Annotated in this window: 39 protein-coding genes; 5 read left to right on the top strand and 34 right to left on the bottom strand. The window is 53.6% G+C overall.

From position 1 onward, the window contains the following. Positions 1–484 precede the first annotated feature (484 nt). From QW71_RS31150 to QW71_RS31070, 17 genes are all read right to left on the bottom strand, one after another. A complete protein-coding gene (locus tag QW71_RS31150) occupies positions 485–724 on the bottom strand; it encodes a DUF1450 domain-containing protein (RefSeq protein WP_039308771.1) in 240 nt (79 codons plus the stop codon). 42 nt (positions 725–766) lie between these two features. Beyond that, positions 767–1,069, bottom strand: a complete 303-nt coding sequence (locus tag QW71_RS31145; protein ID WP_039308768.1) for an iron-sulfur cluster assembly accessory protein — start codon at positions 1,067–1,069, stop codon at positions 767–769. 126 nt (positions 1,070–1,195) lie between these two features. Beyond that, positions 1,196–1,447 (bottom strand): hypothetical protein, encoded by a 252-nt coding sequence (locus QW71_RS31140; protein WP_039308765.1) that lies wholly within the window; start codon positions 1,445–1,447, stop codon positions 1,196–1,198. A gap of 164 nt (positions 1,448–1,611) precedes the next feature. After that, positions 1,612–3,732, bottom strand: coding sequence for a family 16 glycoside hydrolase (locus QW71_RS31135; protein ID WP_039308762.1), 2,121 nt, complete (start codon positions 3,730–3,732; stop codon positions 1,612–1,614). Between the two features lie 23 nt (positions 3,733–3,755). Next, on the bottom strand, positions 3,756–5,108 hold the full coding sequence (locus tag QW71_RS31130; RefSeq protein ID WP_039308759.1) for an FAD-dependent oxidoreductase: 1,353 nt from the start codon (positions 5,106–5,108) through the stop codon (positions 3,756–3,758). 77 nt (positions 5,109–5,185) lie between these two features. Then, the gene (locus QW71_RS31125; protein ID WP_039308757.1) at positions 5,186–6,796 is read right to left on the bottom strand and encodes a helix-turn-helix domain-containing protein; all 1,611 of its coding nucleotides are present in this window, start codon (positions 6,794–6,796) and stop codon (positions 5,186–5,188) included. After that, a complete protein-coding gene (locus QW71_RS31120; protein WP_039308754.1) occupies positions 6,777–8,522 on the bottom strand; it encodes a sensor histidine kinase in 1,746 nt (581 codons plus the stop codon). Before QW71_RS31120 ends, QW71_RS31125 begins: the two co-directional genes overlap by 20 nt. Before the next feature lie 80 nt (positions 8,523–8,602). Further along, positions 8,603–9,970: an ABC transporter substrate-binding protein gene (locus QW71_RS31115; RefSeq protein WP_039308752.1), complete on the bottom strand. Its 1,368-nt coding sequence runs from the start codon at positions 9,968–9,970 to the stop codon at positions 8,603–8,605. Positions 9,971–10,084: 114 nt separating this feature from the next. Beyond that, the gene (locus QW71_RS31110) at positions 10,085–10,921 is read right to left on the bottom strand and encodes a carbohydrate ABC transporter permease (protein WP_039308750.1); all 837 of its coding nucleotides are present in this window, start codon (positions 10,919–10,921) and stop codon (positions 10,085–10,087) included. Positions 10,922–10,946: 25 nt separating this feature from the next. Continuing rightward, positions 10,947–11,885, bottom strand: coding sequence for a carbohydrate ABC transporter permease (locus QW71_RS31105; protein ID WP_039308747.1), 939 nt, complete (start codon positions 11,883–11,885; stop codon positions 10,947–10,949). Beyond that, positions 11,882–13,264, bottom strand: a complete 1,383-nt coding sequence (locus tag QW71_RS31100; RefSeq protein ID WP_039308744.1) for an FAD-dependent oxidoreductase — start codon at positions 13,262–13,264, stop codon at positions 11,882–11,884. The genes QW71_RS31105 and QW71_RS31100 overlap by 4 nt, the downstream gene beginning before the upstream one ends. A gap of 1,386 nt (positions 13,265–14,650) precedes the next feature. Next, the gene (locus QW71_RS31095) at positions 14,651–15,859 is read right to left on the bottom strand and encodes a M14 family metallopeptidase (protein ID WP_039308740.1); all 1,209 of its coding nucleotides are present in this window, start codon (positions 15,857–15,859) and stop codon (positions 14,651–14,653) included. Between the two features lie 231 nt (positions 15,860–16,090). After that, positions 16,091–16,897 (bottom strand): glutamate racemase, encoded by an 807-nt coding sequence (racE, locus tag QW71_RS31090; protein ID WP_039308737.1) that lies wholly within the window; start codon positions 16,895–16,897, stop codon positions 16,091–16,093. Between the two features lie 223 nt (positions 16,898–17,120). Then, entirely contained in the window at positions 17,121–17,579 is a 459-nt protein-coding gene (locus QW71_RS31085) for a YtxH domain-containing protein (RefSeq protein WP_083442808.1), read from the bottom strand. Positions 17,580–17,677: 98 nt separating this feature from the next. Beyond that, positions 17,678–18,343 (bottom strand): metalloregulator ArsR/SmtB family transcription factor, encoded by a 666-nt coding sequence (locus QW71_RS31080; protein ID WP_039308735.1) that lies wholly within the window; start codon positions 18,341–18,343, stop codon positions 17,678–17,680. 42 nt (positions 18,344–18,385) lie between these two features. Further along, positions 18,386–18,826: a DUF86 domain-containing protein gene (locus tag QW71_RS31075; protein ID WP_039308732.1), complete on the bottom strand. Its 441-nt coding sequence runs from the start codon at positions 18,824–18,826 to the stop codon at positions 18,386–18,388. A gap of 216 nt (positions 18,827–19,042) precedes the next feature. After that, positions 19,043–19,330, bottom strand: a complete 288-nt coding sequence (locus QW71_RS31070; protein WP_039308729.1) for a Dabb family protein — start codon at positions 19,328–19,330, stop codon at positions 19,043–19,045. Positions 19,331–19,529: 199 nt separating this feature from the next. On the opposite strand from QW71_RS31070, the gene QW71_RS31065 reads away from it, so the two are divergent. After that, on the top strand, positions 19,530–20,114 hold the full coding sequence (locus QW71_RS31065; RefSeq protein WP_039308727.1) for a helix-turn-helix transcriptional regulator: 585 nt from the start codon (positions 19,530–19,532) through the stop codon (positions 20,112–20,114). Positions 20,115–20,197: 83 nt separating this feature from the next. Here QW71_RS31065 and QW71_RS31060 read toward each other — a convergent pair whose 3' ends face one another. From QW71_RS31060 to rpmG, 8 genes are all read right to left on the bottom strand, one after another. Beyond that, positions 20,198–20,821 (bottom strand): trans-aconitate 2-methyltransferase, encoded by a 624-nt coding sequence (locus tag QW71_RS31060; RefSeq protein ID WP_039308724.1) that lies wholly within the window; start codon positions 20,819–20,821, stop codon positions 20,198–20,200. Positions 20,822–20,890: 69 nt separating this feature from the next. After that, positions 20,891–21,310, bottom strand: a complete 420-nt coding sequence (locus tag QW71_RS31055; RefSeq protein ID WP_039308721.1) for a DUF6157 family protein — start codon at positions 21,308–21,310, stop codon at positions 20,891–20,893. Positions 21,311–21,463: 153 nt separating this feature from the next. Beyond that, entirely contained in the window at positions 21,464–21,733 is a 270-nt protein-coding gene (rpsN, locus tag QW71_RS31050; protein WP_039308720.1) for a 30S ribosomal protein S14, read from the bottom strand. A gap of 24 nt (positions 21,734–21,757) precedes the next feature. Then, a complete protein-coding gene (locus tag QW71_RS31045; protein ID WP_235441604.1) occupies positions 21,758–22,888 on the bottom strand; it encodes a metal ABC transporter substrate-binding protein in 1,131 nt (376 codons plus the stop codon). Positions 22,889–23,272: 384 nt separating this feature from the next. Then, a complete protein-coding gene (locus QW71_RS31040; protein WP_039308719.1) occupies positions 23,273–24,121 on the bottom strand; it encodes a metal ABC transporter permease in 849 nt (282 codons plus the stop codon). Further along, complete coding sequence (locus QW71_RS31035) at positions 24,067–24,774, bottom strand: metal ABC transporter ATP-binding protein (RefSeq protein ID WP_039308718.1); 708 nt, start codon at positions 24,772–24,774, stop codon at positions 24,067–24,069. Before QW71_RS31035 ends, QW71_RS31040 begins: the two co-directional genes overlap by 55 nt. A gap of 713 nt (positions 24,775–25,487) precedes the next feature. Beyond that, complete coding sequence (locus QW71_RS31030) at positions 25,488–26,696, bottom strand: GTP-binding protein (protein ID WP_039308716.1); 1,209 nt, start codon at positions 26,694–26,696, stop codon at positions 25,488–25,490. A 97-nt stretch (positions 26,697–26,793) separates the two neighbouring features. After that, positions 26,794–26,943 (bottom strand): 50S ribosomal protein L33, encoded by a 150-nt coding sequence (gene rpmG, locus QW71_RS39410; protein ID WP_042135659.1) that lies wholly within the window; start codon positions 26,941–26,943, stop codon positions 26,794–26,796. A gap of 264 nt (positions 26,944–27,207) precedes the next feature. Between rpmG and QW71_RS31025 the strand changes: the two genes are divergently transcribed. The 3 genes from QW71_RS31025 to QW71_RS31015 all read left to right on the top strand — a co-directional run bounded on the left by QW71_RS31025 (position 27,208) and on the right by QW71_RS31015 (position 30,207). Further along, on the top strand, positions 27,208–28,239 hold the full coding sequence (locus tag QW71_RS31025; RefSeq protein WP_039308713.1) for a GTP-binding protein: 1,032 nt from the start codon (positions 27,208–27,210) through the stop codon (positions 28,237–28,239). Between the two features lie 22 nt (positions 28,240–28,261). Beyond that, positions 28,262–29,260: a permease gene (locus tag QW71_RS31020; protein ID WP_039308710.1), complete on the top strand. Its 999-nt coding sequence runs from the start codon at positions 28,262–28,264 to the stop codon at positions 29,258–29,260. A gap of 89 nt (positions 29,261–29,349) precedes the next feature. After that, entirely contained in the window at positions 29,350–30,207 is an 858-nt protein-coding gene (locus QW71_RS31015) for a TIGR03943 family protein (RefSeq protein WP_039308707.1), read from the top strand. A gap of 3 nt (positions 30,208–30,210) precedes the next feature. Here the strand turns inward: QW71_RS31015 and QW71_RS31010 are convergent, their stop codons facing one another. From QW71_RS31010 to QW71_RS30970, 9 genes are all read right to left on the bottom strand, one after another. Continuing rightward, positions 30,211–30,606: a NusG domain II-containing protein gene (locus tag QW71_RS31010; protein WP_039308777.1), complete on the bottom strand. Its 396-nt coding sequence runs from the start codon at positions 30,604–30,606 to the stop codon at positions 30,211–30,213. 90 nt (positions 30,607–30,696) lie between these two features. Further along, positions 30,697–30,885 carry a hypothetical protein gene (locus QW71_RS31005; protein WP_039308706.1) on the bottom strand — a complete coding sequence of 63 codons (189 nt, stop codon included), beginning with the start codon at positions 30,883–30,885 and terminating at the stop codon, positions 30,697–30,699. 31 nt (positions 30,886–30,916) lie between these two features. After that, positions 30,917–34,387, bottom strand: a complete 3,471-nt coding sequence (locus QW71_RS31000; RefSeq protein WP_039308705.1) for a PAS domain-containing hybrid sensor histidine kinase/response regulator — start codon at positions 34,385–34,387, stop codon at positions 30,917–30,919. A 216-nt stretch (positions 34,388–34,603) separates the two neighbouring features. After that, positions 34,604–35,236 (bottom strand): hypothetical protein, encoded by a 633-nt coding sequence (locus QW71_RS30995; RefSeq protein ID WP_039308704.1) that lies wholly within the window; start codon positions 35,234–35,236, stop codon positions 34,604–34,606. Next, positions 35,233–36,462: an ABC transporter permease gene (locus tag QW71_RS30990; RefSeq protein ID WP_039308703.1), complete on the bottom strand. Its 1,230-nt coding sequence runs from the start codon at positions 36,460–36,462 to the stop codon at positions 35,233–35,235. Before QW71_RS30990 ends, QW71_RS30995 begins: the two co-directional genes overlap by 4 nt. Continuing rightward, a complete protein-coding gene (locus QW71_RS30985) occupies positions 36,459–37,334 on the bottom strand; it encodes an ABC transporter ATP-binding protein (RefSeq protein ID WP_039308776.1) in 876 nt (291 codons plus the stop codon). Before QW71_RS30985 ends, QW71_RS30990 begins: the two co-directional genes overlap by 4 nt. 34 nt (positions 37,335–37,368) lie before the next feature. Next, on the bottom strand, positions 37,369–37,662 hold the full coding sequence (locus tag QW71_RS30980; RefSeq protein ID WP_039308701.1) for a hypothetical protein: 294 nt from the start codon (positions 37,660–37,662) through the stop codon (positions 37,369–37,371). Further along, on the bottom strand, positions 37,625–38,365 hold the full coding sequence (locus QW71_RS30975) for an RNA polymerase sigma factor (protein ID WP_039308699.1): 741 nt from the start codon (positions 38,363–38,365) through the stop codon (positions 37,625–37,627). Before QW71_RS30975 ends, QW71_RS30980 begins: the two co-directional genes overlap by 38 nt. A gap of 87 nt (positions 38,366–38,452) precedes the next feature. Further along, positions 38,453–39,130 (bottom strand): TetR/AcrR family transcriptional regulator, encoded by a 678-nt coding sequence (locus QW71_RS30970; protein WP_039308697.1) that lies wholly within the window; start codon positions 39,128–39,130, stop codon positions 38,453–38,455. A gap of 264 nt (positions 39,131–39,394) precedes the next feature. Between QW71_RS30970 and QW71_RS30965 the strand changes: the two genes are divergently transcribed. Then, on the top strand, positions 39,395–40,849 hold the full coding sequence (locus tag QW71_RS30965; protein ID WP_047014075.1) for an MDR family MFS transporter: 1,455 nt from the start codon (positions 39,395–39,397) through the stop codon (positions 40,847–40,849). Positions 40,850–41,468: the final 619 nt, after the last annotated feature.

Raw genomic sequence — 41,468 nt, 5'->3', positions numbered from 1 at the left:
TTTTGGCCAAGTCTTGCTATTCAGCCAACTGAATTATGAAATTGACTCCAAAATGCAAGATTATCATTGGAATGGCACCACTCGGACCCCGATTGTTGTACAAAATGCAGCATTTCTGCCTAATTGAGCTCTCACTAACTCAGATTGTTGTATTTAGTGCAAGATTTCCGAGTTTCGGACGTCTGCCCATTGCGATTGTTGTATTTCGTGCAAGATTTGTATCTCTATCGGCCACCTTTTACAGTACCTTCACCCCACACACGACATAATCCACAAAGTGACGCTTTAGCTCCGATGATTACTCAGATACCAGATACTTTTCAGGGAACTCAAAACATACAAGCTCAAACGCTCATATCTCAAACAAAACAACCCCCGCAAACTTTGCGGAGGCTGTATTTTTGTTCTATCACACTATCAAAACTATACTGTCTGACCTATTCTATCAGTCCTGTTCTATTAAACCTGTTCTACAAGACCTGATCTACTTCTTCACTGCCGGCTGTTTGACGAAAGCTTCCGCTTTGGCCAGCACCTCATCTTCTGTCGGAGCGCTGATGTAACGACCGTTGATATAAACAAACGGGCGTTTGCCACAAGGTCCGCAGTAGGAGATACAGCCTGTTTTGATCTCGGCGTCAGGCGCCATCTTCAGCAGCTTGGGCACGATGCTTTTCATTTTGATATGATTGCACTCGTCACATAATCTTATATCGTTAGCCATGAAGCAACCCTTCTTTATGTCCGTAAAATACGGGCGGATCAATTAGTGATCGCCATGATTTCCTTTAGACGGATTAGTAATAACGAAGCCTTCCTCAGGGAAGTAGAGATAATCAATCTTCACACCGTCCAGCAGCGGCTGGTTCGGATCAAGAATAACATCGATTTCTTTGTCGGTGGAGATGACTACGTCGTTCTCCTTAGGCGTGTCCAGATCCAGGCCGTAGTGGGCATGGTCACCGTGGGAATGCGTAATCGCTACGCGCAGTTTAAGCTCGCTGTTGCCTTCAAGCTCCATAGTTTTCTTTATCACTTTAGCCGCATTGCGGGTAATTTTGACGTTCATCCTATTCCATCTCCCGGGCATCTATAGTTTAAATACTCAATAATTCATTTTAAGGAATATAGGATGTAAAAGCAACCATATTGCTGAAATACATCAGATTGAGCAGTCAAAAGTGTCGTAAAACCGTCATCTTAGGCTCTTCAGCGCCGGGTATTTGCGGTCCATCCGCGAGACGAACCAGCCCATCAGCAGCATCGTTACCCCGATGTCATCAATTGGTATAAACGGCATGAAGTCGGGCAGCACCCAGTACAGCAGCGCCGGAATAGTGAACAGCAGCTTATCCCCCATAGTGACGTTCGGTGAAATGATATACTGCCAGGAGCTGCGGAATATATGAGACCATTGTTTGAGCGACAACAGTTTTCTGAATTTCATTGAGTAGTCCTCCCTGCTTCATTTGCTTATGTCATTAGAAAAGGGCACAGCCTCCAAGCACCTGTTGAAAGGATTGCGGCCATACCCTTTGCTGTTATCTTACGCAAATTTGCAGAGATCGTTTCATTTTTAACTAAAATTTGACCGGATCATCCCGCTAAACTTTATTCCGTAACCTTAACATCGTCGATCCGGGCGGTGCTGGAATGCATCCGGATGCCAATCTTCCCTCCGGCCGGCTGCGCCGCCGTATCGGTCCACTGGATCAGCTGGGTACCGCCGGCAAAAGCCGTAACCGTACTGCCGCTGACCATCACCTTCAGCTCCGTCCACTGGCCGGGCGTAACAGCAACATCGGCACTGCTTACCATCGTGAGTGTGCCGGCTGTTTTTTTGAACAGCTCCGCTTTGTCGCCTGAATCATTCAGTCTGAACATGTAATAATTCGAGGCATCCGCATACCGGAACAGCAGTCCAGCGTTGCCGAAGGCATTCAGCAGCTTAATTTTGGCCGAATATGTGTAGTTCCTCCAGGAGGCATCGCCGGTATACGCCAGCGCTTCCCCTGACGACGATGTCTGCGTCAAAGCTTTCGTACCGTCATCCGCTACGCTCCACGCCCCGCCTGAAGTCGTCCAGCCGCTGTAATTGTTATCCTCGAAATCATCCTGAAGCAGCGTAACCGGCGGTGTGATTGTACCCTGGAACTCGAATACACCGATATCCGGCACGCCGTTATACAGTGTGTTTCCGAAGTAATCGAGACCCCCGTTGCCTGCAACCACCGCCCCGGCATTGATCAGCGGAGAGGTCTGCACCAGCTTATAACCGTCTGCCGAAGCGAGTCCTGTGGCCGTGCCTGGACTGACGAAGCCGGGATTGCCGGTGATTTTGTTAGGATCGCTGGGAACACCCGAATTCAGCCCGTAGAAGCTGTTGTGATCATACGTCATTCTCGGACTGTTCGTGTATTGACCGCTGGCAGCATTATAAAAGATATTATTAGTGTAATAGGCCATTCCTGTATTGCTCGCATGGGTCAACGCCTTGTTCTGCGTTCCCGAACGGTAGATGATATTGTTGTAGACGTACAGATTGCCGCCGCCGTTCACCAGATGGAACACCCCGTTCGCATCCTTATCATTCTGGCTGATATTGTAGCGGAAGATATTATTATTCGTATTGTTCATGACCAGTAATGTGCCGCCCTCGTTGTTATAGCTATAGTTATACTGGTAGATGCTGTCGTGCACCTCAATGTCGAAGTCCCACGGCTGGCCGTCTCCGCCCAGCATCCGGGTATCGGAGGCCTCGTTATACTGGAAAATAGCACCTTTGGTATAATAAGCCCACTGCGCCGCAACGACAGTGATATCCTCAAGGTAATTGACGATGGATGTATTCACATCGGTGGCTTCTCCGATGGATTTCGTCTTGTTGTATTCGATCAGCGGCGAGGCGCTGGCTCTGACCAGGATGCCGTCCCGGTGGATTTTCTCCACCACATTGCCCCGGATCACCACATTGCTGAAAGCATCAAACTTATGAGTCCATGCACTATTGAAAAAAGCATCCGTCATCGTCTGAATCCCAGTATCCGCCACGTTGATGACTGTGTTATTCTCGATCAGAATATCATCCCAGGTGCTCTCCGGTGCGGTATTGGCTCCCCTGGCATGAACATTAATTCCGCCCGTTCTGCGGTCCGTGCCAAAGATATCGTGAATATCGAGATTGCGGATATAAATATGCCGGAAGTTCCCCGCTCCTGCTCCTTCCCCCACAACCAGCACGCCGTTTCTCCGCATATCCGTGGGCTGCTGTCCGCTTGTAATCTCCAGATTATTGATCTCCCAGTAGGAGACATTGCGCAATCGGACCCCGAAGCCTTCACCGCCCACGGCTGTGTTGCCGAAATGAATCAGCGGTTTGGCTCCGCTCCCGTAGCGGTCTACTGTGATCGGGTTCCCCTCAGAGCCTGAGCCCTGCAGATCAAGATACTGATCAGTCCACACGCTGCCTGCCTTCAAAAGAATCCGGTCCCCCGGGCTGAAGGTGATACTGTTCACTTTGCCCAGCGTCTTCCAGGCTGCCGCTTCACTGGTGCCGGAGCTATTGTCACTGCCCAGGGCAGAATCGACGTAATATGTGGTGCCTGCCGCCTCTGCAACTGGACCTGACAAGCCGGATAGGAGACTGAACAGTAAAAATACGATCATGCCCAGCATGGTGAGCCTGCCCGGCCTGTTTTTGCTTGAATTATGTTTCACATGGTTACTTGTCATTCTAATCACTCTCCCGCAATTAGTTATAACGCAGCCAATGCTTCGCCAAGCCAGGCCCCCTGCTGAACCAGCCCGCGCTGAAGCGCGGTGATATCTACCTTCCTGCTCTGGCTGTCCGTACCGGCAGCCATCGCTGCCGCCATTCCCGCCGCCTGCCCCATAGCGAAGCAGTTGGGCATCACGCGCAGCGAGCCCTGCACTACGCGGTCCGAGGAGGCTGCGCGTCCTGCCACCCACACATTATCGAGACCAACCGGCAGCATGCAGCGGTAGGGGACGCCGTGGGATTTACCGGGCGGCAGATGGTGAATATGCATTGCTCCGCTGCTGCGCGCCATATGGATATCGATGAAATAGCTGTTGCGGGCAATATCATCCGGGAAGGACACCATATTCATGAAATCATCCTGTGTCAGAACATAATCGCCCACAATCCGCCGCGTCTCGCGGATGCCGATCTGCTCTCCGGTGGACACGAGGTGGGCATGTTCAAAGCCGGGCACGTACGCCCGGAAGAATTCCAGCTGGCGGAGGACCAGCTTGCGGCCTTCCACGGCGCCCCGGGTCAAATCCTCCGCTCTGGAGCCATCGATGCCGAAGACATGGCCGAAGTTGACGCCGACCAGATAATCGGCAACCCAGGACAGGCCAGAGACCGAATCCCGGCCCTGCGGCAGCTTCCCGTCCGCTTGGGCCTGCTGCACCGCCCGATGAATCTGTTCGGTGTCACCGCTTTCATTCAGATACTTCAGGAAGCGCTTTCGGTCCACATTAGCCAGCAGGTAACACATCGTCGCCGCCTGAAGCTCACCTGCCTCCCCGCCTTTATGGAATGGTGCGCCCGCCAGGGCAGCCAGATCGGCATCGCCTGTCGCGTCGATTACCGTCTTCGCCTTGATGAGGCTCCGGCCGGATTTGTTGACGATTACGACACCTTCGATCTTGCGACCGTCTGCGTCCATCACAGTCTGGCTGGCAATGGTATGCAGCAGCACCCCGGCTCCGCTCTCTGCCACAGCATCATCGTATACACGCTTAAGCACCTCCGGATCGATGGGCACCCAGTCCAGCTCAGTGCCGAAGCGTTCCCGGAATTCCGGCTCACATTCCGCCTTCATCTGCTCCAGCAGCTGAAGTCCGATGCCGCGCACCACCGCCTTCTCCCCGTCACTGTAGGGACAGAAGGCCGGCACCAGGGCAACGGTGCCCATGCCGCCCAGGAAGCCGCGCTGCTCAATCAGCAGCGTCCGCGCTCCGCTTCTGGCGGCGGAAATCGCAGCCGCCACGCCCGCAGGCCCGCCGCCTGCAACCAGCACATCCACTTCATGCGAAACGGTGATTTCTTCCGCAGGTAATCTAAACGTAAATTCACTCATTACAATTCCTCCTTAATACAAGCCTATATAGATTGAAGCTGAATTGATTCCAATGGGGATGTTGTTTATTCCCTTGTCTAGTCCGCTCGTTCCTCACCCATGCCCTCTTCAGCCGGCCCGGCTTTGTATTCACTGGGATTTCTCCCGCTATATTTCTTGAACACTTTGGAGAAATACGCCCGGTCGGAGAAGCCCAGCGTGTAGGCTACATTCTCCACCGTTTCATGCGGGCGCGCCAGCATTGTGATGGCCATGTTCATTTTGTACTGATTGACGTAGTCGGTGAAATTGATGCCGGACAGCTTCTTGAAATAGCGGGAGAAGTAGCTGGCATTCAGATGCAGATGCTCCGCCATATCGGTCGAGGTCACCATCTGGTCCACATGCTCCTCCAGGAAGCGGTCCACCTCCTGCAGCCGGATATCCTTCTCCTGCGCCGCCACGGGTGCGAGCGTATGCTGTCTCCACAGATTCCGCAGCTCCCGCTTGGTCAGGCGGGCTGCCTCCTGGATATGAACCGTCTGCTCAAGCTGGGTGAAGAAGTCCTCCTCGGCAAGTCCTCCGGCTTCAAAGGCCATCTGGCGCACAAAATTGCCGCAAACCTCCTTCACCAGCCGGGGCAGCAGCCTATCCGCGGTGACCTGCTGCGTCCATTGGTTGACTGCCAGATCAATCCAGGCGGCATGCCCCTCCTCCAGCGCCAGCGACAGCATCCCGCGTTCCTTATCTCCGCGCCATTCGGCGGTCTGCCCAAAATCCGCCTGTTCTTCGAGGGCGGCAATAGGCGTAACCGCATGATAGAAGTTGTGATCGCGGCTGTCCATAAGCGTCTTATACAGCGAGTCGAAGTTCCGTATAGACACGGAAACCCCTGAATAGAACCCCCGCAGGGTAATCTTCAGGTACTGCTCCACCTTCTCCAGCACGGATTGCATGAAATCAGTCAGCCCCGTCCCCGGGCTGCCGGGGTCAGCTACATTCCAGACCAGATAAATGTCAGCGTCCCTGCTCATAATCGGTGTAATGGAAGCTTCTCCGGCGGACAGCTCCAGCGCTATATTGTTCACGGCAAAATGAATCAGCGGAATATCCTTGTACCGGTAACGCTCGGTTACAGAGGCGGCATCCATATGGATAAACCCGTGGCGCAAATAAGGATGCTTCCAGGAGATCCCGAGGCGCTGTCCGAATTCCAGCGTATTCTCCTGGTCTGCCGCACCGGACAGCAGCTGTTTCAGGAAGCTCTGCTTCAGCACTTCCTTATTGCGCTCAATCGCCTGGCGGAAGGAATAACGCTCCAGCAGCTCTTCGCGGCTCTTGAAACGGCTCATCGCTTTGCTTAAACTGCTCTTCAGCTGTTCCGGCGATAATTCATCCTTAATGAGATAATCATCCGCCTCCAGCTGGATGGCCCGCTTCGAGTAATGGAAATCCTCATAGCAGGTCAGGAAGATCAGGCGCACCTCCGGCTTCGTAATACGGAAGGCGTCCGCCAGCTCCAGCCCGTCCATGCCCGGCAGGCCGATGTCGATAATGACGACATCCGGCAAAGCCGCATGGAACTGCTCCAGCGCATCCTCACTGCTGAAGGCCGAAGCCACCAGCTGCAGCTCCAGTCCCAGTGACCCGAGCAGATATTCTACATATTCGAGCATCGGGACATCATCATCAATCAGCATCAGGGTCATCAAGGGGGACCGCCTCCTTCTCACTGGTTACGGGGATATATAGGGTAAAAGTCATGCCTTCCTCTGTTCCTGCCTGCGCACTCAGCCGCGCGCGGTATCCGTACAGCACCTGCAGCCGGCGTGCCGTGTTCACGAGTCCGACCCCTTTTTCCGGCCAGAGTGCCGTGTCTTCATTACCTTGCAGCCGCCGGTTCAGGCGCTGGAGCTTATCCTCCGGCATCCCCCGTCCATTATCGCTGATGCTGATCTTCAGCATATCGTCTTCAAACGCTGCCTCGAGCAAGATCGCCGGCTTCGCCGGACGCGCAGAGAAGCCGTGGCTGATGGCATTCTCGACAATAGGCTGCAGCAGCAGCCTTGGCAGCATAACCTCGCCTACCTTCTCGTCCAGCACGCATTCAAAAGCGATATCCAGCCGGTTACGGATCTGCATCACCTGCACATAGCTGCCCAGCACCTTGCACTCCTCCGCCAGCTCCAGCGGCTTATCTACATGAACGTATACGCGCAGCAGCTTCATCAGCGCATCGATCATCGCACCATGGGACTGGTCCCCGGAGAGCAGCAGATCCACCTTGATGGAGTTGAGCGTATTCAGCAGAAAATGGGGCCGGATCTGCGCCGCCAATGCCTGAAGCTCCAGCAGCCGTTTCTCCTCCTGCTCACTCTCGACCTGCTGCAGCAGCTGATTCATATCATCCAGCATCTGGTTGAAGGCTGCGGACAGCACTGCCACTTCATCCTTGCCCCGGACCGGAATCCGCACAGCGCGGTTGCCGCCGACATACTGCTTGACGCTTGCCCGCAGCAGACTGATCGGCTTATTGATATATCCGGCCCACAGCATGGAGAGGATCAGAAACGCCAGAAAGAACAGTCCGACTATCGATATCGAGACCAGAAACTCGCGGTTGATATGGCTGTCGATGGAGCTGCGCGGCGTCTTGCTGGTGAGCAGCCAGCCCACTTTTGGAATACGGACCTCACTGACCAGCATTTGACTCTCCTTCGGGGTATCCGCTCCGCCCGTGACCGCGATACTTCTGCCCAGCCCGTCAGCCAGGGAGAGAATGTTGGCGCTATTGCCCGTATCCAGCAGGTTATGAAAATAATGGCTCGGAATGCCCACATACAGCGTCGCCAGCTTCTCCTGATTCAGCGGATCGGTAATGAAGCGTACAGCGTAATAATAATCCGGTGCAGAGGGGTCGCCGCCGTAGGGAAACCATTGCAGTGAGATCTTCTCCTGCTCATTCAGCTTGCTGCTCTCCTGCTGAAGCTGCTCCGGCAGGCCCGAAAAGACGGGAATATTCTGGTTGCCGATCAGAATCCGGTTCTCCCGGTTGACCAGCATAATCTGCAGATCGGCATCCAGCGACTGCACGGATAATATATTGGCCGTAGTCTTGAGTTTATTGTAGTGGGTATACACTCCGTAGTTGCCGAAGTTCCCGGTGTTTTTTAAATAGCGCAGACTTTCCAGCACGGCCGGATCATATGCCTCAGAGAAATAGACCGAGACAAACGAGATGCTGTCTACTGTTTTTTCGATTTGACTCCCGATAACCTTCAGCGTCTCCTCGCCTGCACGCGAGATTTTATCACTCACATTCTCTCTCACGGAGGTGTACGACCAGAAGGTAACGACAATAAAAGGCAGCAGGATCAGGATCAGGAACGTGAACTGCAGTCTGCGATGGAAAGAAAAACGGCTTAACCATTTCATAATGTATCCACCTTGTACTGTAATGTAAATTCAACGTCCCTATTATAATCCATAATCGCTGCCGCCTTTAGCTTAATTCATTATTTCTGGTTGGCCTGAACCACTTTCTCCACTTCGGCTGTCATTTCAGTCTTGACCTCATCGAAACTGCGGTTATCCAGGATAAAGCTGGCGAAGCCATTCTCCACAATCGCTTTCAGCTCACTGCCATAAGGCACACTGAAGGTGTCAGGCATTTGAATATTGGGATCAAACAGTGTCTTGGACAGCGATGCGGTATCGATTAAATCTGTATTTTCTCCAAAGAAGCCGTTGATTAATTCCGTTCCGTCTACACCCTTGAAGGCTGGAATTTCTTTCGTGAATTTATAGGATTCCTTGGACATCCAGCGGATGAAATCATAGGAGGCTTCCTTGTTCTCCGATTTCGCGCCCATGGCGAGGCCGCCGCCGGAAATATTCGTCATACCGATCTCTTCCGTATCCACAGAGCGCGGCAGCGGAGCGTACATCGTCTGGAACTCATGCGGGAATTTCTCCAGATTCAGCGCCGCCCGGACAGCATAGCTTGGTACAGCGAGCATACTGGCATTTCCGGCAAAAAACTGCTGTAGCACATGATAGTTCGAAGCAAGCACATCGGCATACGGTTCAACACTCTTATCTTCCTTCTCCATAGTGCGGCGGAGATTGAAGAAGTACTCGAAGGACGGATCATCGAAAATCGGCTTCAGATCTGCGCTCAGCTGCGGATGCGGCTTCTCGGTGTAAGCGATGATGTTCGGATACTCACCCCAAGTGTGGAAGTAGGTTCCGTAGTGTTCAGGTGTCGTCAGCTTCTTGGCATAGTCGCGGAAGTCATCCCACGTCCAGCCCATCTCAGGCAGGGACAGGCCGGCTGCTTCCAGATGATCCTTGTTAAAGACCGTCAGCCACTGGGTGGAGCTCGGCAGAATGCCGTATACCTTGTCATCCAGCTTCAGCAGCTTGGAATATTCATCCTCCGGTGTAATACTCTCCTGCTCAAAGAAAGAGTTAAGCGGTTCCACAACACCGCGTGAAGCACGCTCCAGCAGTTCATCCTCATTACCGGTCATGAATACATCGACCACTTCTCCGCCGGCTACGAGAATATCCAGCTTCTTCATGAAATCAGTACTGTCGCTGTTCTGAACCAGTGATTCATATTCGACTTCCACTTTATCCTGGGATTCGTTATACGCCTGAACGGCCTGGTAAATCGGTTCTTCCGGCTTATCGGCCTTGAACGTGTAGAATTTGATCTTCGCCTTGCCTGCGGGCTGGTCTGTACTGCTGCTTCCGGCAGCCGGATCAGCCGAAGCCGGCGCATCGGTGGCGGCCGAATTACTGCTGTTGCCGTTCCCGCCGCATGCGGTAACGGAGAGCATAAGAATCATACTTGCTAATACTAAAGATAGTTTTTTCAAAGCAATTCCCCCTTGATTTGTTGTCTGCAGGCTCATTATACAATCTAAGGCCCGCGCGCGTACACTTTTTTGACCTTCCGGTCCGGGCAGGGATAGCTGCCCGGAGATATTACTTTAACCTTTGACTCCGCCGATGGCAATGCCGTCAATGACTTGCTTTTGCAGGGCCAGGAACAAGATAAGCAGCGGCAGAATCGCAGCTACGGAAGCCATCATCATGACGGAGATTTGTGTACCGAACTCTTCCTTGAAGAATTGCATCCCCAGCGGAATGGTATACAGCTTGGTCGAATTCAGCATAATCAGCGGGCCCTGGTAATCATTCCACGTCCAGATGAACTTGATAATCCCTACCGTAGCCAGGATCGGCCGGCTTAGCGGCAGCACAACACTCCAGAAGATGCGGAAGAATCCGGCACCGTCGAGCTCGGCAGCTTCCAGCATATCATTATGAATGCCGATCATGAACTGGCGCAGCAGGAAGGTGAAGTAACTCGAGAACATCCCCATCAGGATGAGCGCTGCATGCGAATCGTAGAGTCCCAGCTCCTTGATCATAATATAGCGCGGAACGAGTGTCGCCTGCTCCGGGATCATCATGAAAGCCAGCATCAGGGTGAAGATCAGGGTTCTGCCCTTGAAATCAAGCTTGCCGAGCGCGTAACCTGCCATGGCCGATATCACAATTGTAGCAATTGTGGATATCAGGGCGATTTTAATCGAATTCATATAAAATAGTCCAAACGCGACGTCGCCCATCCATACCGCCTTAAAGTTGGCGATCAGGTTCCAGTCCGTGGGAATCCACTGAATCGGGAAGGTCCAGACCTCCTTCTCCGTCTTGGAGGCTGCGGACAGCATCCAGACCAGCGGCATCAGAAAGAATACCGAGAGCAGGGCGAACAGGGCGGTAAAGATCAGATTGCCGGTCTTAAATTTTCTCATTGTCATTGCCTTTAGTTCCTTTCGCCGTAGACTAATAATGGATTTTGCGGTTCTGTGTCATCCAGGTAATCGACGTAACCAGCATAATGATGAGGAACAGCACCCAGGACATTGCCGAGGCGTAGCCCATTTTGAAGCGCTCGAACCCTTCCTCATAAATCTGGTACACGATGACCGTACTGGAATAGTTGGGACCGCCGTCCGTCAGGAACTTGATCATATCGAAGATTTTGAAGGACGAAATCGTACTGGTGATCGCCAGGAAAAAAGTAGTCGGGCCCAGCAGCGGCAGCGTAATCCGCCGGAACTGTCCGATCCCGCTCGCACCGTCAATCGTTGCGGCTTCATACAGCTCTTCCGGAATATTCGTCATGCCGGCCAGGAAGATGATGATCTGATAGCCCAGCAGCTGCCAGACGTAAATAATCATAATGGCGATCAGCGAGAAGCTGGTATCGACCAGCCAGCGCGGCGGTTCGGACAAACCGATCTGCATCAGAATCTGGTTGATCGGCCCTTTGGACGGGTGATATAGCGCCTGCCAGACGGCGGCAATCGCGACGGTTGAACAAATGTAGGGCACGAAGAAGGCTACCTTGAAAAAGGTTTTGGCATACAGCTTCTTATGGATCAGCGCCGAGAGGACCACCCCCAGCAGCATCGTGACCGGCACCGTGCCGATCGTAAACAGCACGTTATTCTTCAGTGCCAGCAGGAAGCGGTTGTCTCTAAACAATTCGACGAAGTTGTCCAGCCCCACAAAGTGAATGGCGGACAAGCCTCCGACCAGATTCCACTCCGTTAAGCTGAGGAAAAGGCTGAACAGCAGCGGGAACACGGCGATCACCAGCATACCGATCACTTCAGGAGCGATAAAGAGCCACCCCGCCAGCTGCTCCCTTCTTTTGCGTGTCCAGTAAGTTTTGGGTTGTGCCCCGGTTGTCTTACGGGTAACAGCAGATTCACTCATTGCATTCTCTCCCCTGCAGTTTCAGCTTGGTTGTCCGGCAGATAGCCGCCTTCTTCCCGCAGGCGGCCGCGCAGACGGGCGATATCAACGGCATGTACGTCGCCGCCGGTCTGAGCGGCAGCCACAGCCAGTGCTGCCGCGAGTCCGGCTGCTTCGCCCATCGCCAGGCAGACCGGCATCACCCGGACACTGCCGAGCACCCTGCGGTCGCAGGAGATCGAACGGCCGGCGACCAGTACATTGCGCAGTCCGCGCGGCGTAAGGCAGCGGTACGGAATGCCGTGCGATTCGCCCGGACCGTAGAGCGTGATCGCTTGGCTGGACCCGGCGCCGCTCTGCTGCTCCTTCTGTGTGCCGTGCACATCAATGAAGTAGCTGTTGCGGCAGATCTCATCGTCGAAGCTTCTTCGTGAGATGTAGTCCTCCGCCGTCAGGACATAATCGCCGGTAATCCGCCGGGACTCCCGCGTTCCGATCAGCGTGCCCGTGCTCATGACCACCGCATTGCCGAAGGCCGCGGGATGGACAGCGGCGAGCATGTCCCGGTAGGCAGCCGCCATCTTGCGTCCTTCAACCAGCGCCCCGGATACGGAGAAGGAATTCGTGTTATCGACTCCCCAGAGATGCCCGGCGTTGAAGCCAACGGCACGCGGAGCCACCATGTTGTTGCACAGATGGGTGTCCGGAATTGCCGGGTATTCCCCTGACCGGACCACTTCATGGATCGGGCTGTGCGGGTTCTCCGCATGCAGCTTCGGCCCGTTCAAATACGCGTAATCATCCACGTTGCCAAGGATGAAGCAATGCGTTGCCGGCTGAAGCTCGCCGGTCTCTTCGTCCCCCATCTGGTACTCGGCGCCTGCCCATGCGGCGACATCGCCATCTCCTGTGCAATCGACATACACAGCTGCGCGGAAGGCTTGCAGGCCGCCTTTGTTCAGGAGGAGTAGTGTTGTGATATTGCCTTCATCATCTCGTTCCACATCCGCAAGCGCGGTCAGGAACAGGATATGCGCTCCCGACTCCGTTACGAGATCGTCATAGACACGCTTAAGCTTCTCCGGTTCGATCGGCACCCAGTCCATCGCATCCTCCCGGACATGCGGCATTTGCGCCTTTAAGGTATTGAATACCTTGGCCGCGAGACCACGGTAGACCATCTTCTCTTTATCCGAGAATGGGCACCAGGCCGGCACCAGGCCGGAGGTTCCCATTCCGCCCAGACTGCCGGTCGCCTCGACCAGCAACGTCCGCGCCCCTTCTCTTGCCGCCGCAGCTGCGGCAGTGCAGCCCGCAGGTCCGCCTCCGACTACAATGACATCGTAGGAGGAATTGAGCGGGATCTGTTTACTTTTCAGCGTATACGTATCGTTCTCCATGTGGCCCTCACTTTCCCGGCGGCCGGCCTCTTTCCGTGGAGCCGTCCGCCACTCTTCTATACGCTAATTTTATCAAGAGACAAGCGGGATCTGTTTACTTTTCAGCGTATACGTATCGTTCTCCATGTGGCCCTCACTTTCCCGGCGGCCGGCCTCTTTCCGTGGAGCCGTCCGCCACTCTTCTATACGCTAATTTTATCAAGAGACATTTGCGAGTACGGTATAGCTTTCATACGCCTTGATGTGCATTATTTTGACTATAAAATGCCTGGGCGGGAGACTCATGGGGTTGGGGTTGGGGTTGGGGTTGGGGTGGAGCTGGTGTTCGAGTTGGTGTAGGCCGTTGGAGTAACGTTAGCACTTTGTGTGGGGGTGGGGGTATGTGGAGGAATGGACGTATGTATGCTCTTCGAGCGTGCATTGTCTTTGCGTATACTAGCTGAACCTCAGCCCGGCTCAGCTAGTGATGAGGACTGAGATTCCGCTAAATGATGGAATCAGGCGAAATCGCCTGTCAAACGGACTCAGATTCCGTTAAGTGTCAGAATATCCCCCATCTTGAGCCCGAATGAACAAATTAACGGAATCTCAGTCCGCTTCAGCCCCATTATTAGGTTTTTTCGTGAAATAAGCGCTTTTCAGTCCGCGTCTCTCCATTAGAGCGCCCGATCCTGCATCACCAGTAACCAATTTTGGCAAGCCACTAACCAAGCGGCTGTCTCTGGAAAAATTAGTCTAACTCATTCGTCCGTCTAACCCACTTCCGGCGGAATCAGGGGCATTTCTGCCCCTCATTGCCCCATCCAGCCCACTTCCGGCGGAATCAGGGGCATTTCTGCTCCTCATTTACTGCGGAATCAGGGGCATTTCTGCTCCTCGTTTACTCATCCAGCCCACTTCCGGCGGAATCAGGGGCATTTCTGCCCCTCATTTACCTCACCCAGCCCACTCCAGGCGGAATCAGGGGCATTTCTGCTCCTCATTTACTCTCCCAGCCCACTTCCGGCGGAATCAGGGGCATTTCTGCCCCTCATTTACTCTCCCAGCCCACTCCAGGCGGAATCAGGGGCATTTCTGCTCCTCATTTACTCTCCCAGCCCACTTCCAGCAGAATCAGGGGCGTTTCTGCTCCTCATTTCCCCCTACTCCCCAGCAAATACAAAAAGAAACCGCCCCTTAAGCGTCGGGGGGGGCAGCCCGCCCGCTCTTTAAGGAACGATTTCTTTGTGCGCTTATTATTGCGCCTATTAATCGGGTCCATGGACCAGATTTGTCTCCAACCGGCAATACAATAAAAAAGGATACAGCCGCGAAGGATCGATAGGGAGGATTGCGGCCGTGCCCTTTGCTGCTATCTTACGCAAATTTGCAGACATTGTTTCATTATTATTTCAAATTTGAGAGTATCGCCCCGAGTATGAGTCCGGTCTCCAGGGCCATATCCTCAAAATCAGCCGCAGGCAGCGGATTCTTGCCTATGCCCAGCTCTACCGTGAATCCCGGCTTGCGGAAGCGCTGGATGAACCAGTCCTTGTATCCGGCATCGCTGCCGGTCAGCTCGACGGCCCGGTAGCCGCTCACCGCCGCAAGCCCCGCTGCCCACCGCTTACTCTCCGGCGGCTCGTAGCCCCGGTAGTTCCAGTAAATCTCTGCACCCTGGCTGTGCAGGGATACGGCAGCATCGCCGGGAATCCGCTCGGCCAGAGCCGCCAGCGCCGCTGCCTCCGGCTCACAGAGCGGCGCATGCCCGCCGTAATCCCGCGGAGCCGGACCGGGAACCTGCCGCCGGTCGCGTTCCTCTTCCCAGTGGGCGGGGAACTGATCGCCAAGATCCACGCCGCGGATGTTGGCCTTCCAGTGGCGGAAGCTGCGCCTGCCGCTGTTCCATTTCATCAGCGCATCGTAATAAGGATGGTCCGGCAGCGCGCCTTCCTGCACCAGCTCGACGCCATCGGGATTCGCCATCGGCACCGCCCATAGCGTCCAGTCCCGGTGCCAGTCCGCCGGCTGATGGCCATGCCACGCGCTGCCTGAAGCAAAAGCTGCCGCGTATTCTTCAATGAAGCGCATCAGCGAAGGCGCGGTCAGCCATTCATTGGCATGCAGCGCGCCATTCACATGCAGATGCCGTGCGCCGCTGCCGATCCGCAGCAGAGTGATTGGCTTGCCGAGCACGCTGGTGCCGATGGCTTCAGTGCTGACAAAAGGATATTTGCCCGCCAGCCTGGCGGTATCCGCCTCCAGGTCAGCCGGTCCGTATTCACCGCGCAGATAGACTTCCTCACGGCGGGCTGCGGCCGGAATCACAAGCACCTTGCCCGGCAGGCATATGCGCCCCGAGCTTACTCCCGGATTCAGCATTTCCAGTTCGTCTATTCCCACACCGAACAGGGAAGCGATGCTGTGTGCATCGTCCCCTTCCTGCACCGCATAACGCTTACGCGGAGCAGACGGCAGGAACAGCACCTGCCCCGGATATAAATAAGGCTGGCTTCCAGCCCATGGATTCCCTTGAATGACATGCTCCGGTGTCAGTCCGTGTCTTGCGGCTATACGGCTTACGGTATCTCCCCTGCGGGCAATATATTGCTGCATATGTCTCATCCTCCCGGCCCTCTTGAGCCGCCGTCCCCTCCAGCCTGTCCGGATATCTCCGCGAATACAGGCGGGACACAGCCCTAGCCTAGTATATGAGCAGCAGCTCCATGTCATGAAAGATTTGAACATACAAAAAAAGCCGGGAATCCCGCTCCCGGCTTGTAACATCCGCCCCCGTGATGCCTGGGGGTTTGTCCCTATTCAATTCACCACAGAGAGCATCCCAGCCTACATCGAGGATACCTGCCATACTACAGGGGTACGGCTAATCTGCTCGCCAAGCCAGTCCCGGGCGATCCGCTGGAACATCTCAGCATCGCCGCTGCAGAAGAATTGGTGAATCGGGCTTTCATCCCCGCGCGCCAGCTGGCCTTTGTCATACAGAATGGTGCTGATCTCCCGCGCAGTCTCGTCTGCCGAGCTGATCAGCTTGACTCCCGGCCCCATCACTTTACCAATCGGCTCGACCAGGAACGGATAATGGGTACAGCCCAGAATCAGAGTATCAATCGGCTCGTATTTGATGCCGTTCAGCGACTCTGCTACGGCAAGGTGACTCTCCTCCGAGCGGAATAATCCCTGTTCTACAAAGGGGACAAGCGCCGGGCAGGCCTGGCTGACCACCTGGACGAACGGTGACAGCTGCTTCAGCGCCGCCGTATATGCACCGCTTTTGATCGTACCGATGGTACCGATGACGCCGACCTGGCCATTCTTGGATGCGCTGATGGCTGCGCGGGCACCGGGGTGAATGACTCCGATCACAGGAATGGCTACCTTGGCGGAGATATAATCAAGAGCTGCCGCTGTTGCTGTATTGCAGGCAATAACAATCATTTTAGGATTAAATTGAATTAAGTAGTCCACGATTTGTTCAGTGAACAATTTCACTTCCTCAGTCGAACGGGGTCCGTATGGAGCTCTCGCCGTATCGCCGAAATAGATGATTTTCTCCCTGGGGAGCTGTCGCATCACTTCCTTGACAACGGTCAATCCTCCCACACCTGAGTCTAATATAGCTATAGCTTGCTGCACGAACACACCGCATCCTTTAACTTGTTTTGTGTAGCTTATGTAAGGCCGGAATAAAGTGTACCAGGATTTCAGCCCCAATTGCAGATAATACCCCATTTGCAGGCTTAGTTCAAGTAAGGAACAATCAGGGAGCAGTCCCGGACCGGGGCAAGACCTGGACAGGAACGGCAAAAGCCGCCTCCCGCCTGTCTGCGGAAAGCGGCTCCTCTATTGTTTGGTCAGCTTAAGAAAGTTCGCCTTCGCTTTTGCCGTCAACAGCATCTTCAACTGCAGCAGTACCGGTGTCTGATTCAGCTTCAATCTCAGCTTCAACGGCTTCCTCTTCCAGCGCAGCTTCCACAGCTTCAGCCGCTTCTGAGTCTTCCACAGCATCCTCAGCAATTCCGCTTACGGTGGCCGTCTTAGCTTCTTCAACTGCATCCGTGGCGGCTTTACTCCATTCTTTGACTTCACTGACGACTGATACTACAACTTCTTTAGCCTTGCCATAGATCTCTGTAGTCTTCTCACTGGCCTGACCGGCGATTTCCTGGACCTTATCGACCGCTTCAGTCGTTCCTTCGGCAATATCCTTGCGGAGCTCCTTACCTGGTTTAGGAGCGAACAGCAATGCTGTCACGGTTCCGACCACACTGCCGGCAAGCACACCCCAGAGCAAGCTTTTGGTATCCTTTTTCATCATCAATCTCTCCTTTGGATTCAAAGTGCCTCTGCCCGGCCGCCCGGGCGATCGCCTAGTTCTGGTATATCATAAGCATAGAGAGTTTGTCCTGTGACTGATCATTTGGAGTTTTCCGAAGTTTTCTCCTTTTTGCTTGGAGTGATTGCATAACGGCAGCATTGGCCGCCTTCCGCCATACATTCACTGCGGGTTACCTTCGCATCAAGCAATTCCTCGAACAAATGCTGCTCGCACTGGCAGGCCTTGCGGTACTGGGTAGCGACCTGACGGATCGGACAGTTATATTCCCGCATCACATACGAACCGTCCTCTTCCTTGCTCCATTCCGCCATATACCCTCCGGCATTCTGAATCGCTGACAGCTCAGCAACACGCTGCTCGAGATCGCGGTTCTGCATCATAGGGGTGTACTGGGCAAGCATACGCCGCCTGCGGCCTTCAAAAAGCACATTAACCGCGTCCAGCCCGCTCCCGTGATCCAGCTCCCGCAGCAGCTCCAGTGCCAGATTGTGATAGCTTTTGGGAAAATGATCTTCCGCCCGCTCGGTAAGTGAGTATACATGCATAGGACGTCCCATGGCCTGGCGCACCACCTTGGTCTTGGCAAGCGACTCCTGCTCCAGTTGAAGCACATGGCGGCGGACGCCCATTTCGGTAATGCCCAATTCTTCCGCCAGAGCGCCGATTGTCAGCGGCCCTTTCATCTTCAGCAGCGTCATAATCATCCGCCTTGTCGAACCGCTTTCCTGACCCTTCTTCGCCATAAAGGACCTCCTTTCTGTCTGACTACATACTTTACGTTATGATTACACCGTTACTTCAATTCCCAGCTCCCGGTCCAGATAGCCGCGCACCTCAGAGGCGAACTGTTCCAGCACACTAGGCAGCACCAGCGTCAGCGGATGCAGTGCCTTCCGTTCCCACACATAATAGTCCTGAACCAGAGGCTTGCGCAGGGCTACCAGCGAGGTCAGATCAGGGTAAATCCCGCTGTCACCCAGCACCTTTTCCTCATGAATAATGGAAATAATATCTTCATAGCTCCCGGCATCCCGCATAATGAACCCGTCGATCAGACAGCTGCCCACATCGGTAACCACTTCTACCGCCAGATGCAGGCAGCGTTCCTGTACAAGACCGAGTATCGTACTGCCATCCCAGGAAGAAGCCGCATGCCGGAGACCGTTATTCAGATCAGGGATTTGTTCAAGTATCGTTTCAATTTGCTTCCGGTTGACATAATACACAGATGACCCTCCACCCTGCGGTAATTTGACCTGCCACTCAATAACTGCCGCTACTTGCCGCGTTTGCCCCGGCGCTTCAGCCAGAACAGCATAATGAAGCAAGCCGCCAAAAAAACAACCAGATACGTTAACGCTTCCATCGGATACTCAAGCTCACGCATAACCGTCACCGCTTTCCGTACTTAATGGGTTCCAGCCTTGCAGATCATTTGCTGCCTAAATCTCGTAATCCACAGCCACAGAAACATCTTTGACTTCGTTAATGTGGGCGATAACTTCCTTGTGGGCCGGATGAACCTGGTAAGCCTGCAAATCTTCCATGGAGGCTACAACGGTAACCAGGGCAATATCATACGAACGCTCGGAGTGAATCAGATCAGCCCCTACTTCAATAGAGATAAGCTGCGGAATTCTTCCTTCCATGTTGCGTAGAACGGCTACTGTCTCTTGTACTTTGTCCGGGGACCGGTCCTTTAATTTGAAGAATACAATATGCTTGATCATCTATCTCGCTCCCAGCTCTTGATTAATATAAATTTGATTACTAAAAATATATCATAAACAGCATCATTACTGAAAGAAACTTAGCGCTGGACGAAACGGAGGCATTTGATCTGGACGAAAGCATTGGTGTAATGTTAAAGTCATATACAGCTAAACTAGAAGAATTACCACTTCATTAATTCAGTATATCGGAGGAATTATGCCTAAGAATCAGCAAGAACCACATAAAATTCAGGCCTGGTCTCTGATCAACCGCAAATATCTTGGACAAGGTGTACGTGTCAAAAGATTTCGCCGGCCAAAGCGCAGCCAGATCCGCAACCGCGTTCTGCTGGCCATTCTGATGGCTAAGGACATGAAGCTCTCCAGACTTGCAGAAGAGCTCTCCGTTTCCTCGCGCAGCGTAAGCGCATGGGTGTATGAAGGCCGCATTCCCTCCAGAACCAATCTGGACAAGGTCTGCCGCCTGCTCGGTTATCCGTCCCACATCTTGTTCAATGAAGCTCTTCTGCGGCAGAGTCCGATTGTGTGCCAGCCGACCCCGTCCCGTTTCATGAAAAGAACGATTGCCCGTTCACCGCAAAGCAATGCCATCCTGACCGGACTCTGCATGGTGTATGATTTCTCGGTAACCGATGTCAGCATCTGGATCGGTGTCCATCCCGGCACGTTCCGCAAGTGGCTGCACCAATGCCATCTGCCTACGCTGGCGCTGCAGGAGAAAGCCGAGAATTTCTTCCGGATTCCGCGCCATATCCTGTTCGCCGATTGTGAGCTTCACTAGTGTAACCGCCTGAATAAACATCTGAATAAGGCCCTCCTCCTGTTTGGAGAAGGGCCTCTTGATGCTGCGCTCCCTGCACCTGTTTATTTTTTGCGCGCGAGAATGTATCTTAGTATGTATTCATGGGTCCCGCCCTGCGGACTCTCCAGCGGTTCGGTAAATGCACCCGTCTCCAGAATCTCAGTACTGGCAAAATGCCCTCTTAAATCGCCGTCGCTGAAAAAATGGGCATACTTATCTGCCTTGTATTCATAAGTACCCGATTCAAGCTCCGTCCCACACCCATAATTGGGATCTTCATCGGAGAAGCTGGTGAAATAGAGCAGTCCTCCGGAGCGCACCTGCTCAAGACACGCTTCAATCAGCCTGCGGCGGTCATCTGCCAGGAATAGATGCAGCACGTCATAGCAATACACGGCATCCACCGGATGTTCAAGCTGCGGCTGCAGCGCAGATCCGGCGATAAAGGTTGTCCCGGGATCCCATTCTGCGGCCAGCTCCAGCGCGGCTTCACTTAATTCTATGCCGTAAACGGTAAATTCGGGGGCAAACACTTTGGTGTTCCGCCCGTAACCGGCACCCGGAATCAGGACGGAAGACGCCCCGTCTTCCATAAACCTTTGTTTGGCCCACCCGGCAGTCGGGCTGGGCCGGCTCCCCCAGATCATCCCCTCCCGGGCAAACCGCTGACTCCAATACTGTGACATAACGCTTCCTTCTTTCTATCCAGGAAATTGTGATGCTGTACTTTTGGCTCCCCGCTCCCGGCTCCCTGCTCAGCGGCGCTTACTGCGCATAGCATTCAGCAGCTTCACCCCGGCTTCACCGCTGGAAATATAATAATCGTACTCTGGAGACTCTTTGGCGTACAAGGCGATTTTGCCTTCTGCATCATAGTGGACTCCCCAGCCGTACTTCTTGGGCAGCATGGAGGCCCGCAGGCAAGGATGATTCTTCGCGAACAGCTCTGCCCAAATCTCTTCCCGGCGGGCGTCCCGCTCTTCTTCGGGAATTCCTTTGTGCCGTACATGGACCTGATACAGCAGCTCTTCATGGTTATAGTGGTAAGGCGCACCTGCCAGCAGCTGGTATTGAATGACATGAGCGGGCGGAAGCGGACGTCCTGAGACCGGGGTTATGCCAATTTCTGCCGGGCAATCTTCAGCAACACGGATAAAAGTATCGGTATAGCTCATTTAGAAGCCTCCTTCAGCTGCGGAATATCTTTATCCTCTATCATAATTCACTCCGCTGCATCAGGCAAAGTCTATGAATATGTCAAAACGGCTGGTCCCCTGTATCCCAGAGAATCAGCCGTCTTGCGGCAGAGCATCTATGAAGTTAACGGTCTACCAGCTGGACTTGGTGATACCGGGAATTTGTCCCTGGAGTGCGAGCTCGCGGAAGACGATCCTCGAAACATGGAATTTGCTTAAGTACCCCCGTGGTCTGCCGGAGACGGTGCACCGGTTTTTTTGACGGGTAGCCGAGGAATCACGGGGCAGCTTCTGCAGCGCCATATAATCTCCCGCCGCTTTCAGCTCTCTGCGTTTGTCCGCATATTTCGCCACCAGCTCCTGCCGCTTCAGTTCCTTGACAACCTTCGATTTCTTAGCCATTGTATGGATCAGCCTCTCTTCTTCTTATTCGTTCAGCGCCGCGCTCAGAGCTTCAAGATTCTGGCGCATAACGCCCAAGTAATCCAGATTATTCCTGGTGTCTTCCTCCGTCAGTCCTTCAATCGGATTCAGTACAGCTGTCTTGGCTCCAATTTCCTGGGCAATAGTGTCAGCCACACTGGAGGATACCAGAGTTTCGAAAAAGATCGTTTTTACGTTGTTCGCCTTGGCAAATTCTACGATCTCTGCCATTTGAGCAGCGGAAGGCTCCTGCTCCGGTGACAACCCGGCGATAGGCACTTGAGTTAAGCCATATTCACGGGCCAAGTATCCGAAAGCGGCATGCTGGGTAATAAAGTCCTTACGTTTCGTATCCTTCAGCCCGTCTTTGAACTCCTGGTCCAACTGCTGCAGCTTGGCGATATAGGCTTCGCTATTGGTTTTGAAGGCTGCTGCATTCTCAGGCGAGGCTACGGATAAAGCCGCTTCAATCGTGCGGACCTCCTGGATCGCCATAGCCGGGGCGAGCCACACATGCGGGTCAAGGCCGCCGTGATCATGGCCTTCTCCGGCATGCGCTGCTTCCCCATGTTCATCCTCGTGGTCATGTTCGTGGTCGTGATCAGCCTCTCCGGACGCTGTGCCTTCTTCATGGGCATGCTCATCCTCATGCTCATGGTCATGTCCCTCTTCCTCTTCCGTTCCTTCCATGATTTCCAGCCCTTTACTGGCTTCTACGGTAATCAGTCTGCTGCCGGAGGCCCCGTCCACAACCTGCTGCGCCCAGCCTTCCATACCCGCTCCGTTATAGACAAGCACATCCGCATCGGAAATCTCAGCCATATCCTTAGCGGTCGGCTCCCAGTCATGCGGTTCGGTGCCGGCCGGAATCAGCACTTCCACATCCGCAAGATCACCGGTAATATTCTTCGTGAATTCATACATCGGATAGAAGCTGACCTTAATATTCAGCTTGTCTGCCGCAGGTACGGTTGTAGCTGCAGCCGCAGTTGACGGTGCGTTAGCAGGGCTGCCAGTAGAGGCAACATTGCCTGCAGTATTATTTCCGCAGCCGGAGACAATAAGCATAGCGGTGAGTGACAAGGCAGCAAGGTGGCGGATTCTGAATTTGGACTTTGATTTGGAATTCATCATATTTTTCGGAGACCCCTTTTCTTAAATGGTTGTAGATTTATGAATGTATATAAGACGTACTTAAGATTTGAACTAGAAAGCTTAGTCGTCACTGCGGTGAACATTTGGACTTCCGGCCGCTGTTGTCCCCAGATTTCTTGATCTATACCGCTGTTCGCGGGTGAAATCCGGTGACTGATTATGCTTCCGTAGCGAGCTTTCCTGCGGGACACTGCGGTGAACATTTGGACTTCCGGCCGCTGTTGTCCCCAGATTTCTTGATCTATACCGCTGTTCGCGGGTGAAATCCGGTGACTGATTATGCTTCCGTAGCGAGCTTTCCTGCGGAAAGCTTTCAGGCGGTCGCTATCGCTCCTACAGTTCCAAATTCCCCCTCCGCTTCTTTCACTTTTTGTTAATTTCTTTAGTACTTATTATGTTGCGGCGGTTTTTCAATGTAATCAGCCGTTGTACGGCTATGGCACTCAGCAGAAATACGAGCAGAATAAGCGCAATCGTGCCTCCAGGAGGCGTGTTGATATAATACGAAGCCGTCAAGCCGCTAAACACACCGGTCAAGCCGACACCGACTGAAATCAGAATGGCTGCGGTAAAACCGGACGCAATCCGCAGCGCAATGGATGCCGGAAGCACAATAAGAGCGGATACCAGCAGCACACCTACAACAGGCATGGCTGCGGCAACGGTCATGCCGGTAAGAACGGCGAACGAGAAGGACATTAATCCGGTATGGACTCCGCCGATGCTGGCGGTCTCCTCGTCAAATGTCAGGTTGTACAGCGGCCGGCGCAGAACAATGAAGTAGACAAGTCCGGCGGCGGCCACGATGGCAATCAGCTTAAGCTGGGTATCACTCACGGCAACGATGGAGCCGAACAGGTAGGAGCTGAAGCTCTTGGTCAGGTTCTGCTTCAGGCTCATCAGCACCACGGCCAGCGCCAGACCGGAGGTCATAATGATAGCTACCGGAAGCTCACTGTATGTACGGTAAGAACGGCGCAGCTGCTCGATAACGAGCCCTCCGGCTACGGCCACAGCGAAACCGCTGATGGCCGGGTTCCACTGCAGGACTGAACCCAGCGCCACACCTGCAAGTGAGACATGGGACAGGGTGTCCGCCATCAGCACCTGCCTGCGCAGCATCAGATATACGCCAAGCAGCGGACCAATAATGCCAATCAGGCCTCCTGCCCAAAATGCACGCTGCATGAATTCGTAACCAAGCATGTCCAGCCCTCCTGTTCCTGCCGTTCCAGGCTGATCACCGTATCCAGATAGGATCTTGTCTCTTCCAGGCCATGTGTAACCATAATGACGGTGCGGCCATGCTGGCTGACATAATGCCGCATCAGCTTGTAGAAGCCGCTGCGGCTGGCAGTATCCATGCCGGTTGCCGGCTCATCCAGCACCAGCACCTGCGGCTGCTGGGCCAGCGCCCGGGCGATGCATATCCGCTGCTTCTGCCCGCCGGACAACTCGCCGATTCTGCGGTTACGGTACTCCCACATATCGACCTGACGCAGGCTGCTCTCCACCAGCGCTTCCTGTTCCTTCGTGAAGCGGCGGAACAATCCCAGCCTGGAGTAGCAGCCGGAACGGACCAGCTCGATGACCTTGCTGGGAAATCCGGCATTGAAGGAGGCGACTTGCTGCGGCACATAGCCGATCACCAGCCCGCCCCCGCCGGTAAGCTCCTTGTTCAGGGAGACCGTTCCGCTCCAGGGCTTCAGCAGGCCCAGCATAAGCTTGAGCAGCGTTGTCTTCGCCGCCCCGTTGGGGCCAGTGATCCCGATGAACTGCCCGGCTTCAATATCCAGCGACAAGCGGTCAATGACCGGCTCGTTCCCGTAGCCGAACACAACATCCCGCATGGATGACAAAATCATAGTGTATCGTCTTCCCTTCTTCATTCAACTTCAGATGGAGCTGATGCTTTGGCCGATTTCCGAAAAGGGGGAGCTGACTTAATTCCCATTCTTCGGCCATGGAATTCTTACGGACTCCAGTGCCGTTATTTCTTCAAAATGACCCAAATCCGCCGCGCTTATGGACACAGATGACGCTATCGCAGCCCAACCGGTGGATTCCGGGGCTTTTCACAGTAAATAAGGGCTCTGGTGTCCGATACACAAAGGATAGAGCGAATATTTGCAACTTAAGGTCTCTGGTGTCCGCAGCGCTATTCAGCAGTACTATTCAGCAGAGCTCACCATTCTGGTGCTGTTGTCCTCAATGGTCCTAAGGATCAAGTCCTCGATAGCCTAATGCACCGCAAAGTCTATTCGCAGGCAACAGCAGCAGATTTATTCGTAATAATTACGTTTTGACTCCATTGATATTATCGTAATAATTACGATCTGTAAACCCAAAACCGAAAATTAATCGTAATTAAACTGATTAACGCCGTAATCTAGGCAGTAAAAAGCCGGAACCGACAGTCTCGATTCCGGCTCTTCCGCGAATTCAGATGCTCGTCTTGCATTCCACCGTAACTCCAGATCCCCGTCTTCCATTCCACCCGGATATAAATCCCCTCTATCACCCGAGTTCAATTCTTAAACCCTAACCTTCCGCCCGCTGCACGCTCCTCCTCAGCTGTCTATTCCTGCCCGGCAGCAAGCAGCTCCTCTGCCGGCCATGGCAGCGGATTGTTGAACTCGTTCCAGTCCAGCTGCATTTCTTCCGCGCTCAGCAGGCAGCGGTCCAGCCGGGCTTCAATGTCTGCACGGTTCATACTGACACCGATGAACACGATCTCGTTCAGCCGGTCGCCCCACTGCCCGTCCCACTTCGCCTTGACATCCGGCTCGGCAGCCAACACCTCCTGCTGCTGGTCCTCCGGCATCGTCGCCAGCCAATAACCGGCCGGACCGAACTGAATGGACGGTCCCGCCTGACTGATGGTTGCGGCCAGATCCCCGCGCGCGGCCAGCCAGACCAGACCTTTGGCCCGGACTACCTCGGCCGGCCAGTTACTGAAGAAGAAGCTCAGCCGCTGCGGATGGAACGGTGTTCTGCGCCGGTAGACAAAGGAGGTGATGCCGTATTCTTCCGTCTCCGGTGTGTGCTCCTCCTTGCCAAGCTCCGCGATCCAGCCGGAGGACAGACTCGTCTGCTCGAAATCAAACAGACCTGTATTCAGGATCTCTGAAGGGGCGACCTCCGCATTAACCGTACGGATGATCTTCGCGCGCGATTGAAGCCTGCGCAGCACAGCCTCCAGCTTGTTCAGCTCCTGCTCGTCCACGAGATCGCATTTGTTCAGCAGCAGCACATCGCAGGTCTCAATCTGGTCAATCAGCAGATCAACGATATCCCGGAAGTCGCCTTCGCCCGCAGTCATATTGCGGTCAAGCAGACTGTCCCCCGAAGCAAAATCATGCCAGAAACGGTTGGCATCGACTACCGTAACCATCGTGTCCAGTCTGGCAAGCTCAGTAAGATCAATATCCAGCTCCGGGTTCGCATAGGTGAAGGTCTGGGCTACCGGAACCGGCTCGCTGATGCCGGAAGACTCGATCAGAATATAATCGAAACGTCCTTCCGACGCGAGATTATTCACTTCCCGCAGCAGATCATCGCGAAGCGTGCAGCAGATGCAGCCATTGGACATTTCCACCAGCTTCTCCTCTGTCCGGGAGAGGGTATTGCCGGATTTCACCAGGCCCGCGTCCACGTTCACCTCACTCATATCATTCACAATGACCGCCACCTTCAGGCCATCGCGGTTATGCAGAATGTGATTGAGAAGTGTCGTTTTGCCGGAACCGAGGTATCCGCTCAGCACAGTAACAGGAATTCTCTTCATTGATTTACTCCTTACACAAATTTAATATGGGGCAGCAATGCAGTCATTGCCGTCTATCGGACTTCATCTTTATCCCACGATACAGCAATTCCACAAGTTAGCGGGTCTCACGGTGCAGCGTTACACGCTTCAGGCGCGGGCAGTATTTCTTCATCTCAAGCCGTCCGGGCGTGGTTCTCTTATTCTTCGTAGTGGTGTAGTTGCGGTCGCCAGTCTCTGTGCAGGCCAAGGTAACGATTACTCTCACTAAAATTCAACTCCCTCTCATTTAATCGTAATTATTACGATTTACACATTCTACATGGTCCGCCTGTCTGCTGTCAACTGGTGATCCGCAAAATTTCAACTCTCTTAGAATTGTGGTCTTTCCTGCGGAGGAATTACGTATAGATGGAATTACAAGTGAAAACGGCTTGGCCGTCTTTCAATGACGGCATCGTTTCAGCCGGAACGTGTTATTTTCCGAAAATATGATTCTTGCAATTCCAAGAACGAAGCGGGAGAGTGAGCCATGAAGATACCTGTGATCATACTGAGCGGATTTCTGGGGAGCGGAAAAACTACTCTGCTGTTAAGTCTGCTGAAGGAGAGCAAGCGGCGGGGGCTGAATCCCGGCGTTGTCATGAATGAGCTGGGAAAAAAGGATGTCGACGGCTATATTCTGCAGGAGAATACCGGCACTAGTGTGGAAAAGCTGCTGGACGGCTGTGTATGCTGCAGCCGTAAGGAAGAGCTGCCGCGCAGCCTGGCCGCCCTGCTGGCGCGCCGGCCGGATATCATCTACATCGAGCTTACCGGCGTAGCGGACCCTGATGAAATTGCCAAATCGCTGCTGGAGGCGCCTTTAGCAGACCGGCTGAAGCTGCACTTTACCATCACGCTGCTCGACGCCGAGAATGCGCTGGATTATAACAGCCGCTTCTCCGCCGATAAACAGTTGGTCCGCACCCTGCGGAAGCAGCTCACGGTGGCCGATCTGATTATCGTGAACAAAAGCGATCTGGTCGAACCGGAAACCCTATGGAAAATCGAGAAAATGGTCTATAAGCAAAACTCTGAATCGGAGATTGTTTTTACCCATTACAGTCAGATTAATCTGGCCCCGCTGCTGGCAGGCATCGCCGCCCGTGAACTGCGGAGGCCTGCGCCGCAGCGCGGACCGGGTACTATAAACGGCACATCGCTTAAACGAACCAGTCCTGGCTACGGGGGGAGCGCGACTGCTGTACAGGAGCCCGAGTCCGGCCCAAGCACCTCCTACTCGCAGGTAGCGGCAGTTACGCTGACCGTTCCGCAGGGGGGAAACGGACTCATCCGCCGGGAGCAGCTGGAGCTTTTTTTCCGGGAATGGGGAGACAGTCTGCTTAGAGCCAAAGGTCATGTCCAGCTTGCGGAGCATGATTCCGTACAGCTCGTGCAATATGCGGGACACCGCACAACCTGGGAAGCCTCACGTTATCCGGGCCAGCCTTACATTGTGTGCATCGGTCTTAATTTGGACGAGAGGGCGGTCAGCCGCCGCTGGGCAGCCTTGTTCAGCTAATATCAGGCGCGGGAAGGAGCCGATGAAGCCTTTGACAACCTTTTCTCCGTTCAAAATACTGCCGCTGCTCATTCCCGCTGCCTTCCTGCTCACAATTGGCATTCTCTGGCTCCCCGGTCATCCGGAGCTGCTTAACAACGGGTATGTGGACACGTTCAAAACAGCGTTTCTCGGCATTCTGCTCGAAGCCCTGCCGTTCGTGCTCCTTGGTGCGCTGCTCTCCTCACTGCTCCGCGTCTTTGTGCCGGACGAGATGATCTCACGCTGGATTCCGCGCCATCCTGTTCCGGCTATTCTATTCGGCTGCCTGCTCGGGATCATCTTCCCCGTCTGCGAATGCGGGATGATTCCGCTTGTCCGCCGGTTAATGCACAAAGGCATGCCGCTATACGTGGCCATTGTCTTTATCCTGTCCGGTCCGATCCTGAATCCGGTCGTCTACGGGGCAACCCTGACGGCTTTCCGTTCCCATCCGGAACTGGCCTATGCGCGTATGGGACTGGCTTTTGCCGTAGCCGCCCTAATCGGACTTGTCATCTATGCCACCGTCCGCAAATCACCGCTGCGTCTGTCCATCCCGCGCGAGGGAGGTGAGGAGCATCACCGCACTACCCGCGGCGGGCGGCTAGTCGCAGTCTTTGTGCATACGTCGGATGAGTTTTTTGAAATGGGCAAATATCTGATCATCGGCTGCCTGTTAACTGCCGGTATCCAAACCTTCATGAATCACGGCAGCCTGACCGCTATCGGAGAGCGCCCGCTGGGCTCCTACCTGTTCATGATGGGGCTGGCCTTTGTACTCTCGCTCTGCTCCACCTCAGATGCCTTTGTCGCCTCTACCTTCCTGCATTCATTCCCGGCCGGATCACTGCTGGCGTTCATGGTGCTGGGCCCGATGCTCGACTTCAAAAACTCGCTGATGCTGCTGTCGCTGTTCAAAACCAGATTCGCACTTTATCTGTTCTTCCTGATTTTCTCGGCGGTCTTCACCGGCTCGGTGCTGGCTTCACTCTGGCTGTAGCTCCGCTTACAAACTCAGCGTATGCTTCCGATCTAGTTTGTCCGCTGAAACTCAGGGAGCAACCTTCACAAACTCTTAGGAGGTTCCGTATGAATAACGCCCGGAGCATCCGGTTTCACTATTTACTGAGGGCGGTTATTCTGCTCGCCTTCGCCCTCTATATCGGACATCTGGTCCAGCAGGACGCACTTCATTATTACGTTGCCCCCAAGCTGGCCCGCTGGATCAGACTGTGTCCGGTTCCGCTCTCCCTGATGGCGCTGAGCCTCGGGCTTCAAGCCGTCCTTGGCAAAAGCAGTGTCCTGTGCGACTGTGAGCACCGCCTCCCCCGTTCCGGGCTGGGCAGCTCCGCACTGTACAGCCTGTTCCTGCTTCCGCTGCTGCTCGGGTTTCTCCTGCCTGACCGCGCGCTGGGCAGTGCTGCAGCGGCCAGAAAAGGCATCACCCTGTCTTATACAGCCGCAGAGTCCGGCAGCGGCGCGAAGTTCACCCCCTCTAACCCCTATGAGGCGGAATTTGCCGATCTGGCCGGCAAGCTGTACGGACAGTCCGTTATTCCTGTATACCCGGAGATTTTCTCCGAGACCCTGGGCGCAATCAACCTGTATAAATCACAGTTTGAGGGCAGGGAAATCTCGGTATCCGGCTTCCTCTACCGCGAGCCGCAGGGTGCGGGCCAGTCCAGCTATGCGGTCAGCCGATTCCTCGTCCAGTGCTGCACGGCGGATGCCACTCCGTTCGGTATTCTGCTGGAGCCGGGAACACAAATAAGCCTGCCCGCCGATACCTGGATTGAGGTTCGGGGCAAGCTTCATGTGGTGCTCTATCAGGGAGTGGAGACACTGCAGATTACTCCGGAAGTCCTAACCGCAGTTCCTGAGCCGTCCACACCTTATGTATACACCAATGCCGACGCCGCAGCAGCCTGGGAGGAGCTGCAGCCTTGAGTGCTAGATCACCGCGTCCAGCGCATCATCGTCATCAATAGATGAATCGGGATTTACGACCTCAACGAGAAGCCGGGCCGGAATACAGATAATCTGCTGTTTGGGCCTGGAGATGAACCCCATATCCAGCGCAATGGTCAGGGGAGCATCCGAGTAAGTCATCTGTATCCCATAGTCGAACACCTTCAGGGTATTGTGGCCGAACTTGGTACGGATGTCTATAATCTGTTCTTCCTTGGTCAGGTTTACCGTCTTGTACTCCTTGCCGTTCACTGTAATAACAGCCTTCAGATCTCCCTGTGCATAATGCTCATTGTGATTCGAGAACCACTTATAGCCGTAAATCGAACCGGCGGCAAGCAATACGACCAGGATCATAATGAAATCGCCACGTTTCATGGTTTTCAATGTCGTAACCCTCTCGCTGACTATTTTATAATCGTAATAATTACGATTCCTATAAATAATAGTTTAGCCAGGGGAAGATTGTCAACGTCTGCCCAGCCGCTTCAGCATACTGCGCAGCCACCAGGTAATTCCGGCATAGACCAGCAGTACAATGGCCAGTGTCAGCATCCGCTCCCGGAACGGCCCGTCAGCCAGCAGCACCGGCCCCAGGCCGTATAGCGTTGTCAGCGCATAGAGTATGGCAAATAAAATATAGATGACCCATCTCATTCCTGTTTGCTCCCCCTTCAGTCCCTGCCTGCTAATTCCGGAGATTAATCGACCATTCCCGCAGAACCCTGTCCAGCTCTTCCACCCGGATCGGCTTGGAGATGAAGTCCTGCATCCCTGCACGAAGGCACATTTCCTTATCTTCCTTCCGGGCAAAGGCGGTTACAGCAATAATAACCGGGGATAATCCCATCGCCTCGCGGATCCGCCCTGTAGCCTCAATACCATCCAGCACCGGCATCTGAATATCCATAAATACCAGATCATAATGACGTGTGAGCACAGCGTGAACCGCCTGCTCCCCGTTCAGGGCCACATCCGAGGTATAGCCGCGCTTATTCAAATACTTCTGCAGCAGGTGCAGATTCACCGGATGATCCTCGGCAATAAGGATCGACAGCGGACCATATTGCCCCTCCGGATAATCCATATCAAAAATTCCATTCTTATATTCTTCAGCTGCAAGGATTTCCAAGGGCAGCGGAGGCCCCGCAACCTCACCAGACGGCATAACCTCAATCGTGAAATAGAAGTCCGAGCCCTCACCTTCCGTACTGTCCACACCGATCGCACCATCCAGCAGCTCGACCAGCTTCTTGCTTATGGCCAGCCCTAGTCCGGTTCCGCCGTATTTGCGGTTAATGGAAGGATGCAGCTGGGAGAACGACTGGAACAAGAGGCTCTGGCTGTCCTGCGGAATTCCAATGCCGGTATCTGTCACCGAGAATCTGAGAATTATTGACCCGGGTTCCCATACAGGTTCCAGCTTCACCGAAATACCGACTTCCCCTTCTTCCGTGAATTTCACCGCATTGCCGACCAGATTCACCAGGATTTGCCGCAGCCTGATTTCATCCGTTATTACAAGCCCGGGAATCTCAGGGTCTGCTTCGCTGCGCAGGGTCAGCCCTTTCTCTTTGACCCGCGGATAAAAGAGTTCACACACATTCTGAATCACTTGCCGGACATCGACCGGCTGCAGATCCAGCGTCATCATACCGGATTCAATTTTGCTGAAATCCAGCACCTCATTCAGGATATGCAGCAGTGCTCCGCCGCTTTTATTGATAATCTGTGTGTAATATTCCTGCTCTTCCGTAAGCTCTGTCCCCGAGAGCAGATCAGCCATGCCAATGATCCCATTCATCGGAGTACGCAGCTCGTGGCTCATAATGGCCAGGAATTCTGATTTGGCCCGGTCGGCCTGCTCCGCTGATTCCTTGGCACGCACAACCGCTTTCTCCTCGGTAATGTCACGGAATACCACTACCGCACCTTTTCGTTCCCCGTTGTCGTATAATGCCGTCATGCGGTATTTAACGAGGAAGCTGGAACCGTCCTGTCTCCAGAAAATCCCTTCCTGTTCCCGCTCATAAGAGAGATTGGTCGTAAGCAGCTCTGCGAGTGTTCTACGCCCTCCGCGGTAGAGTTCCCCGTCCATCCAGGTCTGGGCGATCGTCTGCAGCTTGATATTGCTGGCCAGCTCACCGGGAGCGTAACCCAGCATAACGGAAGCCGCCGGATTAATAAAGACTGTCTCCCCCTGCAGATTGATACCAAAGATCCCCTCCGAAACCGAATTCAATATCAGCGCATGCTCATAACTGAGCTTCTCAATCTGTTCCAGATGCCGTTTGCGTTCGGTGATATCGCTCGTAATTGCAAACACGCCTACCACCTGGCTGTCCAGCAGAATAGGCACATAAATCATGCCAACCTCAACCGTCTGCCCGTCATGGCGGATGATCCGGGTCTCGAAGGTCTGGGCCATCCCCCCGGCAGCGGCAAGAAAACGGTTATTCACAAATGCCAGCTCATCCGCATCTATAATCTCACTGTAGCTTGAATGCAGCAGTGTTTCACGGGAATAACCGGTGAGCTGCTGCAGACTGGCATTCAGCGACTGGATGCAGCCCTGCAGATCCATTGCACTGATTGCGGACGGATTATATTCGAACAGCGACTTGTACCGGTTCTCGCCTTCCAGCAGCTTCAGTTCATATTGCTTGCGCTCAGAGATATTCCGTGTAACTCCGATCATCTCTGTAATTCCTGGGGTTCCCGTCTCCGTATGCCGCAGCGTAGTCTCTACCCACAGATAAGAGCCGTCCTTGCACAGATAACGGAAGACGATAGGTTCCAGCTTCAAGCCCTGCTTACTGTCGTCCAGAAAAGCCTGCACACAGGCAAAATCGTCAGGATGGATATAATCCATCCCATTCGTGCCAACCATTTCTTCCGGGGTATATCCGAACATCTGCTGGCAGACCGGAGAAGCATACAGATATGTAGCCTGTTCATCTGTCGCATTGCGTGAGATAAAGTCCTGTGAATTCTCCGAGATCAGGCGGTAATTCCGTTCGCTGTCGCGAAGCTGTTCTTCCATCCGATGGCGTTCCGTAACATCCTGCACAATGCCGCGGATCTGCTGAACTTTGCCTGCTGCATCCAGGATAACCTCCCAGTGCGCATAGATCACCCTACGCCCGCCGCTGCCGTTCCTGATTCTGAAGGTGGCCTCACCTTGGGTGCCTGACTTCAGTGTATGGTGCAGCTCCTCACGCAGCCCCCCCAGATCTTCCTTCACTACACAATCCAGGAGCAGCTGATAATCAATCCGGGTATGAATGCCCTGACTATCGCCCATTTCAAAAATAGCTCGCATCTGGCTGGAAACCGTCAACTCCGCATAGACCGAATTCCATTCCCACGAGCCCATCTGCCCAAGCTCCTGCGCAGACGCCAGCATCTCCTCGTATTTCTTCCGCTCCGTAACATCACGGGCAATGGTCAGTACCTGCTGTACTTCACCTTCACTGTCCCGCATAACCTGAAACGAGCTTTCAATCCAAATATAATGGCCGTCTTTATGCCTTGCCCGGCGGGTAAAGACATCGTTGTCCGAGTAAAGCTTACCCTGCTCAGTCATCTCTAGCGCATCAACTTCATGATAATACTCCTGCCTTTTCCTGCCGATCATCTCACTTGCGGAATAACCCATCAGTTTTTCAACAGAGGGAGATACATATCGCAAGGTTCCATCCGGATCGGCAAAGGAGATCATGTCCGGAGTATTTTGCGTAATCAGCTTGTAGAGCTGATGATCATCCTCAATCTTCTTCTCCGCCACCTTGCGTGCGGTAATATCTGTCATCTCCGCGATCAGCTGCAGGGGCCTGCCTGTCGATTCGTCAAAAACCAAAAATATATGCAGCGCCACCCAGATGATCTCCCCATCCTTGCGTACAAACTGCTTCTCTTTATCTACAGCCGCGCCGGGACTGCGCAGCAAATATTTCATAATCAGGCCATGATCCACGGTATACTCATCCTCTGGACAGGCAATATCCAAATAACGCAGATCCTTAAGTTCATCCTCTGTATATCCGAACATCCCGCAAAAGGCAGGGTTGGCCATGAGCATTGTACCATTATCAATGGATACTACCGCATAGCCTATGGAAGACCTTAAATACAAATGCTTAAAAAGTGTGTCAGACAAAGCTCGAGCCTCCTCTGTGAAAGTGGGGGACATAAATTATTATCAGTATACCTTTATTTCGGATAATATGCTCCAGCTCTGAAGTCACTCCTACTTATCAGCCTGTTTATTTGCCTGTCAAAAAACCGCCATAGTCACTTAAATGACGTCAAGGCGGTTGTTATAAGATTTTTATTATATTGGATCGTACCTGATATAAGACAGGACTGATCTCTATTAGTCCAGCCTCTTGCGCGGCAGCCAGAAGGCACAGAACACGGCAAGGACAAGAGAACAGCCTGCGAGCAGCCATTTATCGTTATCCCATTCGCTATTTATCAGGCCGAATAAATAAAAGTGGCCGGTCAGCTTGCCTTTGGTCATGAAATCAAGCAGATACCAGGAGAACCCGGCAATGTATCCGGCAGAGATGTTGCCGATCAAGAGCGCAGCCGTCATTCCCGCTGATCCTATCGCAACTGCGGTAATCACTGTCCCCCCGATCAGCGGCCACAGTTCAAAATCAGCACCGCTCCCATGCATCCATGTGAATAAGGCAGCCACCACAAGGAAGATATAGAGAACAGTGAGCAGCCAGCGGAAAAGAAATACCGGATGATGCCTTACCCGCTTAGCATAGAGTACTTCACCAATCCCGCCATCCTCCAGCAGGCCCAGGTGGGGGAAGACAATCAGTCCCAGAAAGCTGATCAGCTGTTCTCCCAGCTTCGCAACCTGAACCCTGTCCATCAGTGCCGGCTCCATGAAGAACGGGACGACAGCCAGAAGCGCTGCGGACAGGAGCCAGGAATAATGTGCAGTCAGCCTGAGGTTGTACCCGGCCAGCGGGCGGATAATCTGCCGGCTCATCTAAGCGCCTCCGCTGCAGATGCCGCCACACTTCCTTTAGCTGTCTTCCTGCTCAGTGTCTTAGCTGAATCCAGCCGGCTGCGGTTTCTTTCCCATAACCAGGCGGCTCCTGCAGCCAATAGTACAGTGAGTATTAAATAGAAGCTACGGTTAAGTGCAATCTCATCCGTCCACTTCCAGTATAACTCGTAGTCATTAGGCGAGTTGAAGCGGATGAACAGCCGGTTCAGCCCATAGGAGCCCAACAGCGGCAGTACCGACATGAACCACCAGACAATCTGCAGGGCGATGGGTACGATCCCCCGGCGGAACAGCATCGAGCCGAACATCCCGAAGGCAACGGATATCCATAACGTCGGCAGCAGCCACCATGCTGTGTATCCAAGGAAGATTACAATAGCCTGTCCCGTCTGGCCGGTAAGCCCCAGTGTATTTACGGTCTGCCAGCCGCCGATGACAGCCAGGATGAGGTAGATCAAAGATAACATGACACCTTGTGCAATAAACTTCGAACCGACATACACCCAAGGCGAAATCCTGCGGCTGTAAATCAATTCATTCATCCGGCTTGAGCGGTCCCGGAGCAGCAGAAAGGCAGACAGAAAGACCGGAAAGATCCCTGCTGGCAGCGAAAGATAGTCACTGAAGTAGCGTGCGGCTCCGGGCAGCAATTCACCTGCATCCACCTTAGCGTTATAGCGGGCAAGATCCGCTTCCTGCGCCTTTATTGCTTCATCAACAGACTCAATGGCAGAACCAAATTCCCCCAGCCCTTGCTGGTATATACTTTTCCCGCCCAATTGATTGTTTACTGACTCGGCGATAGTGTATACCTCATCCATAGTATATTTATCCGGATTCTTCAGAACCTCATCCAGCTGGGAGATCGCTGCAGACAAGGCTTTCTTCTCCTTCTCGTTCAGCTTAACCTTGAACGGAAAACCCAGCCTGATTTTCTGGCTGGTTCCGGCATCCAGATTCCAGCCCATTTTCTTCCTCATTTGTTCGGCCAAATCGCGGGTATCCGCCGGCTGCTTCCAGCCGTAATACGGGTGTTCAATAGTACCTACATTCTGCGGCGTACTTATTACCGGGGAACCCAGCTCGCCCCAGGTTTCCTCCGTAGCATAAGAGGTGAAATAGAAGAACACGCTCGCGATAATAAACAGATAAAAAACCAGGCTGCGCAGCGTCATGCGCATCTCTTTGCCGATCAGTGCCATCATACGAAGGATTCCTCCCTGCGCATGAGATGCAGATAAGCATCTTCAATCGACGGCGCGGTCTGCTGTGCCCCTGCATAAGGCTGTTCATCTGCCAGCACCCGCACCCGCATATTTCTTCCTTCCGGTACAGCGGACAGTACCGGGAACCGGTCGCGGTCCCGCTCCCACTCCACCCGGTCAAGCTCGGCTATCCAGACACGGCCGGCGGCGGCGGCAGTTAAATCGCCTATTCTGCCGTGATAACGCAGACGCCCCTTATGCAGCACGGTCATCTGCTCACAGGTGGACTCCACGTCTTCAACAACATGCGTGGATAAAAGAACAATTCTGCCTTCGGCAAACCGGCTGAGCAGCCGCCGGAAACGGATCCGCTCTTCAGGGTCCAGCCCTGCAGTCGGTTCATCAACGATCAGCAGCTTCGGCTCATGCACCATTGCCTGGGCTACGCCGAGCCGGCGCTTCATCCCTCCGGATAATGCCTTCACCTTGGTACGGCGCTGCTCGGTAAGGTTAACCAGCTCAAGCAGATTGTCTATTCTCCGCTTCCGCTCCGCGCGGCCGGCTATGCCCGATAGCAGCGCCAGATAATCCATCGCCTCCACTACCGTCATCCCCGGATAAAAGGCGAATTCCTGCGGCAAATAGCCAACCATTTCCCGGATCCGGGCCTTATCTTTCAAGGCAACACCACCAATCCCCACCGTTCCCGAGGTAGGCTCCAGCAAGGTGGCAAGCAGACGCATCAGCGTGGTTTTACCTGCTCCGTTAGGTCCGAGCAGGCCGTGAATGCCTTCGCCCACCCGGAAGCTGATATCCTGCAGTGCCTGCTTGTTTCCGTAGGTCTTGGTTAAATGATTAATAATTAGCTCCATTCCAGTCTTCTCCCCCGTTCTTATAACTCCCTGTTCACCCGTCATTCTCCGGACTCCACGACAATTCAAGCTTCTCAATCAGCAGACCTGCTGCGATTAGAAGGAGCGACAGCGCCACGCATAGTTCCTGATTAATCTTTCCAATCGAGATCATCAGGGCAAAAACAGCCGTTAGGATTGTGACACATGATATTGTCATTGCCTTGCGTCTGGCCAGCATCCTGCGGTTATGCAGCACTTTCTCTGCATCCCGCTTGTCATATTCCAGCAGACGGGCTTTGCGGTAGACCTCATCCAGAAATAACTGTTCCGGTTCGTTTGACCTCACAATCCCACTCCTCCTTTTCGTAAATCTGCCTAAGCTTCTTGCGCGCCCGGTGCAGCAGCACCTTGAAGCTAACCATATTGCGGCGCATTACTGCTGCCGCCTGCTCATAAGACATCTGTCCCACATCCACCAGATAGACCGCCTGGCAGTAATCCGGCTTCATCTGGCGCAGCCTTCTACGCCATTCCAGGTCTTCTTCACGGATAATAGCCAGCCGCTCGGGATCGTCTGTTCCCTGTGTATGTACGCCGCCGTATCTCTCGAATCCGCCGCGGTCTGCTGGACCCTCACGTTGTGTCCTGCGGTCTTCCGAATTATGGCTCTCTTCCGCGGTCAAGGTACGCTGTCTACTGCGCTTGCGGATGGAGTCAATGCTTTTATTGCGCAGGATCGTGAACAGATAGGTCTGGAAGGATGCACGGTGATCATACTTCTCCGGATACACCAGCAGATAAGCGAAACAATCCTGTGCCAGATCCTCGGCCGTGTGATAATCTCCGGTCAAGTGGTACGCAAAACGTACCGCAGGCTTCCGGTACTTACACACCAGCCACTCAAAAGCCTCAAGGCTTCCGTCCCGGAACCTGACCAGTACAGCCTCTTCTTCCGCGGAACTATCCTTCGCTTCCTCTGATTCAAGGTCTTCCGCATGTTTTCTTCCGTTTCCGTTCGTCTTACGCCGCCTCCTCTCCCGCTGAGCCATCTACTGGTTATTCGTTTACCTCCGGCAAAAGGTTACAGTCTGTCCGCAAAAAATAACCCCACAAAGTGGGGACCCCAAGACTATGGATTATGCCTGCTGCTGGGCCAGCTGGTCTATACCTGCAATGATTATTTTCAGGCCTGTACGGAACATGTTATCCGAACCCAACTCGCGGAATAAGCCATTATGGTGCATACGCTGCACCACGTTCGGCCCTTCTCCGGACAGACGTGCAAGCGAATCCATAAACATTCCCTGCGCTCCGCCCTCCGCTTCCTTCTTCATGGCTGTATCGACTCTGCGCTGCTCATATTTATCGAGTTCAAAAGCAATCACATAGTTCAGCAGGCAGGCAATCGAGGAAAACTTGTCGCTGTCGCTGACGGGAAGATGATCCACGATCTGCAGAAGCGAGTTGATTAAGGCCAGATAGTCCGGCTCGGAAGGTACCGTTCTCATTAACAGCTGGGCGGAACACGGATACTTATTCATTACGCTGCGGATCATCGATGCACAATGAAACAGCTGCTCTTCCCACTCTCCTTCGAGCTTAGCAGACTGCAGAGCCTCCTTCGCCACCTCATTGGCGAGCGTCTGAAACAGGCTCTGCTTGCTTTTGAAATGCCAATACAGCGAAGGGGCCTGGATATGCAGCAGATCCGCCAGCTTCCTCATACTGAAATCCTCAATGCCTATTTGGTCAAGCAGCTCCCAGGCTGCCTTGATGATATTTGGTTCGGTAATTTGCATATTTTTGATTCTCATTCGAGCCCTCCCGAGTACAAGCTGCTTCTATTCTAAGCGATCCTGCAAACAGGGTCTACCATCGTTAGATAATTCATGCGGCATAATAATTTTACACCGTTAGATATTTTTCTTTACAGTGAAAAAAGGCAGTGCTATATTAATCTCACACCGTTAGATTAAGGGTGCAGAGATCCTTACCGGCCGGAGGGGACAGCTGCTTCCCGATCATTATTCAAGCTTCGCAGGATGACCCATATTAATTTCAAGAGGACGTGTACTGCAATGAATCTATCCGCAACAGAAGCCGCCCTGCAAGGCGGCAAACCATTTTCGATCAAACCACTTATCCCTGTACTCTTCGCGCTCATTGCCGGAATGCTGCTGGTTATGCTGGACAATACCATTATGAATGTGGCAATACCCGAGCTGGAGAATGTATTTCACACCAGCCTAAAGACCATCCAATGGGCGATTACCGGCTACACGCTGGCTACCTCCATAGTCATTCCGCTCGCAGGGTGGTTCTCGGACAGATTTACCGCTAAGCGTGTTTTTCTTGTTTCCATTCTATTGTTCACTATCGGCTCCCTGCTGTGTGCAGCGGCCCAGTCCCCGGCTCAGCTGATTGTTTTCCGGATTATGCAGGGTCTTGGCGGCGGCATGGTGGCTCCTATTGGCATGGCCTTATCCTTCAAAATCGCTCCGCCTGAGCGAAGAGGCGAGCTGATGGGCTTCCTCGCCATGCCCATGCTGATCGCTCCGCTGCTCGGCCCCGTGTTGTCCGGATGGCTGCTCGAATATGTGAGCTGGCATTGGATTTTCCTGATCAATCTGCCGATCGGCCTGATCGCAATCTATTTAGGGATGAAGTATCTTCCGGTCTCCGAAAAAGGAACCTCCGCCAAATTGGATATTTGGGGAATGATCCTGTCCCCGCTGGCCTTCTCCAGTCTCGTCTTCGGAGTGCACAGAGGTGGCGCGGAGGGCTGGTCAGACTCCTTTACACTGCTGACGCTAGCCTTCGGCTTAGTTACTCTGTCATTATTTATTGTTGTAGAGCTGCAACAAAAGGAACCGCTGCTTGAGCTGCGCTCCTTCCGCTCCTTCGAGTTCACCAAAGGCATTATTCTGGTCTGGATTAACCAGATCGCGTTATTCGGTTCGATACTGCTGATTCCCTTGTACCTCCAGCAGGTTAGAGGTTTCTCTTCGTTTGAATCCGGGATGATGATCATCCCGCAGGCGCTGGTCAGCTTCGCCGGGGTTATGGCTGGGGGCAGACTTCTCGACAAATACGGAGCACGGATTCCTGTGTTCTCCGGTCTTGTGCTGCTCTCGGCTGCACTCGTTCTTCTGTCACGGCTGGACAGCGATACGTCAGTCTATGCGATGATGAGCTGCTTCGCCCTCATGGGACTGGGCCAGGGTCTCACCACCATGCAGCTCGGCACCCATGTACTCAAGTCTGCACCCAAAGACCTGATCAGCCGGGTAACCCCGCTGACCACCTCCGCCCAGCAGATTGTCGGCTCCTTCGCCATTGCCATCATCTCCGGTCTATTGTCTTCCAACATCGCTGAGCACATGAGCCAGGCCGGCTCCGCTTCAGCTTCTGCCCATACTGCAGCGATGGTTGCAGGGTTCCACGACACCTTCCTGCTTCCGCTGAGTCTGGCACTTTGCGGGGTTGTATTGAGTCTGTTCCTGCGGAAGCAGGAGAACGGAAGCGGGCAGTGAATAAGGTATTAAAAGAGGCCATCGCGCTACGCAAGTTGATCGGCATGAAGTTGTAAGTGCAACAGGCCTCGCCTCACCTAGCGCACTTTCACGCACATCACGCAAAAAAGATGCTCCCCTTACCGGGTAGCATCTTTTGCGGCTTCTGCTTCTCGTTTCTCCATCCCGCCCACATCTGACCTATCGTTGATGCAATGTATTCGGTTTTTCGTATACATCCGGCTCATTTGCCCTATCGTTGGTGCATTGAATTCGGTTTTTCGCATACATTCGGATCATCAGCCCTATCGTTGGTGCAATGTATTCGGTTTTTCGCATACATCCGGCTCATTGCCCTATCGTTGGTGCATTGTATTCGGTTTTTCGCATACATCCGGCTCATCAGCCCTATCGTTGGTGCAATGTATTCGGTTTTTCGCATACATTCGGCCCATCTGCCCATTTCCAGCAAATTCAGGGGCAGAATGCCATCTCTCCGGGTCCAAATACAAGCCAAATCTGACTCTTACGGACACCACAGCCCTTATCCACTCATAATAGGGCCTTTTGACGGGTTTGCGGACACCACTGCCCTTATCCACCACTTTTCATATGCCAGCTCCACTTTTCGGGCGGAATA

This window comes from Paenibacillus sp. IHB B 3415, assembly GCF_000802655.2.
GTDB lineage: Bacteria > Bacillota > Bacilli > Paenibacillales > Paenibacillaceae > Paenibacillus_AQ > Paenibacillus_AQ phytohabitans.
Note: the sequence above shows the minus strand (reverse complement) of the source record. Positions and strands in the feature narration are given on the sequence as shown.

Coding starts and splice junctions, on each gene's coding strand:
- QW71_RS31150 (WP_039308771.1), bottom strand. CDS start 724: ATGGCTAACGATATAAGATTATGTGACGAGTGCAATCATATCAAAATG.
- QW71_RS31145 (WP_039308768.1), bottom strand. CDS start 1,069: ATGAACGTCAAAATTACCCGCAATGCGGCTAAAGTGATAAAGAAAACT.
- QW71_RS31140 (WP_039308765.1), bottom strand. CDS start 1,447: ATGAAATTCAGAAAACTGTTGTCGCTCAAACAATGGTCTCATATATTC.
- QW71_RS31135 (WP_039308762.1), bottom strand. CDS start 3,732: ATGACAAGTAACCATGTGAAACATAATTCAAGCAAAAACAGGCCGGGC.
- QW71_RS31130 (WP_039308759.1), bottom strand. CDS start 5,108: ATGAGTGAATTTACGTTTAGATTACCTGCGGAAGAAATCACCGTTTCG.
- QW71_RS31125 (WP_039308757.1), bottom strand. CDS start 6,796: ATGACCCTGATGCTGATTGATGATGATGTCCCGATGCTCGAATATGTA.
- QW71_RS31120 (WP_039308754.1), bottom strand. CDS start 8,522: ATGAAATGGTTAAGCCGTTTTTCTTTCCATCGCAGACTGCAGTTCACG.
- QW71_RS31110 (WP_039308750.1), bottom strand. CDS start 10,921: ATGACAATGAGAAAATTTAAGACCGGCAATCTGATCTTTACCGCCCTG.
- QW71_RS31105 (WP_039308747.1), bottom strand. CDS start 11,885: ATGAGTGAATCTGCTGTTACCCGTAAGACAACCGGGGCACAACCCAAA.
- QW71_RS31100 (WP_039308744.1), bottom strand. CDS start 13,264: ATGGAGAACGATACGTATACGCTGAAAAGTAAACAGATCCCGCTCAAT.
- QW71_RS31095 (WP_039308740.1), bottom strand. CDS start 15,859: ATGCAGCAATATATTGCCCGCAGGGGAGATACCGTAAGCCGTATAGCC.
- QW71_RS31085 (WP_083442808.1), bottom strand. CDS start 17,579: ATGATGAAAAAGGATACCAAAAGCTTGCTCTGGGGTGTGCTTGCCGGC.
- QW71_RS31080 (WP_039308735.1), bottom strand. CDS start 18,343: ATGGCGAAGAAGGGTCAGGAAAGCGGTTCGACAAGGCGGATGATTATG.
- QW71_RS31070 (WP_039308729.1), bottom strand. CDS start 19,330: ATGATCAAGCATATTGTATTCTTCAAATTAAAGGACCGGTCCCCGGAC.
- QW71_RS31065 (WP_039308727.1), top strand. CDS start 19,530: ATGCCTAAGAATCAGCAAGAACCACATAAAATTCAGGCCTGGTCTCTG.
- QW71_RS31060 (WP_039308724.1), bottom strand. CDS start 20,821: ATGTCACAGTATTGGAGTCAGCGGTTTGCCCGGGAGGGGATGATCTGG.
- QW71_RS31055 (WP_039308721.1), bottom strand. CDS start 21,310: ATGAGCTATACCGATACTTTTATCCGTGTTGCTGAAGATTGCCCGGCA.
- rpsN (WP_039308720.1), bottom strand. CDS start 21,733: ATGGCTAAGAAATCGAAGGTTGTCAAGGAACTGAAGCGGCAGGAGCTG.
- QW71_RS31045 (WP_235441604.1), bottom strand. CDS start 22,888: ATGATGAATTCCAAATCAAAGTCCAAATTCAGAATCCGCCACCTTGCT.
- QW71_RS31035 (WP_039308718.1), bottom strand. CDS start 24,774: ATGATTTTGTCATCCATGCGGGATGTTGTGTTCGGCTACGGGAACGAG.
- QW71_RS31030 (WP_039308716.1), bottom strand. CDS start 26,696: ATGAAGAGAATTCCTGTTACTGTGCTGAGCGGATACCTCGGTTCCGGC.
- QW71_RS31025 (WP_039308713.1), top strand. CDS start 27,208: ATGAAGATACCTGTGATCATACTGAGCGGATTTCTGGGGAGCGGAAAA.
- QW71_RS31020 (WP_039308710.1), top strand. CDS start 28,262: ATGAAGCCTTTGACAACCTTTTCTCCGTTCAAAATACTGCCGCTGCTC.
- QW71_RS31015 (WP_039308707.1), top strand. CDS start 29,350: ATGAATAACGCCCGGAGCATCCGGTTTCACTATTTACTGAGGGCGGTT.
- QW71_RS31010 (WP_039308777.1), bottom strand. CDS start 30,606: ATGAAACGTGGCGATTTCATTATGATCCTGGTCGTATTGCTTGCCGCC.
- QW71_RS31005 (WP_039308706.1), bottom strand. CDS start 30,885: ATGAGATGGGTCATCTATATTTTATTTGCCATACTCTATGCGCTGACA.
- QW71_RS30995 (WP_039308704.1), bottom strand. CDS start 35,236: ATGAGCCGGCAGATTATCCGCCCGCTGGCCGGGTACAACCTCAGGCTG.
- QW71_RS30990 (WP_039308703.1), bottom strand. CDS start 36,462: ATGATGGCACTGATCGGCAAAGAGATGCGCATGACGCTGCGCAGCCTG.
- QW71_RS30985 (WP_039308776.1), bottom strand. CDS start 37,334: ATGGAGCTAATTATTAATCATTTAACCAAGACCTACGGAAACAAGCAG.
- QW71_RS30975 (WP_039308699.1), bottom strand. CDS start 38,365: ATGGCTCAGCGGGAGAGGAGGCGGCGTAAGACGAACGGAAACGGAAGA.
- QW71_RS30970 (WP_039308697.1), bottom strand. CDS start 39,130: ATGAGAATCAAAAATATGCAAATTACCGAACCAAATATCATCAAGGCA.
- QW71_RS30965 (WP_047014075.1), top strand. CDS start 39,395: ATGAATCTATCCGCAACAGAAGCCGCCCTGCAAGGCGGCAAACCATTT.